The 52134-nt window shown below is 66.6% G+C and carries 69 protein-coding genes and 1 pseudogene (1 of these 70 only partly in view); 33 read left to right on the forward strand and 37 right to left on the reverse strand.

Annotated features, from left to right (window positions below; genetic code table 11):
• The 5 genes from BSG17_RS21630 to BSG17_RS21650 form a co-directional block, all read left to right on the forward strand.
• Positions 1 to 374, forward strand: a 374-nt coding sequence (locus BSG17_RS21630; protein ID WP_139246754.1) for a zinc ribbon domain-containing protein, incomplete at its 5' end; no start/stop codon positions are given.
• A gap of 144 nt (positions 375 to 518) precedes the next feature.
• On the forward strand, positions 519 to 728 hold the full coding sequence (locus BSG17_RS21635; protein ID WP_089827471.1) for a hypothetical protein: 210 nt from the start codon (positions 519 to 521) through the stop codon (positions 726 to 728).
• A gap of 65 nt (positions 729 to 793) precedes the next feature.
• Positions 794 to 2605, forward strand: coding sequence for a site-2 protease family protein (locus BSG17_RS21640; protein ID WP_089827472.1), 1812 nt, complete (start codon positions 794 to 796; stop codon positions 2603 to 2605).
• Positions 2606 to 2645: 40 nt separating this feature from the next.
• Positions 2646 to 3116 (forward strand): pyruvoyl-dependent arginine decarboxylase, encoded by a 471-nt coding sequence (locus BSG17_RS21645; RefSeq protein ID WP_089827473.1) that lies wholly within the window; start codon positions 2646 to 2648, stop codon positions 3114 to 3116.
• Between the two features lie 77 nt (positions 3117 to 3193).
• Positions 3194 to 3577: a DUF5811 family protein gene (locus tag BSG17_RS21650; protein ID WP_089827474.1), complete on the forward strand. Its 384-nt coding sequence runs from the start codon at positions 3194 to 3196 to the stop codon at positions 3575 to 3577.
• A gap of 127 nt (positions 3578 to 3704) precedes the next feature.
• On the opposite strand, the gene BSG17_RS21655 is transcribed toward BSG17_RS21650, so the two are convergent.
• Together BSG17_RS21655 and infB are read right to left on the reverse strand one after the other, a co-directional pair.
• Positions 3705 to 3950, reverse strand: coding sequence for a DUF8015 family protein (locus BSG17_RS21655; protein WP_089827475.1), 246 nt, complete (start codon positions 3948 to 3950; stop codon positions 3705 to 3707).
• Between the two features lie 84 nt (positions 3951 to 4034).
• Complete coding sequence (gene infB / locus BSG17_RS21660; RefSeq protein WP_089827476.1) at positions 4035 to 5837, reverse strand: translation initiation factor IF-2; 1803 nt, start codon at positions 5835 to 5837, stop codon at positions 4035 to 4037.
• 167 nt (positions 5838 to 6004) lie between these two features.
• Between infB and BSG17_RS21665 the strand changes: the two genes are divergently transcribed.
• From BSG17_RS21665 to BSG17_RS21675, 3 genes are read left to right on the forward strand one after another with little or no spacing between them, the layout of a single operon-like run.
• Entirely contained in the window at positions 6005 to 6253 is a 249-nt protein-coding gene (locus tag BSG17_RS21665) for a PRC-barrel domain-containing protein (protein ID WP_089827477.1), read from the forward strand.
• A gap of 5 nt (positions 6254 to 6258) precedes the next feature.
• The gene (locus BSG17_RS21670; RefSeq protein ID WP_089827478.1) at positions 6259 to 6717 is read left to right on the forward strand and encodes an NOB1 family endonuclease; all 459 of its coding nucleotides are present in this window, start codon (positions 6259 to 6261) and stop codon (positions 6715 to 6717) included.
• Positions 6718 to 6726: 9 nt separating this feature from the next.
• Positions 6727 to 6945 carry a hypothetical protein gene (locus tag BSG17_RS21675; protein WP_089827479.1) on the forward strand — a complete coding sequence of 73 codons (219 nt, stop codon included), beginning with the start codon at positions 6727 to 6729 and terminating at the stop codon, positions 6943 to 6945.
• Here the strand turns inward: BSG17_RS21675 and BSG17_RS21680 are convergent.
• Entirely contained in the window at positions 6942 to 7676 is a 735-nt protein-coding gene (locus tag BSG17_RS21680; RefSeq protein WP_089827480.1) for a CPBP family intramembrane glutamic endopeptidase, read from the reverse strand. The genes BSG17_RS21675 and BSG17_RS21680 overlap by 4 nt on opposite strands.
• A gap of 165 nt (positions 7677 to 7841) precedes the next feature.
• Between BSG17_RS21680 and BSG17_RS21685 the strand changes: the two genes are divergently transcribed.
• Both BSG17_RS21685 and BSG17_RS21690 read left to right on the forward strand, forming a co-directional pair.
• Entirely contained in the window at positions 7842 to 9266 is a 1425-nt protein-coding gene (locus BSG17_RS21685; protein ID WP_394327980.1) for an FAD-binding oxidoreductase, read from the forward strand.
• An 88-nt stretch (positions 9267 to 9354) separates the two neighbouring features.
• Positions 9355 to 9609, forward strand: a complete 255-nt coding sequence (locus BSG17_RS21690) for a hypothetical protein (RefSeq protein WP_089827482.1) — start codon at positions 9355 to 9357, stop codon at positions 9607 to 9609.
• A gap of 44 nt (positions 9610 to 9653) precedes the next feature.
• Here the strand turns inward: BSG17_RS21690 and BSG17_RS21695 are convergent, their stop codons facing one another.
• Entirely contained in the window at positions 9654 to 10940 is a 1287-nt protein-coding gene (locus BSG17_RS21695) for a glucose-6-phosphate isomerase (protein ID WP_089827483.1), read from the reverse strand.
• 103 nt (positions 10941 to 11043) lie between these two features.
• Here BSG17_RS21695 and BSG17_RS21700 point away from each other — a divergent pair, with 103 nt between their 5' ends.
• Positions 11044 to 11562 (forward strand): DUF8056 family protein, encoded by a 519-nt coding sequence (locus tag BSG17_RS21700; protein ID WP_089827484.1) that lies wholly within the window; start codon positions 11044 to 11046, stop codon positions 11560 to 11562.
• Between the two features lie 4 nt (positions 11563 to 11566).
• Here the strand turns inward: BSG17_RS21700 and BSG17_RS21705 are convergent, their stop codons facing one another.
• Genes BSG17_RS21705 through BSG17_RS21715 form a run of 3 tightly spaced genes read right to left on the reverse strand, consistent with a single transcriptional unit; the run spans position 11567 to position 12997 of the window.
• Positions 11567 to 11785: a hypothetical protein gene (locus BSG17_RS21705; RefSeq protein ID WP_089827485.1), complete on the reverse strand. Its 219-nt coding sequence runs from the start codon at positions 11783 to 11785 to the stop codon at positions 11567 to 11569.
• A 5-nt stretch (positions 11786 to 11790) separates the two neighbouring features.
• On the reverse strand, positions 11791 to 12513 hold the full coding sequence (locus BSG17_RS21710) for a CehA/McbA family metallohydrolase (RefSeq protein WP_089827486.1): 723 nt from the start codon (positions 12511 to 12513) through the stop codon (positions 11791 to 11793).
• Positions 12514 to 12550: 37 nt separating this feature from the next.
• Positions 12551 to 12997 carry a hypothetical protein gene (locus BSG17_RS21715; RefSeq protein ID WP_089827487.1) on the reverse strand — a complete coding sequence of 149 codons (447 nt, stop codon included), beginning with the start codon at positions 12995 to 12997 and terminating at the stop codon, positions 12551 to 12553.
• Positions 12998 to 13101: 104 nt separating this feature from the next.
• Here BSG17_RS21715 and BSG17_RS21720 point away from each other — a divergent pair, with 104 nt between their 5' ends.
• Positions 13102 to 13590: a DUF5812 family protein gene (locus BSG17_RS21720; RefSeq protein WP_089827488.1), complete on the forward strand. Its 489-nt coding sequence runs from the start codon at positions 13102 to 13104 to the stop codon at positions 13588 to 13590.
• 24 nt (positions 13591 to 13614) lie between these two features.
• Here the strand turns inward: BSG17_RS21720 and BSG17_RS21725 are convergent, their stop codons facing one another.
• Entirely contained in the window at positions 13615 to 13938 is a 324-nt protein-coding gene (locus tag BSG17_RS21725; RefSeq protein ID WP_089827539.1) for a DUF7968 family protein, read from the reverse strand.
• Between the two features lie 187 nt (positions 13939 to 14125).
• Between BSG17_RS21725 and secF the strand changes: the two genes are divergently transcribed.
• From secF to BSG17_RS21745, 4 genes are all read left to right on the forward strand, one after another.
• Positions 14126 to 15031, forward strand: a complete 906-nt coding sequence (secF, locus tag BSG17_RS21730) for a protein translocase subunit SecF (protein ID WP_170864905.1) — start codon at positions 14126 to 14128, stop codon at positions 15029 to 15031.
• Positions 15031 to 16617: a preprotein translocase subunit SecD gene (locus BSG17_RS21735; protein WP_089827489.1), complete on the forward strand. Its 1587-nt coding sequence runs from the start codon at positions 15031 to 15033 to the stop codon at positions 16615 to 16617. The genes secF and BSG17_RS21735 overlap by 1 nt, the downstream gene beginning before the upstream one ends.
• 134 nt (positions 16618 to 16751) lie before the next feature.
• Positions 16752 to 17069: a DUF7511 domain-containing protein gene (locus BSG17_RS21740; protein WP_139246755.1), complete on the forward strand. Its 318-nt coding sequence runs from the start codon at positions 16752 to 16754 to the stop codon at positions 17067 to 17069.
• A gap of 79 nt (positions 17070 to 17148) precedes the next feature.
• On the forward strand, positions 17149 to 17400 hold the full coding sequence (locus BSG17_RS21745; RefSeq protein WP_089827491.1) for a hypothetical protein: 252 nt from the start codon (positions 17149 to 17151) through the stop codon (positions 17398 to 17400).
• A gap of 1 nt (position 17401) precedes the next feature.
• Here the strand turns inward: BSG17_RS21745 and rnhB are convergent, their stop codons facing one another.
• The 3 genes from rnhB to BSG17_RS21755 form a co-directional block, all read right to left on the reverse strand.
• Complete coding sequence (gene rnhB / locus BSG17_RS21750; RefSeq protein WP_089827492.1) at positions 17402 to 18061, reverse strand: ribonuclease HII; 660 nt, start codon at positions 18059 to 18061, stop codon at positions 17402 to 17404.
• Between the two features lie 109 nt (positions 18062 to 18170).
• The gene (locus BSG17_RS28395) at positions 18171 to 18293 is read right to left on the reverse strand and encodes a hypothetical protein (protein WP_280141210.1); all 123 of its coding nucleotides are present in this window, start codon (positions 18291 to 18293) and stop codon (positions 18171 to 18173) included.
• Positions 18294 to 18366: 73 nt separating this feature from the next.
• A complete protein-coding gene (locus BSG17_RS21755; protein ID WP_089827493.1) occupies positions 18367 to 19653 on the reverse strand; it encodes a tRNA pseudouridine(54/55) synthase Pus10 in 1287 nt (428 codons plus the stop codon).
• Between the two features lie 288 nt (positions 19654 to 19941).
• Between BSG17_RS21755 and BSG17_RS21760 the strand changes: the two genes are divergently transcribed.
• On the forward strand, positions 19942 to 20985 hold the full coding sequence (locus tag BSG17_RS21760; RefSeq protein ID WP_170864906.1) for a DMT family transporter: 1044 nt from the start codon (positions 19942 to 19944) through the stop codon (positions 20983 to 20985).
• A 1-nt stretch (position 20986) separates the two neighbouring features.
• On the opposite strand, the gene BSG17_RS26425 is transcribed toward BSG17_RS21760, so the two are convergent.
• The gene (locus BSG17_RS26425; protein ID WP_244531662.1) at positions 20987 to 21511 is read right to left on the reverse strand and encodes a DUF4112 domain-containing protein; all 525 of its coding nucleotides are present in this window, start codon (positions 21509 to 21511) and stop codon (positions 20987 to 20989) included.
• Positions 21512 to 21652: 141 nt separating this feature from the next.
• Here BSG17_RS26425 and BSG17_RS26430 point away from each other — a divergent pair, with 141 nt between their 5' ends.
• Positions 21653 to 22702 carry a M48 family metalloprotease gene (locus BSG17_RS26430; RefSeq protein WP_170864907.1) on the forward strand — a complete coding sequence of 350 codons (1050 nt, stop codon included), beginning with the start codon at positions 21653 to 21655 and terminating at the stop codon, positions 22700 to 22702.
• 44 nt (positions 22703 to 22746) lie between these two features.
• Here the strand turns inward: BSG17_RS26430 and BSG17_RS21770 are convergent, their stop codons facing one another.
• From BSG17_RS21770 to BSG17_RS27280, 3 genes are all read right to left on the reverse strand, one after another.
• Positions 22747 to 22974 carry a hypothetical protein gene (locus tag BSG17_RS21770; RefSeq protein WP_089827495.1) on the reverse strand — a complete coding sequence of 76 codons (228 nt, stop codon included), beginning with the start codon at positions 22972 to 22974 and terminating at the stop codon, positions 22747 to 22749.
• A 115-nt stretch (positions 22975 to 23089) separates the two neighbouring features.
• Positions 23090 to 23401 carry a hypothetical protein gene (locus tag BSG17_RS21775; protein ID WP_089827496.1) on the reverse strand — a complete coding sequence of 104 codons (312 nt, stop codon included), beginning with the start codon at positions 23399 to 23401 and terminating at the stop codon, positions 23090 to 23092.
• Positions 23402 to 23712: 311 nt separating this feature from the next.
• On the reverse strand, positions 23713 to 23850 hold the full coding sequence (locus BSG17_RS27280) for a hypothetical protein (protein ID WP_170864908.1): 138 nt from the start codon (positions 23848 to 23850) through the stop codon (positions 23713 to 23715).
• A 257-nt stretch (positions 23851 to 24107) separates the two neighbouring features.
• Between BSG17_RS27280 and BSG17_RS21780 the strand changes: the two genes are divergently transcribed.
• Genes BSG17_RS21780 through BSG17_RS21800 form a run of 5 tightly spaced genes read left to right on the forward strand, consistent with a single transcriptional unit; the run spans position 24108 to position 29888 of the window.
• Positions 24108 to 25265: a PstS family phosphate ABC transporter substrate-binding protein gene (locus tag BSG17_RS21780; protein ID WP_089827497.1), complete on the forward strand. Its 1158-nt coding sequence runs from the start codon at positions 24108 to 24110 to the stop codon at positions 25263 to 25265.
• Between the two features lie 60 nt (positions 25266 to 25325).
• Complete coding sequence (gene pstC / locus BSG17_RS21785) at positions 25326 to 26390, forward strand: phosphate ABC transporter permease subunit PstC (protein WP_089827498.1); 1065 nt, start codon at positions 25326 to 25328, stop codon at positions 26388 to 26390.
• Positions 26387 to 27970 carry a phosphate ABC transporter permease PstA gene (gene pstA, locus BSG17_RS27645; protein WP_089827499.1) on the forward strand — a complete coding sequence of 528 codons (1584 nt, stop codon included), beginning with the start codon at positions 26387 to 26389 and terminating at the stop codon, positions 27968 to 27970. The genes pstC and pstA overlap by 4 nt, the downstream gene beginning before the upstream one ends.
• A complete protein-coding gene (gene pstB, locus BSG17_RS21795) occupies positions 27963 to 28874 on the forward strand; it encodes a phosphate ABC transporter ATP-binding protein PstB (protein ID WP_089827500.1) in 912 nt (303 codons plus the stop codon). The genes pstA and pstB overlap by 8 nt, the downstream gene beginning before the upstream one ends.
• A 6-nt stretch (positions 28875 to 28880) precedes the next feature.
• On the forward strand, positions 28881 to 29888 hold the full coding sequence (locus BSG17_RS21800; protein ID WP_089827501.1) for an AbrB/MazE/SpoVT family DNA-binding domain-containing protein: 1008 nt from the start codon (positions 28881 to 28883) through the stop codon (positions 29886 to 29888).
• Positions 29889 to 29915: 27 nt separating this feature from the next.
• Here the strand turns inward: BSG17_RS21800 and BSG17_RS21805 are convergent, their stop codons facing one another.
• Positions 29916 to 30479 (reverse strand): hypothetical protein, encoded by a 564-nt coding sequence (locus BSG17_RS21805; RefSeq protein WP_089827502.1) that lies wholly within the window; start codon positions 30477 to 30479, stop codon positions 29916 to 29918.
• A 191-nt stretch (positions 30480 to 30670) separates the two neighbouring features.
• Between BSG17_RS21805 and BSG17_RS21810 the strand changes: the two genes are divergently transcribed.
• Both BSG17_RS21810 and BSG17_RS21815 read left to right on the forward strand, forming a co-directional pair.
• Positions 30671 to 31621 (forward strand): ABC transporter ATP-binding protein, encoded by a 951-nt coding sequence (locus tag BSG17_RS21810; protein WP_089827503.1) that lies wholly within the window; start codon positions 30671 to 30673, stop codon positions 31619 to 31621.
• Positions 31618 to 32403 (forward strand): ABC transporter permease, encoded by a 786-nt coding sequence (locus BSG17_RS21815; protein WP_089827504.1) that lies wholly within the window; start codon positions 31618 to 31620, stop codon positions 32401 to 32403. The genes BSG17_RS21810 and BSG17_RS21815 overlap by 4 nt, the downstream gene beginning before the upstream one ends.
• 63 nt (positions 32404 to 32466) lie before the next feature.
• On the opposite strand, the gene BSG17_RS21820 is transcribed toward BSG17_RS21815, so the two are convergent.
• Both BSG17_RS21820 and BSG17_RS21825 read right to left on the reverse strand, forming a co-directional pair.
• Positions 32467 to 32655, reverse strand: a complete 189-nt coding sequence (locus tag BSG17_RS21820) for a DUF7501 family protein (protein WP_089827505.1) — start codon at positions 32653 to 32655, stop codon at positions 32467 to 32469.
• 28 nt (positions 32656 to 32683) lie between these two features.
• Positions 32684 to 32935 (reverse strand): hypothetical protein, encoded by a 252-nt coding sequence (locus BSG17_RS21825; protein WP_089827506.1) that lies wholly within the window; start codon positions 32933 to 32935, stop codon positions 32684 to 32686.
• Between BSG17_RS21825 and BSG17_RS21830 the strand changes: the two genes are divergently transcribed.
• The gene (locus BSG17_RS21830; RefSeq protein ID WP_089827507.1) at positions 32928 to 33500 is read left to right on the forward strand and encodes a histidine phosphatase family protein; all 573 of its coding nucleotides are present in this window, start codon (positions 32928 to 32930) and stop codon (positions 33498 to 33500) included. The two genes, BSG17_RS21825 and BSG17_RS21830, sit on opposite strands and share 8 nt — an antisense overlap.
• 156 nt (positions 33501 to 33656) lie before the next feature.
• Here BSG17_RS21830 and BSG17_RS21835 read toward each other — a convergent pair whose 3' ends face one another.
• Positions 33657 to 34442, reverse strand: a complete 786-nt coding sequence (locus BSG17_RS21835) for a DUF2270 domain-containing protein (RefSeq protein WP_211609275.1) — start codon at positions 34440 to 34442, stop codon at positions 33657 to 33659.
• Between the two features lie 145 nt (positions 34443 to 34587).
• On the opposite strand from BSG17_RS21835, the gene BSG17_RS21840 reads away from it, so the two are divergent.
• Positions 34588 to 35547: a transcription initiation factor IIB gene (locus BSG17_RS21840; protein WP_089827508.1), complete on the forward strand. Its 960-nt coding sequence runs from the start codon at positions 34588 to 34590 to the stop codon at positions 35545 to 35547.
• A gap of 250 nt (positions 35548 to 35797) precedes the next feature.
• On the opposite strand, the gene BSG17_RS21845 is transcribed toward BSG17_RS21840, so the two are convergent.
• Positions 35798 to 36562 carry a DICT sensory domain-containing protein gene (locus BSG17_RS21845; RefSeq protein ID WP_089827509.1) on the reverse strand — a complete coding sequence of 255 codons (765 nt, stop codon included), beginning with the start codon at positions 36560 to 36562 and terminating at the stop codon, positions 35798 to 35800.
• 600 nt (positions 36563 to 37162) lie between these two features.
• Positions 37163 to 37939, reverse strand: a complete 777-nt coding sequence (locus BSG17_RS27285) for a hypothetical protein (RefSeq protein WP_170864909.1) — start codon at positions 37937 to 37939, stop codon at positions 37163 to 37165.
• Between the two features lie 20 nt (positions 37940 to 37959).
• On the opposite strand from BSG17_RS27285, the gene BSG17_RS21855 reads away from it, so the two are divergent.
• Positions 37960 to 38781 carry an undecaprenyl-diphosphate phosphatase gene (locus BSG17_RS21855; protein WP_089827510.1) on the forward strand — a complete coding sequence of 274 codons (822 nt, stop codon included), beginning with the start codon at positions 37960 to 37962 and terminating at the stop codon, positions 38779 to 38781.
• Between the two features lies 1 nt (position 38782).
• Here the strand turns inward: BSG17_RS21855 and BSG17_RS21860 are convergent, their stop codons facing one another.
• Positions 38783 to 39016, reverse strand: a complete 234-nt coding sequence (locus tag BSG17_RS21860; RefSeq protein WP_089827511.1) for a DUF7120 family protein — start codon at positions 39014 to 39016, stop codon at positions 38783 to 38785.
• 205 nt (positions 39017 to 39221) lie between these two features.
• On the opposite strand from BSG17_RS21860, the gene BSG17_RS21865 reads away from it, so the two are divergent.
• On the forward strand, positions 39222 to 39431 hold the full coding sequence (locus tag BSG17_RS21865) for a hypothetical protein (RefSeq protein WP_089827512.1): 210 nt from the start codon (positions 39222 to 39224) through the stop codon (positions 39429 to 39431).
• A 1-nt stretch (position 39432) separates the two neighbouring features.
• Positions 39433 to 39756: a DUF8028 family protein gene (locus BSG17_RS21870; RefSeq protein WP_089827513.1), complete on the forward strand. Its 324-nt coding sequence runs from the start codon at positions 39433 to 39435 to the stop codon at positions 39754 to 39756.
• Between the two features lie 66 nt (positions 39757 to 39822).
• Here BSG17_RS21870 and BSG17_RS27290 read toward each other — a convergent pair whose 3' ends face one another.
• From BSG17_RS27290 to BSG17_RS21900, 7 genes and pseudogenes are all read right to left on the reverse strand, one after another.
• A complete protein-coding gene (locus BSG17_RS27290) occupies positions 39823 to 39984 on the reverse strand; it encodes an HVO_A0556 family zinc finger protein (protein WP_170864910.1) in 162 nt (53 codons plus the stop codon).
• Positions 39985 to 40108: 124 nt separating this feature from the next.
• The gene (locus tag BSG17_RS21875; protein WP_170864911.1) at positions 40109 to 40813 is read right to left on the reverse strand and encodes a helix-turn-helix domain-containing protein; all 705 of its coding nucleotides are present in this window, start codon (positions 40811 to 40813) and stop codon (positions 40109 to 40111) included.
• Between the two features lie 300 nt (positions 40814 to 41113).
• Positions 41114 to 41395: pseudogene (locus BSG17_RS21880) on the reverse strand (urease accessory protein UreF); the annotation flags it as partial.
• A 34-nt stretch (positions 41396 to 41429) separates the two neighbouring features.
• Positions 41430 to 42251, reverse strand: coding sequence for an energy-coupling factor ABC transporter ATP-binding protein (locus tag BSG17_RS21885; RefSeq protein WP_089827516.1), 822 nt, complete (start codon positions 42249 to 42251; stop codon positions 41430 to 41432).
• A complete protein-coding gene (cbiQ, locus tag BSG17_RS21890) occupies positions 42248 to 43069 on the reverse strand; it encodes a cobalt ECF transporter T component CbiQ (RefSeq protein ID WP_089827517.1) in 822 nt (273 codons plus the stop codon). Before cbiQ ends, BSG17_RS21885 begins: the two co-directional genes overlap by 4 nt.
• Positions 43066 to 43377, reverse strand: coding sequence for a PDGLE domain-containing protein (locus BSG17_RS21895; RefSeq protein WP_089827518.1), 312 nt, complete (start codon positions 43375 to 43377; stop codon positions 43066 to 43068). Before BSG17_RS21895 ends, cbiQ begins: the two co-directional genes overlap by 4 nt.
• Positions 43374 to 44015, reverse strand: coding sequence for an energy-coupling factor ABC transporter permease (locus BSG17_RS21900; protein ID WP_089827519.1), 642 nt, complete (start codon positions 44013 to 44015; stop codon positions 43374 to 43376). Before BSG17_RS21900 ends, BSG17_RS21895 begins: the two co-directional genes overlap by 4 nt.
• Before the next feature lie 92 nt (positions 44016 to 44107).
• Between BSG17_RS21900 and nikR the strand changes: the two genes are divergently transcribed.
• Positions 44108 to 44518: a nickel-responsive transcriptional regulator NikR gene (gene nikR, locus BSG17_RS21905; RefSeq protein WP_089827520.1), complete on the forward strand. Its 411-nt coding sequence runs from the start codon at positions 44108 to 44110 to the stop codon at positions 44516 to 44518.
• Between the two features lie 30 nt (positions 44519 to 44548).
• Here the strand turns inward: nikR and BSG17_RS21910 are convergent, their stop codons facing one another.
• The 4 genes from BSG17_RS21910 to BSG17_RS21915 form a co-directional block, all read right to left on the reverse strand.
• On the reverse strand, positions 44549 to 45001 hold the full coding sequence (locus BSG17_RS21910) for a universal stress protein (RefSeq protein WP_089827521.1): 453 nt from the start codon (positions 44999 to 45001) through the stop codon (positions 44549 to 44551).
• Positions 45002 to 45077: 76 nt separating this feature from the next.
• Complete coding sequence (locus BSG17_RS27295) at positions 45078 to 45221, reverse strand: hypothetical protein (RefSeq protein WP_170864912.1); 144 nt, start codon at positions 45219 to 45221, stop codon at positions 45078 to 45080.
• 422 nt (positions 45222 to 45643) lie between these two features.
• Positions 45644 to 45790, reverse strand: a complete 147-nt coding sequence (locus BSG17_RS27300; protein ID WP_170864913.1) for a hypothetical protein — start codon at positions 45788 to 45790, stop codon at positions 45644 to 45646.
• Positions 45791 to 46081: 291 nt separating this feature from the next.
• On the reverse strand, positions 46082 to 48178 hold the full coding sequence (locus tag BSG17_RS21915; RefSeq protein ID WP_089827522.1) for a bacterio-opsin activator domain-containing protein: 2097 nt from the start codon (positions 48176 to 48178) through the stop codon (positions 46082 to 46084).
• Between the two features lie 247 nt (positions 48179 to 48425).
• Between BSG17_RS21915 and BSG17_RS21925 the strand changes: the two genes are divergently transcribed.
• Positions 48426 to 48830, forward strand: coding sequence for a hypothetical protein (locus tag BSG17_RS21925; protein WP_089827524.1), 405 nt, complete (start codon positions 48426 to 48428; stop codon positions 48828 to 48830).
• Positions 48831 to 49117: 287 nt separating this feature from the next.
• Here the strand turns inward: BSG17_RS21925 and BSG17_RS21930 are convergent, their stop codons facing one another.
• Positions 49118 to 49411: a hypothetical protein gene (locus BSG17_RS21930; RefSeq protein WP_089827525.1), complete on the reverse strand. Its 294-nt coding sequence runs from the start codon at positions 49409 to 49411 to the stop codon at positions 49118 to 49120.
• A 25-nt stretch (positions 49412 to 49436) separates the two neighbouring features.
• Between BSG17_RS21930 and BSG17_RS21935 the strand changes: the two genes are divergently transcribed.
• Positions 49437 to 50120 carry a SprT-like domain-containing protein gene (locus BSG17_RS21935; protein WP_139246758.1) on the forward strand — a complete coding sequence of 228 codons (684 nt, stop codon included), beginning with the start codon at positions 49437 to 49439 and terminating at the stop codon, positions 50118 to 50120.
• Here the strand turns inward: BSG17_RS21935 and BSG17_RS21940 are convergent.
• The 3 genes from BSG17_RS21940 to BSG17_RS21950 form a co-directional block, all read right to left on the reverse strand.
• A complete protein-coding gene (locus tag BSG17_RS21940) occupies positions 50063 to 50404 on the reverse strand; it encodes a DUF8147 domain-containing protein (protein ID WP_244531664.1) in 342 nt (113 codons plus the stop codon). The two genes, BSG17_RS21935 and BSG17_RS21940, sit on opposite strands and share 58 nt — an antisense overlap.
• Complete coding sequence (locus tag BSG17_RS21945) at positions 50401 to 51318, reverse strand: DMT family transporter (protein ID WP_089827526.1); 918 nt, start codon at positions 51316 to 51318, stop codon at positions 50401 to 50403. Before BSG17_RS21945 ends, BSG17_RS21940 begins: the two co-directional genes overlap by 4 nt.
• A 105-nt stretch (positions 51319 to 51423) precedes the next feature.
• On the reverse strand, positions 51424 to 52134 hold the 3' portion of the coding sequence (locus tag BSG17_RS21950; RefSeq protein ID WP_089827527.1) for a M14 family zinc carboxypeptidase. Its footprint extends 627 nt past the window's final position; the window shows 711 of its 1338 coding nt (coding positions 628-1338); its start codon lies beyond the right edge, outside the window; it ends in the stop codon at positions 51424 to 51426.

Genomic DNA, 52134 nt, shown 5'->3' on the forward strand with positions numbered 1-52134 from the left:
TGCTTGAATATAAGGGCGACTTGTACGGGACGCACGTCCTGCAGGTTGAAGCGCGAGGAACGACCAAAGAGTGTGCATCATGTGGTGTGGAGACGGCAAAGCCCATCTGGGTTCGTGAGCATTCGTGCCCTGCGTGTGGGTTTAAGACGGATCGAGACGCGAACGCGGCGATGAATGTTCTGCAACGCGGCTGTTCTGAATTAGGGCTGGGATGGCCCGAAGATACGCCTGTGGAGAGTGTGACCGTCCCCAGAAACGCATCGCGTTTCTGGCGTGCGAACGAGAGCTTCGCTCTCGTCAACGCTACGGACGCCGCTGATTTCCAGCGCGTGTCTGCAAGTCACGTCATCGAAACAGGAAACCTGTCCTCGTAAGAACAGGATCCCCCGCGCCACCGTGCGCGGGGTAACATTCAAATCGCACTCTCCCTTACTATGCCTGTTCAGGTCAGCGAGGCCTGACAGGGCGGGTCGAACCACGCGCCACCACGATGCGCGGCAGCCGACCACGAGACCGTCATGCAACTCACTCACTACATCCGACAGTCGTCCGACGAGGAGCGCGAGGCCGAGACGACCCCTGGTCGTCGACGCGGCCAGTATCTCCTCGTCAGCGGTGCCGTGCTCGCAGTCGCCGCGCTCGCACGTCGTCGGCGACGACGTCGCCGCGACGAACGGGAGATGGTCACCATCGAGATCAGAGACGAACCGGCGACGCCGGGACGTTGACGTCCGGCGTCGCCGAACTCTCGTAACCCGAACGCCTTTTGCGCACCGAGCCCTCAATTCGCCCAATGAATCCGCTGCTCTGGGTACTTGCAGGTGTCCTTCTGTACTCAGTCGTCGCAGTCTCGCTGCAGTCTCGTGGACTAATCCCGAACTCCGTCCGCATTCAGGGACCGCTCACGACGATCCACACGAAGCGTGGCCGGGCGTTCCTCAACTGGCTCGCACGGCCGAGACGCTTCTGGCGGGCGTGGAGCAACGTCGGCGTCGGCGTCGCGCTCGTCGTCATGGTCGGGTCGTTCTTCCTCTTCCTGCAGGCGGCCATCCAGACCGTCCGGAGCCCCCAGCCGACGGCGATCAACCAGCCGCGGAACTTCCTCGTCATCCCCGGCGTCAACGACTTCCTCCCGCTGTCGATGGCTCCCGAGATCGTCTTCGGACTGCTCGTCGGACTCGTCGTTCACGAAGGCGGCCACGGGTTGCTCTGTCGCGTCGAGGACATCGACATCGAGTCGATGGGCGTCGTTCTCCTGACGATCCTGCCGATCGGCGCGTTCGTCGAACCGGACGAGGAGAGCCAACGAAAGGCCAACCGCGGTGCCCGCACGCGGATGTTCGCGGCGGGCGTGACCAACAACTTCGTCGTCACCATCCTCGCGTTCGCGCTCCTGTTCGGCCCGATCGTCGGCGCCATCGGCGTCGCCCCGGGCGTCGCCGTGGCCGGGTCCTACGGCGGGTCGCCCGCTTCGGAGGCCGGCATCGGCGGCGGCGACCGCATCGTCGGTATCGATGGACAGGAAGTCGAGAACGAGTCGGCGTTCGACGCCGCCTGGGCGGAGGCCGAGGGGCAGTCGGTGACGCTCTCGGTCGCCGGCTCCGAGGGAGAGACCCGCGAAGTGACCGTCGAACGCTCGCTCGTGATCGTCGGTACCATCGGCGGCAACCCGGCGAACCTCACCATCGACCAGAACGACGACCCGGTGACGGTCCGGTCGGTCAACGGCACGCAGGTCTCGACGCGGGCGGAGTTCCGCGAGGCGGTCGGCAACGACACGTTCGCCCGTCTCGAGACGTCGCGCGGGACGCAGGTCGTCCCCGTCGGCGCGTACGTGACGGGCACGCAGGAGAACCAGCCGATGTCCGAGGCGATGCAGGGGGCAGGCGACGACCCCAACGGGAGCTTCGTCGTCACCCGAATCGGCGGTGAACGCGTCACGTCCTCGGAGGAGTTGAGTCGCGTCCTCGACGGCTACTCGGGCGGTGACACGGTCGACGTCGAGGCGTACGTCGACGGCGAACTCCGGACGTACACGGTGACGTTCGACTCGGAGCGCGAGGACGCGTTCCTGGGAGTGAACCTCTTCTCGGGGACGAGCGGCCTCTCGATGACGGACCTCGGAATCCAGAGCTACCCCGCCTCGACGTATCTCACGCTGTTGGGCGGTGACACCGAGGCAGACGCGCTCTCCGGACCGCTCACGTCGACGGTCGACACGTTCCGCGGGCTCGCGTTCGTCGCGCTCATCCTCCCGCTGGCGAGCGTCTTCGGCCTCCCGTACAACTTCCCCGGCTTCACCCCCGAGGTGATGAACTTCTTCGTGGTCGAGGGGCCGCTGGCCGCGCTCGGCGGTGGGGTGTTCATCGCAGCGAACCTGCTGTTCTGGACCGCGTGGATCAACCTCCAGCTCGGGCTGTTCAACTGCATCCCCGGCTACCCGCTCGACGGCGGCCGCATCATGCGGACCAGCGTCGAGGCGATCGTCTCGCGGCTCCCCGTCAGCGACCCCTACCCCATCGTCCGCACCATCACCACCTCCATCGGCGTGACGATGCTGGCGGCGCTCATCCTGATGGTGTTCGGGCCGCAGCTGTTGGCCTGAATCCGTAACCGCTTCTTGTCCCCGTCTCCGTTCTCCAGTAATGAGCACCATCTACGTCGTCAGCGGATCGGCGACGGCTCCCACGGCGATGGCCTCCTACGACGCCGCGCTCGCGGCGGCGAACATCCACAACTACAACCTGGTCGCCGTCTCGTCGGTGATCCCGGCCGACGCGACGGTCGAGACGGTCGGCTCCGCTCCCGACCTCGGCCCCGCGGGCAACCGGCTGACCGTCGTCGAGGCGCGAGCGACGACAGGCGAGACGGGGACCGTCAGCGCGGGGCTCGGCTGGACGACCGGCGACGGACCGGGGCTGTTCTACGAGGCCAGCGGTACCGACCCCGAGACCGTCGAGTCGGCCGTCCGCGAGGGGCTCGACGCCGGCCGCGGGCTCAGAGAGTGGTCGTTCGACGACGAGGCGGTCGCCGTGACGACCGCAGACGCCGACGGCGAGGGGTACACCACGGCGCTCACGGTCGCCGCCTACGGACAGAGCGAGCCGATCCTCTGACGGTCGAGCAGCGGCGATTTCAACGTCCTCCGACGGCTTTATACACGGCGTTCGCATAGTGCTGGTAGCATCTCCTTATGAATGGAAACAATCCGTACGCGGGTGCCCCAGGTGTCGTCGATGCCGGTCAACCCTCGCAGGACGTCGAACTCACGCTCGACCAGAAACGGATGCTTCGCCGCGCCGTCGCCGGCATCGTCGCCCAGACCCGGACCTATCTCCCCGATAGCTACGCTATCGGCTCTGAGCTCTCCTACGGGTCGAACGGGCCGGAGGCGACCGTCGCGGTCCACCCGCCGGCGGGTCACCCCGTCAGCGCCGGCTTCACGCCGGATATCGACGATCTCGAGTCGGGTCTCGACGACGACGACCGGCGCGAGGTCGCCCGCGGACTCGCCGCCAGCGCGGCGCTGCAGGTGATGAACGCCGTCGGCGACGGCGTCGCACAGACCGCCCGCTAGACGGACTGTTCTCCCTGGACCGTTCGTCTCACGATCCCCTCACGAGCGCCCAGCGACCGCTGTCGGAAGCGTCGACGGCGCCGTCGCTGCCGACGTACGGAGTCGAGCGAACGAGTGTCCGTCGCGACTACGGCGCGTCGTCACGTTCTCGGCCGGACGCGTCGGGCGTCTCCGGCGTGTCGACGAACGGCCCGTAGCCGACGACGAGTGCGGACGGGAGTCCACCGGCACCGGCACCGATGGCCGTCGGCACCGACGTCAGCAGCCCTCCCACGGCGCCGACTGCGAGTGGCACCGGGAGCACCGCCAGCACGAGGTCGTACCGCGAGACGGTTTCGTGGTCTGTGCGACCGGTCGAGAACGCGTCCCGCACGCTCGTCTGTGCGTTCCTCCGTGCGCCCCTACTCGGCGAGCGGTAAAAACGGATTCTGCCGTGGTCGACTCCCGGGGACCGAGGTTACTTCCCCCAGAAGGGGTCGCGGCGGCGGTGTTTGTCGAGGTAGCTCTGGAGCGCCTCGAGTTCGTCGCCCGGGATCTCTCCCGAGAGCTCCTGTTCGAGGATCTTCGCGTGTTTCTCGGGGAGGTCGATCCAGAGTTCGTCGCCCTCGTCGATCTGTCGGCCGACGGTCGGACCGTCGATAGCGACGCTGACGCGCGATCCGGCGCGGGCCTGCTTGACGTCCTCGCCTTGCTCTTGGATCCCGTTGAGCTGGCCGACACGCGTCGGTTCGTTCCCCTCCCACTTGACGACGTACTGGTTGTTCTTCAGCGTCCCCGCCAGCACCTCGACGCCGACGACGGCGGGGTTGTTCTGCCGGAACACGTGGTCTTCGAGGATACGGAACCGACACGGCCGAACGATCTTGTCGAGGACGGTCTCCTGCTGGGCACGCTTGCGCTCCGTGACGAACTCGTCGTAGTCCTCGACGAGCTGGTAGATGACGTCGTGGCTGAACAGGCGGACGTCGGAGTCTTCGAGGTCCTCCTCGGCGTCCGGGAGCACGTCGACGTTGAACCCGAGGATCACCTTGTGTTCGTCTTCGCGGGCCGTCCCCGCGATGGAGACGTCTCGGGGGGCGACGTCGCCGACCTCCGCTCGGAGGATCGGCACCTCGGCCTCCTGCAACGCGTTGGCCATCGCCTCCAGCGAGCCGAGCGTGTCGGCTTTGACGACGACGCCCTGCTCTTCGGTCTCGACCTCGATGCCGGCGAGTTCGGCTTGGACCTCCTCGATCACCTCGTCGACGTCGCGGTCGCGGACGACGCGGACCGGCGCGCCGGCCATCGCGTCTTCGAGGTCGGGGGCGGCGATCTTGATCCCCGTCGCCGCCGACACCTGGTCGACGCGGTCGAACCGCTTCTCCGTCCGGATCTCGGCGTTCGGCCGCGGCTGGAGGAGCGCGCGAACCTCCGTGACAATGGGGCTGTTCGCCCCGCCGACCACGATGGTCTCGTCCTCTCGGACCGTCCCGTCGTAGAGGACGACGTCGAGGGTCGCCCCGAACCCGCGTTCTTCTTTCACTTCGAGCACCGTCCCCTTGCCGGGGCCGGCGACGTCGATCTCCATCTCCGCTTTCATGTAGCGCTGGGAGAGCCCCATCAGGACGGCCAGCAGGTCCGGGATCCCCTCGCCGGTCATCGCCGAGAGGGGGACGACGCCGATGTTCTTCGTGAAGTTCTGGACGCGCCAGTAGAGGTCCGCCGAGAACCCCTCGTCGGAGAGGTTGCCGATGATCTCGTAGAGGTTCTCGTCGAGGCGCTGGCGGGCCTGCTTGCTCTGTGCCTCGTAGGTCTGCTGGATCGGTTCGCCTTCCTGTGGGTTCCACCCCGGCGTCGTGTCGATCTTGTTCGCGGCGACGATGAACGGCGTCCCCGTCCGCTTGAGGATGTCGATGGCCTCCAGCGTCTGTGGCTGGAAGCCGTCGTTGACGTCGACGACGAGCACGGCGATGTCCGCGAGCGCCCCGCCCCGTGAGCGGAGCGTCGTGAAGGAGTGGTGCCCCGGCGTGTCGATGAAGAGCAGTCCCGGCAGGTCGAAGTCGTCGGGGTCGACGAGGCTCCCCGCCATCTGCGAGACAGTGTCGAGCGGCACCGCCGTCGCACCGATGTGCTGCGTGATGGCGCCGGCCTCGCCCTCGCTGACGGCCGACCCGCGGATCTTGTCGAGCAGTGTGGTCTTCCCGTGGTCGACGTGGCCGAGGACGGCGACGATGGGGGTGCGTAGCGTTCCCGTCTGATCGTGTGTATCTGTGTCCGACATCGAAAATCACCCGGTAGAAGTGTTCTTGTGTGAGTTGAGCGGTGGATTGTAGTTAAGTCTTTCAACTCGGCGGGAGCGCGGCGGGGACGATCTCGGCGCCGCCGACCGGCGAGCGGCCGTCAGACGCGCCCCGTGGCGTTTATGTGAAGCCACACGAATACCGAAGCATGGCCGACATACTCGCCGAGAACCTCTCCGGTAAGGCCGTCATGGGCTCTGACGGCACCGAGCTGGGGATGCTGTACAACATCACGATGAACCTGAAGTCGGGCGAACTCCGCGATCTCGTGGTCGAACCCCACGAGGGAGAGCTCGCGCCGAGTCAGTCCTCGTTCGACACCGACGAAGACGGGCACTTCCGCGTCCCCGTCGGTCGCGTGCAGGCAATCAAGGATTACATCGTCGTCCAGCGCTAAGGTAGATGCACGTTCTCGATTCTTCCGCGTTCATCCACGAGTATCACACCGACAACGAGACGGCGTCGATCCCGATGGTCCAGTCGGAGCTCGAAGGCGAACACGCCTTCCGCTTCGACGCGATGGAGGGTGCCGGGATGCACATCCACATCCCCGCCGAGGGAACGGTCGAGAAGGTCGTCCGCGCCGCGGGCGAGACCGGCGACGCCGACGTGCTCTCCGACACCGACGTCCGTCTCGTCGCCGCCGCCTTCGAACTCTCGGGGACGCTCGTCACCGACGACTACGCGATGCAGAACGTCGCGAACCACCTCGGCGTCACCGTCGAGGCCATCGCACAGGACGGCATCAGCGAACAGCGCGACTGGAAGTTCCAGTGTTCCGGCTGTGGTCGCGAGTTCGACGACCAGAAGGAGCGGTGTCCCATCTGCGGGAGCGACCTTACGCGGAAGAACCCCGCCTGAGCGCCCGCGATGGACCCCGACGAGTCGATCGAGGGGGACGGCCGTCACTCGAAGAGTGACACACTCACCGGCTGGCGCATCGCGGGCCTCGGGATGGTGCTCGTCGGCATCCCTTACCTCGTCTCGCTACCCGGACTCGTCGACGGGCTGTTCTCTCTCGTCGGACTGGGCTGTCTCGTCTGGGGTTGGTACCGACTCTTCCAGACGCGGCGACGCGACCGGGACTAGAGCACGCCGGTCAGCGTCGCGTACTGCGAGACGAACTGCACCGCGTTGAACAGACCGTGGACGACGATGGGGACGACGATGTTGTCGGTCAGCTCGTAGAGCGCGCCGAGCAGCGCCCCGAGTGCGAAGATGATGGCGATCGTCGTGAACTGTCCCTCGCCGAGCAGCGACGGCAGGTGGATCGACGCGAAGATGAGACTCGCACCGACGATGGCGACGACGGGACCGTAGGCACGGCGGATCGTCCCCTGGACGATACCCCGGAAGATGAGCTCCTCGGTCGGCCCGACGAGCAGGATGGTGACGGGAACGAGATACAGCAGATAGGCGGGGTTCTGCCGTCCGTTCGCGACGATCTGGCTCTCTGCCGTGTTAGCGCCGAGTAGACTGCTGACGATGCTGAGCACGTAGAGCGCTCCGAAGAGCGTCACGAGGCCGCCGACGATCCACCCGACGTCCCGTAGCGTCGGGACGCGCCAGCGGATGAGTTCCCAGTCGTCGCGGAGCGCGAGGTAGGCTGCGACGGCGATGCCGAAGCCGACGAACTGGAAGGCGCTGCGCATCGCACGCGGTCCCGGTTCGGTCAACACGAACCCGAGCGATCGGAGCAGTTCGACACCCAGTGAGACGGAGAGCACCGCGACCAGATACGCGCCGGCGACGGCGCTGATGACTGCACCGACGGTTTGGAGGTGAAGTCGCCAACCAGTCGAGGAGACGTCAGTTCCCATTGACTCGCCGGAGATAGACGTCCCCGGCGAATAGATGCACCGATTACGGAGACGACTGCTCGATTCCCCGGAGCGTTCGGGGTGGCGGACGGAACGTTCTGCCGCCGAAGAACGCGCGATTATCTCTTCGGCTGACGTAGCTTCTCCCGGTGATTTGGCGTGTCTATCGACGAATCGGGAGACAGGGGAGCAACGCCCGGTGAACGAGGAGCGCCCCTCGTCGACAGTCTCGAGGGGCGAGTCGCAGGACGACTCATTCGTCCCGGCGACGCGGGGTACGACGAGGCACGAGCGGTGTGGAACGGTCTCGTCGACCGGTATCCGGCCGCGATCGTCCGCTGTACGGGGACGGCCGACGTCGTCGCTTGTGTCGACGTCGCTCGCGAACACGGAGCGCCCATCTCGGTCCGCGGCGGCGGACACAACGTCGCGGGGACGGCGGTCTGCGACGACGGGATCGTCGTCGACTGCTCGGAGCTGCGGGGCGTGTGGATCGACCCCGACGCTCGACGCGTCAGGGTCCAGGCGGGCGCGACGCTGGCGGACGTCGACCGCGAGACCCAACTGTTCGGTCTCGCCGTCCCGCTCGGAGTCGTCTCCGACACGGGCGTCGCGGGACTGACGCTCGGCGGCGGGTTCGGCCACCTCAGTCGGTCCTACGGGCTGTCGTGTGACGCGCTCCGGTCGGCGGACGTCGTCACCGCAGACGGCGACGTACTGACGGCGAGCGCCGAGGAGCATCCCGACCTGTTCTGGGCGCTCCGCGGCGGCGGCGGTAACTTCGGCGTCGTGACGAGTTTCGAGTTCGAGGCGTACCCGGTGGGTCCCGAGGTGATGGCGTGCTTCGTCGTCCACCCCGCCGAGAACGCGCCGGAGCTGTTCCGCAAGTACCGGGCGTTCTGTGCGGACGCCCCCGACGAGGTCGGCCTGCTCGCGTTCACGATGTGGGTCCCCGACGACGAGGCGTTCCCCGAGGACGCTCGCGGTAAACCCGGTGTCGGCTTCCTCGGATCGTCCATCGGTCCCACTGACGAGGGAGCGGAGGCGTTCGAACCCGTCCGCGCGTTCGACACGCCGCTCGTCGACTTCAGCGGCGTGATGCCGTTCACCGAGTTACAGCAGATGCTCGACGAGGACTACCCGGACGGTCGACGCTACTATTGGAAGTCGCTGTACCTCTCGGGGCTCACCGACGAGGCGATCGAGACCATCGTCGCCGCCGCCGAGACGGCCCCCTCGAAGCTCTCGACGGTCGACGTCTGGCAACTCGGGGGAGCCATTTCCCGCGTCGACGACGACGCGACGGCGATCGGCTGGCGCGACGTGCCACACATGCTCGGAATCGAAGCGAACTGGGACGACCCGGCCGACGACGAGGCGAACGTCGAGTGGGCGCGGACGCTCTGGGCGGAGATGCAGCCGTACTCGCCCGGCGGCCTGTACATCAACTTCCCCGGCTTCGGCGAGGAGGGCGACGACCTCGTGCGGGCGGCCTACGGCGACAACTACGAGCGACTCGCCGACGTGAAAGCTCGGTACGACCCGGAGAACCTGTTCCGGTCGAACCAGAACGTCGAACCGTCGACGTAGTCGAGGGCCGAAGCCCCGCGGTCGCTGTGAGACGATCGCCCGAACCTGCCACAGCGGCTATGTGTTGGCCCGCCGAACGTGTCACACGATGACACATCCCGAGACCGAGACGCTCGATCGACGACGACTGCTCACGCTGGTCGGCGGGACGGCGCTGACGCTCCCGCTGGCCGGGTGTGCCTCGCCCGGTGAGGGTGGAGAGGAGGGAGAAGGCGGCGAGGGCGGCGAAGAAGGTGAGGGCGGCGAAGAAGAGGACGGTGGCGGAGGTGGCGAAGAAGAGGACGACAGTCTGGACGGCGAGCACGTTGGCAGCGAACTCGACACCGACGTCGACGCCGCGTAGCGATCGTCTCGTCGCTGTGACGCCGTCTCGTCGCCGTGACGTGACTACTCGATCTTCAACCGGCGCTTGTCGCTGACGGCGTCGGCCTCCTCGAAGTCGCCACCGCCGAGCAGGCCGCGGGCGGCCTTCTTCCCCCACTCGACGGCGGGTTGGGTGAACGTCGAGACGGTGTCGAGTTCGCCGTAGAGCACGCAGGCGGCCTCCATCCCGTAGAGCAGTTCGCCGAGGCCGCGCTCGTCGACGCGGTCGATCTCGACGCGAACGTTCGGACAGTCGGCCGCGGCAAGCGAGGCCTCCGTCGCCTCGAACTCGGCGTCGAGCAGTTCGCCGAGCGACGACCCGCCGAGGTAGGAGAGTCCCTCGAGGTCCGTCTCCGGAATCGCCGCGTCCTCTTTCTCGCGCGGTCGGACGAGCGTCACGAGTTTGTCGCGCGGGCCGGCGCGGTAGAGTTGGAGCTGTGAGTGCTGGTCGGTCGCGCCGAGCGCGCGGGCGGGCGTCTGGCCGACGCCGTCCTTCCCGAGGCTCTCGGCCCACAGTTGGGCGAACCACTCGGCGAAGTACTCCAGGGACTCGGCGTAGGGCATCATCGCGTTGATGGACGCGCCGCGACGGTCGAGCGCGTAGGTCGTCGCGCCGTAGGCGTAGGCGGGCGACTCGAACAGCGACCCGGAGAGCCGGTCGGCCTCGTCGGCGGCGCCAGCCAAGAGGGCATCGAGGTCGTGACCCTGGATGGCGGCGACGGCCATCCCAACCGTCGAGAGCGCCGAGAAGCGGCCGGGGACGCCGTCCGGAACCGGGAGCGCGGGCAGGTCGTGTTTGTCTGCGAGGTCACGGAGGTTCCCCTCCTCGCCCGTCGTGACGAACGTCCGTTCGGTCCAGTCGACGCCCGCCGAGTCCATGGCGTCGCGGACGACGAGGAAGTTCGCGAGCGTCTCGGCGGTCGTGCCGGAGCGCGAGACGACGTTGACGACGGTGTCGTCGAGCGGCAAGTCGGTGAGAAGCCCGGAGACCCACTCGGGGTCGACGTTGTCGAGGTAGTAGGCGTCGACGTCGGAGTCGAGCGCCTCCGAGATCGTCGCCGCGCCGAGCGCGCTCCCGCCGATACCGACGGTCAGGACGGCCTCGGGGTCGTCGAACCGCGAGACCGCGTTCCGAATCTCGTCGGGATCGGTCGTCTCCGGCAGGTTGAGCGCGGCGTACCCGTGCTCGTCGTCCGCGCGACCCTGCTCGATGCGTTCGTGAGCGTCGGCGACACGGCCATCCAGTCGCTCCAGCGCCTCGCGAGAGACGCCGGGTGTCGTACCGAGTGCGTTGCCGAGGTCGACGTACATGGATGAACGCGCGCAGGGTGGGAGTAAAGGCGTTGTCCTCGCAAGAAGTGTTCCCCCAGTCAGGACCGGGCAGTTTAATCGCACCAAACCCCAACTCCGGCCAATGGCAGATGGGTATCGCGGACTGTTCGGGGCGTTCCCCTACGCGTTCGGGCGGACCGACTCTCGACTGTTCAAGTCGTACGTACTCGTCGGTGGTCTCGCCGCGGCAGTGCTCTCCCTCTTCATCGTGCTTGCCCTCGTCGTGCTCATCGGGCAGACTGCCAGCGTTCAAGGCGGGTCGCTGACGCTCTCACGGGCGTTCTACATCGTCGTCGGACTGTTCCTCGTCACACCTGTTCTCGCACCAGTGTTACTCGTCGCACGCCGGCATCGGCGTGGGCTTGCAGTCGACACTGCCCGGCGTTACGACCAGTGGCTCGCAGTTGCAGGATACCTCTTTCTCTTCTCGCTCTTCATCGGATTAGTCATCTCGGTGCCTACAGAGTTTCAGGAGCAGCCGACCGGCCTCCTCGCACCCATCGTTTCGACGCTCTACGCGCTCCCGCAACTCGCCGCACTTCTTCCACCGGCGCTCGCGGGCGGCCTCATCTGGCTCGTCCACCGCGTGGTCAGCAAGTGAGCGCTCAGGTCCCCAACCGGTCGACTGCGGTGACGACCCGTTCTCGTTCCCGGTAGACGACGACCGACACCACCGACAGTGCGCCGAGCAGCGCGAGCACCGTCCACAGCCGCGAGGCCGCGAGTTGGTTGCCGGCAAGCGCGACAGCCAGAAACGAGGGTGCGCGACCGACGAGAACGAGCGCACTCCGGCGGGCGGCGTCCGATTCGAAGATCCGTCTCATCGGCGTCAGAGCATCGACGTCGTCTTGATGCGGGCGCTGTCGAGATACTTCCCGAGGTAGCGCTTGACCGACGCCCGTTCACCGCGTGCACGGGTTCGCCCGGTACGCATCGCCTCGAGTACTGACTCCCGCGTCACGTCGCCGTCGACACCGACTTCGGTGTAGGCTCGGCCGACGAGTCGTGCGGTGTGGGCGTCGCTGCCGCCGAACCGCGGGTAGTCGTGGGCGGCCGCGAACGCCGCCGCTTGGTTGTTCCGGATGCCGGTCAGCGCGTAGGCGTTCTGCACCTCGATGCCGTCGACGGTCGTCTCCCGACAGTCCTGGCAGGCTTCGATTGCTGCCGCACGGACGCCGTGTCGACTCCGCTGGAACGGATGTGGAACGACCGCGACGCCGCCGCGGGCGTGGACCGTCTCGACGGTGCTGGCCAGCGAACGACCGTGACCCGGCGGTTCGTCGACGCCGATGGCCAGCAGATGGCCGTCTCGGGTCGACACCTCGACGCCGGGAATCCCGACGAGTCCGTACAGCGGTGCCAACTCGACCGCGCGTCGCGACTCCTCGCCGGTGTCGTGGTCGGTGACGATGACGCCGTCGAGACCCACCGCCGCAGCGCGTTCGAGCACGCGCTCGACGGGAACGTTCGCGTCGTACGAGTCGGCCGTGTGGACGTGTGTGTCGATTCGGGCGAGACCGTCGTTCGGCGGTGTGGCGCTGCTCCGACCCATCAGTAGCCGTACTCCAGAAGGAGACAGAGTCCGATCGTCAGCGTCGCGCCGAACCCGACCAGTGCGTGGGCGGCGTCGGTCTTGTACGCCTTGTAGTTCGACACCATGAGCGGCGCGGCGACGAGAACCGACACGGCCGGACGTACGCCCCGTCGAACGACAGATCCTCCTCGAGTGGATGGGTGTACAGCGTCGCGTCGGTGCTCACGAAGAGATACCCCACGGGGTCACCGTCGACGGTCGCGCCGACGACCCACTCGTCGTCTCGCAGTTCGTCGAACGCGTCGTACGTCTCGACGAACCCGTCTATTTTGGAATCGTCCGGCCGGTACACGTCGAGCGTCGCGTCGGCGGTCCGGTCCGTCTCCGTCTCGGTCGGTGCGACGTACTCGTACATCCGCGTCGCCGTGAGGCCGACGCGTTCGAGCGTCTCGTAGACTGCGCGACCGTAGGGAGTTCGCGTCACCCGCCAGACCGGGAGCATGTGGCTGATGATTGTCGTAGGGGGAGAAAACCCGAGTGTGAGAGCGTCTCCCGCACTGCCCGCGCGACGAAACCGGGAAAAGGACAGACGGAGTAGAGCGTCCAATGACGGACGAGCCGACGGAAGACGGACGGAAGGAGAGTACGTTTCTCGTCACGGCGGCCGACGACGAGTCGGCCGTACTGAGAGACGTCCACGACGGGCAGGTCCACACGCTATCGACGAACCCCGGCGTCGAGGTTCACGACGCCGTCACAGGGACGGTCGCACCGGACCCGCCGATGAACGTCTCGTGGCAACTGATCGAGATCGAGCGTCGCTGGACCATCGCCATCGAGCGGAATGACGAGTCGCCGACCGCCCACGTCGAAGATCTCGCCGCTGCTCAGGAGACCGGCAGTCTCCACCGCGAGGAACGGGCGGGGACGGGAGAGATCCACGTGCTGACGGTCCCCGAGAAGCTGACCGAACAGGCCGTCGACGACGTCGCAGACGACGTCGAGTCGACGCTCAGTCGAGCCGCCCGCCTCGGCGTGAACCGCGTCGAGATTCGGTGGGCACCCGGCGTGGTGAGCGTCCGCTACATGCCCTGAGTCGCTCGGTGACGGACGTTCCGTTCAGTTCTCGTCGGGACCGGCGGCGCTCTGGACCCGCCACCCGCCCTTCAGTTCGCCGTCGCGTTCGACGAACTCGATCTCGGTGTCCGGTCCCATCTCGTCGCCGCCGTCGACGGCCTCGACGCGGAACGGGACGTCGAGCGTGTTGCCACAGCAGCCGACGTCGGCGAACTCCTCGAACTCCGCGCCGACGGAGACGTCGCCGACTGTCTTGCGCAGATAGTTGACGTAGCGACCGCTCGTCACCTGGTCGCGACCCCACCGGCTCAGTTCGGCGGGGTAGGAGAGGACGACGCGCGTGGCCGTGCTGGTGTCCGTGCTCATGTCGATACGTTGGCCTCCCACGCCCAAATGTCTCTCGTCGCGGACCGCGTACGACGTGGTCGTCGTTCGGTCCACGTCGGCCGCATTCGTCTGGCGCCGAGCGACCTGTAAAGAAGAAGGCTTATTCGGTGTCCAGAACGACCCGAACCCATGACTCTGTTCGCAGTACCGGAGGTGGCCTGACCTCGTGTCGGGACAGATCACCCTCCCGTTCGGCCTCTTCGAGGTCGACTACACGCGGTACTCGAATCGCCAACTCGCGGCCGTCCCGCTGGCGGTGCTCGCGGTCTCACTCGTCGTCATCGCGGGGACGTTCGCGCTGACAGGGACGCCGGCCGACCCCGGCGTCGAGTTCACCGGCGGGACGGAGCTCCGTGTCGCGGTCGACGCGCCGAACGACGGTGCGGCCCGCGAGCAGATCCAGTCGGCGTTCTCGACGACCCCGGAGTCGGTCCGCTCCGTGGCCGCGGCAGACAACACTTACATCGTCACGTTCCAGGCGAACCAAGGTGACGCACCGAGCACCACCCAACTGGAGAACCAGGCCCGGCAGGCCGGGTTCGAGATCCGCTCTATCGACGCGGTCGGACCGAGCTTCGGTGCCGACACGCAGCTGCTCGCGCTCGGCGGCGTCGCCATCGCCTTCCTCGGGATGAGCCTCCTCGTGTTCGCGATGTTCCGGACGTTCGTCCCCTCCATCGCCGTCGTCATCTCGGCGTTCTCCGACATCGTCATCCCCGTCGCGCTGATGAACCTGTTGGGGATCGAACTCTCGCTCGGAACCGTCGCCGCCCTCCTGATGATCATCGGGTACTCCGTCGACTCGGACATCCTCCTGAACAACCACGTCCTGCGGCGCAGCGGTGACTTCTACACCTCGGTCGGCAGCGCGATGCGGACCGGTGTGACGATGACGCTCACGTCGCTGGCGGCGATGATCGTCATGACCATTACGGCGACGCTGTTCGGCATCCAGCTACTGTCCTCCATCGGCACCATCCTGGTGTTCGGACTGACGGCCGACCTGATGAACACCTACCTGCTCAACCTGAGCCTGCTTCGCTGGTGGAAGTTCGAGGGGGTGGCCCGCTGATGGGCGTTCTCCGCGACAACTGGCGCGTCGTCGTCTTAGTCGTCGTGCTGCTCGCCAGCACGTTCGCGCTGTTCGCACCGCCGTCGGTGACCGCTGGAGGCGACTCACCGGCGGCCGGTGACGACGCCGCACGTCAGGGACCGACGAACCTCCAGTTCGGTCTCGAACTCTCCGGCGGGACGCGCATCCGCGCGCCGCTGGTCGGCGTCACCGCCGAGGAGGTCGACTTCCGCAACGAGAGTCTCTCGACCGTCGAGGACAACGTCGCCGCCGAACTCGACGGCGTGCCGGTCACCGACGTCACCGCCAGACCCGCCGGCGAGGAGCAGGGGTCGAACGCCGTCGAGGTGACCTCCGAGAACGTGAGTGCACAGCAACTCGCGAGCGCGCTCGACGCGGCGGGCTACAAGTACGACAACGTCCGCGAGGGCGTCACCGAGGTCACCCGCCAACAGACCGTCGCCGTCCTCGAGAGCAAGATCAACGAGGCCGGCCTCAGCGGCGGGACGGTCCAACAGGTGACCACCTCGACGGGCGAGCACTTCATCCTCATCGAGGTGCCCGGCGAGGACCGCTCGGACGTCATCAACCTCGTCGACGACCGCGGGAGCGTCCGAATCGACATCTACTACCAGACGGAGAACGGGTCGTACACGACCCGCGAGGCCGTCCTCGAACAGGGCGACTTCCGCCGCATCGGCGCGGCCGAGCAAGGTGAGGGCCGCCAGGGACCGCACGTCCCGGTCGTCATCAGCGACGATCAGGCCGAACCGTTCCGGCAGGACGTCGTCGAGACGGGCGTCGCCCAACCCGGCGGGACGACCTGTCGGTACCAGGAGGCACCGAACAGCACCGACCCGTGTCTGGTGACGAAGGTCGACGGCGAGGTCGTCTACGCGGCCGGGATGTCGCCGTCGCTCGCCTCGAGCATGCTGAGCGGCGAGTGGACGCAGGACCCGCAGTTCATCCTCGGCACGCAGAACTTCTCTGAGGCGCAGAATCTCGCCATCAACCTCCGCGCCGGTGCGCTCCCGGCCGAACTCGACATCGGCGACGGCGGCGAGGGGACCTCCTCGTTCATCTCGCCCTCGCAGGGTGAGAGCTTCAAGGTCGACTCGCTCATCACGGGCATCATCTCCGTCTTCGCCGTCAGCGGCGTCGTCTTCCTCCGCTACCGCGAGGCGAAGGTGGCGCTGCCGATGATCGTCACCGCGCTCTCGGAGGTGGTCATCCTGCTTGGGTTCGCGGCGGCGATCGGCTACCCCATCGACCTCTCGGTGATCGCAGGATTCATCGCCGTCATCGGGACGGGGGTGGACGACCTCATCATCATCGCCGACGAGGTGATGCAGGAGGGCGACGTCCGCTCGCGGAAGATCTTCCAGTCGAGATTCCGCAAGGCGTTCTGGGTCATCGGCGCGGCCGCCGCGACGACCATCATCGCGATGAGTCCGCTGGCCGTGCTCTCGCTGGGTGATCTGCAGGGGTTCGCCATCTTCACCATCCTCGGCGTCGTCGCCGGCGTGCTGCTGACGCGACCCGCCTACGGTGACATCCTGCGCGCGCTGCTGACCGAGAACCGCTAACCGACGCGGAACGCTTTTCTTCCGACCAACTGACTCGCGAGCTATCGAGCGGCGAGCACAGTGCGTCGAGACGCGCACGTCCAGCGACTGACCCGACACCTGTTCCCAGCGACTGGGAACGACTCGCCCCTTACATGACGTCCCCCAGAGAAGCAGGAACCGTAGCGAACTGCGACCACCCGATCCCGCCGGGTATCGACGGGACCAGATCACTCGTGACATCCTCTCCCCTTCCGAACGACCCGAACGGCACGCCGGCAAACGGCCGCAGACGACCCGCTCCCGACAGTTTCCCCCATCCGGCGGCGGAGTACCGGGCCGAGATCACCGAGTACGACGATTCGCCGGACGAGTGTACCGTCTATCCGGCCGACGCAGAGGAGTGGGAGCTGATGACTCGCTGGATCACGGCCCGAGAGGGCTCCTACGTCGATCTCGAGGAGATGCGCTAACACGCTGCCGGATACGGCTGTGAGACGATCGACGTCTCGACACGGAGCACTTTTTGTTCGACTACCTGACTCGACGGCCATGCCCGCCGACAGTTCAGAACCCTCCGAAGAACTGGTGCGACGAGTCGTTCGCGACGAACTCTCCGACGCGGTCCATCACCTGCAGGTAACGATTTTCGGCGGGTTCGCGCTGTTCACCGGCATCCACGCGCTGCTCGGTGGGTTCTCGGCCGGTGGGGTCGGGGTCGCCGTCGGCGTCGTCGGTGCGGCCGTACTCGTCAGGCAGTTTCGGCTGCCCGCTCCCGGCGAACCCGGAGACGATCTGAACTAGCTCAGAACTCCGCCAGCGACGACTGCTCGTTCGCCGCCAGCAGGTCCGCGCAGGTCGACCACGACCGGCGGGCGCACTCGGGCAGGTCGCCGGTGTCGGCGACGTACCGTTTCAGAAACTCGCGCGTCGTCGGATCGCTCGGGTAGCCGCTGCCGACGTCGCCGTACGCGGCGTACTCCTCGGCGATGGCCTCCACACGGCGGTCGCGCTCGACCTTCGCGACGATGCTGGCCGCGCCGACGACGTCGTGGCTCTCGTCCGCGCCGTGTTCGGAGACGACGTCGACGTCGACGCCCGCCGCCGCGACGCCCTCGCGGACCCGTCGCCCGAACCGCGCCTCGCTCACGTCGCCGGCGTCGACGACGACGGTGTCGCCGCCGCGGGCGACGGCGGCGACCGCCTCGACCTGCGCGGCGACCGTCAGCGAGTTCATGTCCGTCTCGGGGTCGTCGATGCGGTCCGTGGGTACGACACCGACGCCGACGGCGACGTCGTCGCGTGCCCGGAGGTCGACGACGACGGTTTCGCGTCGACCCGGCGAGACGCGCTTGGAGTCGTCGATGCCGTCGGGGAGTGTCGTCGGGTCCGCGCGCACCGCCGCCGCGACCATCGGCCCGAGGACGGGTCCCTTGCCCGCCTCGTCAGCGCCCACGCATGTCATGCCCGGTGAGTCTCCGGGCGACGACAAAGCGGTTTTCCTCTCGGAACGTGGTCGGCACTCGGCGCTTGAGGACGAAAGAACAGTTGCATCCCCGTCGCCGACGGCGGTCTCAGGGCTTCGGCGTCACCGCCAGCCGCGGTTCGTCCATGGTAGTCTCGTCGGGGTCGGTCTCGGCGTCGTCCCAGTCGAGTTCCTCGCGCAGCGCCTCCCAATCGGCGTGGTTCTCACGCATTGACGTTCGACCTGGACGTGTCACGCACGTCATAAAAGCGTACTGATGGCGTACGCGTACTGGTGTCGGCTCGCTACTCGCCGTGGAAGAACGCCTCGTCCTCGAACGACTCCTCCTCGCCCTCGACGGCGACGACGTCGAGCGCCGTCACGACGGCGTCGACGCCGAGGATACCCGCGAGACTGGGGTTCGTCCGCCCCTCGTCGCCGGAGACGAGTTCCTTGATGTAGAGCCCGCCCGCACCGTGGATGTCGACGGTGGCGTGCCGGGAGTCGTGGAGTTCGCCGGTCGCGCTGTAGACGTCACGCGTGCGCGTGAGGTTGGCGCGGCGATGGTCGACGCGGTTCGGCGTGTACTGTTCGACGGTCGCGCCGTCGAGTTCGGCGAGCGCCTCCGCCAGCCCCTCCTCGGTGACGTCGTCGCCGAACTCCACCTCCGCGCGATACGTCTTGTTCGCGTCGAGTTCCTTCACGCGCTCGACCATGTCGTAGGTGGCGAGGCGGAGCCCCTCGACCTCGACTTTCCCCTCGGCGAAGGCGTTGATGTCGCCCTCCAACTGCTCGACGTCGACGGTTCGGCGGCGGGGCTCTTTCACCTCGATGACGAAGGGACGACCCGTCCCGAGCATCAGCGCGTCGACGTCCTCGCGACCGGCACCGTGGAACAGCGCCTCGACGCCGTCCATCACGTCGCGGACGACGGGCGCGGTGAGCTGTTCGACGCTCTCGTCGTAGAGATAGCCCGAGCCACCACAGTAGTCACAGGGCTGTTTGCCCTGATAGCCGCTGCCGTTACACTCGCGGCAGGGCCACTCGGTCTGCGGGATGTCGCGTTCGAGCTTCCGGTAGCGACCGTAGACGAACGCCGAGTGGACACGCGTCTCGACGTCGTCGCCCTCGAGGTCGAGCGTGAACTGGACGTCCGGCCGGTCGAAGTCGACCTCCGTCCCGGTGAGTCGGCCGACTCGCTTGCCCACCTCGCGGTTGAACTCCGATTTGAACAGCTCGCCGGCGTCTTCGGGCAGTCCGGCCCCCTCCCGCAGGAGGAGTTCGTTCTCCTCGACGAGCGGCGGCGTCCGGGTCCCCACCTGGTACGTCGCGAACTCCACGTCCTCGACGTTCTCTGCACAGCGTTCCGCCCACTCGTCGAACTCTGCGCAACGGCCTTCACAGACCCAGCAGTCGTCCGTGTCGACCGGTTCGAACGGTTCGTCGGCGTCGAGAGCGACCGCGACTCGAAGGCTGTGTCCGCGGTCGGCGTTCGTCAGTCCGAAACTCCGGTCGGCGAAGACGCGCCCCAGACAGGCGTCGCAGAGAGGACCGCTCTCGGCGAGTGCGCGGGTGTCGTCGAGGATACTCATACGTGCTACCAACCGGAGCAGCGGTAACTGTCTTACCGTTCGCGTTCGGGTTCAGTGTGCCACGGTGCCGCTCTCGCCGACCGGGTTCGCGCTGTTCGACCGTCGTCGTCGACGGGCCCGCTCGACTTTATTCGAGGTCCGTCTCGTCTCGTATCAACGGGGCTAACAATCGTGTAAGATTCCAGAGTTGAGAGGGCGTCTCACCCGTGACGCGTGTTATCGAGGGTTCGAGAATATTCATGTACACGGGGCAATTACGTTGGTTCCCTGACTGGGATACACGATACGATGAAATCTATACGGAATCTGACTAAACACCGTGATGCACTGCTGTTCGTCGCGCTTGCGTTCGTCTGGGGTACCTCCTTCATGGCCATCAAATCCGGTCTCGCGGAACTCCCTCCGATCCTCTTTGCGGCGCTTCGCTACGACGTCGCCGGCCTGCTGCTCTTCGCCGTCGCGCTGTCGCGAACCGACCGCTGGTTCCCGCGCGGACGTGACGAGTGGACACTCGTCGGCGTCGGCGGCGTCCTCGTCATCGGCCTGCACTTCGGCCTGCTTTTCACCGGCCAACAGTACGTGACGAGCGCAACCGGCGCGATCATCATGAGTACCACGCCGATGTTGACACCGCTGTTCGCGTGGTTCCTGCTGCCGGACGAGCGGATCGGTCTCCCCGGGATGCTGGGCGTGCTGTTCGGCCTCGCGGGCGTGGTCGTCGTCGCTAACCCCGACCCCACAGCCCTGGGCGGACAGTTCGCCGGCGTCGCGCTCATGTTCCTCTCGGCTGCGAGCTTCGCGTTCGGAGCGGTTCTGACCGATCGACTCCCGGCGCGACTCCCGCTGTCGACGGCACAGGCGTGGATGATGCTGACCGGTGCCGGGCTCCTGCACGTCCTGCACGTCGCGCTCAGTGAGCCGTCGATCGCCACCGTCCAGTGGTCGGGAGACGTCCTCCTCTCGCTCGCGTATCTCGGAGTCGCCGCCGGTGCGGGTGGGTTCCTCGTCTACTTCCACCTGCTCGACCGTCTCGGCCCGACCGAGATCAGCCTCGTCAACTACGCGGTACCGGTGTTCGCCGCGCTGGCGGGGTGGGCGCTGCTCGGCGAGTCGATCACCACCGCCACCGTCGGCGGGTTCGCGCTCATCTGCTCCGGGTTCGCCCTGATGAAGTGGGACGCCGTCTTCCCCCGCGTGGTCCGACTACAGGCTCGATTCGGCCGTGGGTTCCTCCCGGAGAACGTCTATCTCCCCGACTCCCCGGCACAGACGCGGACCGAGAGCCACACGCAGAGCCAGTCGACCGGCCACGCCTACCCCGGCGACGACTGAGCTACATCAGTCCGATTTCTCCGAGCACCCACACGGCGAAGAGCGTCGACGCCGCGCCGAGTGCGAGCAGGAAGCCGAACAGACAGCCCGTCGCGACGAGCAGGAACCGACGGTCCGCGGCCCCGCCCTCGGGGTCGACGCGGCGCGCCTCCGCCAGTCGGACGTTGCGTGCGTTGGCCTTCCAGACCGCGTCGAACACGTCACCGACGACGGGCAGCGACCCGACGGTGGCGTCGACGACGAGATTGAACAACATCCGCAGCAGCGTCTCTCGCGGCACACCGAGATACGCTGCCTCGACGACGATGTACGCTGCGAGCACCGCTCCCGGCGCGTCGCCGACGACGGGGAGGAGGCCGAGAAGCGGGTCGAGCCCGATCCGGTAGTTCGTCCCCGGCACTCGGACGGCGTTGTCGAGGAGATGGCTCAGCCCGTGCAGTCGGTCGAGTGTCTCTCGAACCTCCGCCTCGTCGAGGTTCTCGGCTGGCGGGAGCCACGACGACTCTCCGGACGACTGTTCGCTCACACGACTCAGAGGATGGGGATCGTCTTCAGTCTCGCGGCGACCAGTGTCGCTCGACAGGGAGCACTCTTGCAGCGAGCACTGCCGTTCGACTCGAAACGATCCCTCCATGATTTATATGACCTAGCCACTGACTCCAGCGCGATGTCGCTCCGCCCGGACTACCGACTCCGCGTGCGACTCGCCGGAGCGGTCCTCGTCGTCCTTGGGTTCGACGCAGCTCTCGTCTTGCTCCCCTCGTGGCTCGCCTCGCTCGCTTTCGAGAGCGTGACCGTCTCGGATGCGCTCCTCGCGACGGCTGTCGGAACACCGTTTATCGTCCTCCTGCAGGCCGCGTACGCCTACCATCGAACGCTCGGGTCAGTCTCGCCACGCGTCGTCACGGCGACCGAACACCCCGATCTCCACACCCTTCTCGACCGACTTTGCCAGCAGGCGAACGCCCCCAAACCCCGACTCGCGGTGGCCGACTCGCCGGTTCCGAACAGCGTCGTCGCCGGACGACCGGGCGAACCCGCTATCGTCTTCACGACTGCGCTCGTCGACGCGCTCGACGACGAGGAACTCGCCGCCGTCCTCGCACACGAACTGGCCCACGTGGTAAACCGCGACCGGTTGGCGGTGGTGTTCGCGGCGGCACCCGCAATCGTCGCACACCGGTACCTCGTCTGGCAGTCCGAGCGACTGAGTCGGGACGTCGACCGAACGGACGAACGAGGGTTCGTCGGTCTCGGCGAGAACAACTTCCTGAGTGCTCTCGTCGGCATCGCCGTCGGACTCGTCTTCGGCGTCGTCAGCGAGGCGGTCTTCCGCCTCTTCGCCGTCCAGCGGGAGTACGGCGCCGACCGTGCGGCGGCACGACTCACCGGGAACCCGGCGGCGTTGGCGAGCGCACTCGCGACGCTCGACGACCGAGCACGGGCGATTCCGTCGCGTGACCTCCGTGCACACGACAGTAGCGTGAAGGCGGTGTCGTTCCTGCCGTACCCGTTCGAACACCGCGAGCGCGAGACGGTCGACTCGAACGCCGACATCGACTGGACCGACCCGGCGGCCGTCGAGGCGATGTACGAAGAGCAGCCGCTGAGGCGACGAAACGAGTCGACAGAAGCGGGTGAAGAACCGATTCCGTTTCCGGTGCGGTCGCATCCGCGAACCCGCCGTCGCATCGAGCGACTGCGGGCGACGACCTGAACCGGTCGAACGGCGGTGGTCGCCGTGCGGTTGCGTTGGTCTGTTCAACCGCGCGCCGGCCAGTGTCGTTCGACCAGTTCGGTCTCACGGCGGAGGCCGACGAGTGCGACGGCTGCGACCACGGCGAGGAGGGCCGAGAGCAGCGGGTAGGCGACCGCGAACACGGCGGCAGGCGCGACGAGGACGAGCGCCAGCGAGACGAGCGCCGGGGGTGCGGGTCGGTGGTCGTAGGGTCGTGCGTTGTCGTGTCGGGCGACGCGATGTCGTTTCATTGGGGACTGTGAGTTCGGATGTAGTCGTCGAGCGGTTCGGAGGGCCGACGAGTGTCGCGGGATGGGAGAGCCGAAACTCGCGTCACCGACGATGGCGGACGGACACGGCGATCCGTCAGCCGACGCCGGTGTGCGAGTCGACGGTCGCGACGGCGCGCTTGATACCGAAGCCGTCTGCGAGCTGTGCCGCGACGCTCTCGTCGTCGGGAGCGTCCGGACGGAGGCGGAGCGTCGTCTCCACCTCCACGGTGAGGTCGTTCAACCCCGGCTGGAGGCCGCGGATGTCGACCGTCTCGATCGCCTGGACGCCGTCGATCTTGCGGAGACGGTCGCGGACGCCGTCGTGGAGGTCGCCGCGGGCGTGCCGCGACACCAGGACGGTCAGTTCGGCGCGAACCGTCACGTCGGGTCTCTTCTGGACTGACATGAGGCCCCTGTCGCGGTTCGAACGCGACGCGCCGCGAGGACGCGCTCCACGGGCAGTACCCGCAGGGGTAGCGATGCCTCTCACTGGTCGGGTGGCGGTCGCGTCGACGGACCGACGCTGCCGTCGGTCGGGGTCGCCAGCGGACGAGGCTAGACGTCCCGGTCGAGTCGACCACCGGTGACAGTCCAGCGACTGTCGTCGATGTGAGGATGCGGCGGAGAAGGGTGGACCCGCTTCGGGTCGACCGATAGCGTCGGCCCTGCTCTCCGAGAGGGTTCAGAGAAGCGGACCGACGACCGCCGCGTCCTGCGTTACGCGACGACGAGGTCGAACCGAGTGCGCGGGTGAGAGTCCACGCCGACCCCTCCGTCGCAGTTCGTGCGACGAATCTTCCCGACGGTCTCGCCATAGCGGGCAAGCGTCGGGATGGTGTGGGTCGGAGTGGTCATGGGAGTCACCTCACGCGGCGTGACTGCCACGCGATTGGCGTGTTTGACACGATTGTTCCCAACACTATAAACGTTGTTCTGGTGTGACACGTCGTATCAATGTATGTTAACACGACCCACAGAACTGATTGCCAGCTACTGAGAGCTATATACCGACCAGACGCACGACTGACGAGTATGGATTCTATATTTGCATCAGGACTGCCGTATACTGGTATTAGAAGTCCTCTTACGTGCGAACTCTACATCTACTGGTGATGACGCGTGACTCAGAGCGGCAGACCACCTCGGCATCGCGGCGCAAGTTCCTCGTTGCATCCGGCGCAGCCGGCGTCGCTGCGCTCGCCGGTTGTTCCGGCAACAGCGGAACGAGCGGTAACGGCAGTTCCACTGACGCCGGCTCCGGCGAACAGGCCGCGAGCGGTGAGACGGAGACCCAAAGCGAGAGCGCCGGGTCGACCCAGCCGCTGACGGCCGACGGCTCCTCGACGGTGTTCCCCATCACCAACACCGGTGCGAGCTACTGGAACTCGAACCCCGAGCCGGGCGACGAGGACTACTGGCCGAAGAAGTGGGCCTCCGAGACGTACGACACGGACAAGCGACTCGCCGACTACTTCGCCGGTCTGTACGGTTACGAGGCGACGGGTGAGCGGAGTAACCCGCCGTACCTCGTAAACGTCGCGCTCAGCCACTCCGGAACCGGCATCGAAGGCGTGATGGACGGTCGCGTCGACATCGGCGACGCCAGCGCCTCGGCCGAGGCCGAACTCAGCGGCAAGGACGTCTCCCAGTCGGAACTCGACAAGTTCGTCGACCACGTCGTCGGCGTCGACGGACAGCCCATCGTCGCCTCGAAAGAGATCGTCGACGCTGGCGTCGAACAGATCACCCTCGACCAGCTGAAGCAGATCTACAAGGGCGAACTCACGAACTGGAGTGCCGTCGGCGGTCCGGACAAAGAGATCCTCGCACTCGGTCGCGCCGAAGGCTCCGGGACGGACACCGCGTTCCGGAGCAACGTCTACGGCGACCCCGAGGCTTCCATCAGCCCGGACCAGCGCTACGGGAAGAACCAGCAGCTCCAGCAGGCCGTCTCGCAGGCCGACAACGCCATCGCCTACATCGCACTGGCGTTCGTCCAGCCCGACGGCCAGGTGCCCCCGATCGGTCTCGAAATCGACGGCACGCTATACACGTACGGCAAGAACCTCGGCTCGAAGGAGTACCCGCTCTCGCGTGACCTCCACGCCTACACGTGGGAAGACACGTCGAAGCAGGAGGCCGCGTTCCTCAACTTCGTTCTCAGTGACTTCGGACAGAAGAACTTCGTCGAAGCGAACAACTACTTCAAGCTCCCCGAGGAGCGCCTGAAGAAGCAGCGCGAGAAGGTCAAGCCCGGCAACTACAACTGATCGCGGCGACCGTCGTTCGCGTTTCGACCACCACGATTACTTTCCATCACGTTCCTAACAATGTTAGACGCACTGTCGACCACCACCGCCGACTACCGCTCACGGTACGACGACGGCGCAGTGATGCTGTGGGGGATCGGCGCGGCGATCCTGCTCGTGACGTTCGTCCTGTTCATGACTGGATCACGCTGGACTGCCGTCCCGTTCTTCGCTTTCGCCGTGCTAGCAGCAGTCGGCTGGTACGCGTATCAACCGGAAACTGCACGCGGACTCACGTTCCTGGCCACCATCCTGACAGTCGCCATCCTCGGACTCATCATCGCGTTCATCTTCCTCGAGGCGATTCCGGCGTTCCGAGCGATGGGGCTGGACCTGCTCTTGAAGACGGACAAGCCGCTCTGGGGGAGCGGGACGTACTCGCTGACGCCGATGATCTTCGGGACGCTCGTGACGACGACCATCGCGACGTTCGTCTCCGCTCCGCTCGGCATCGCGGGCGCGTTGTTTTTGAGTGAAATTGCACCCGGAACCGTCCGTGAGTTCGTCAAACCGGGGATCGAGATGATGGCCGGTATCCCCTCTATCACGTACGGCTTCATCGGATTCGTCATCATCAACGACTACTTCTACTCGGAGCTGTCGACGCCGACCATCGGGAATCTGTTCACCGTCGGCATGATGATCGGCATCATGGCGTTGCCCACCATCGTCACCGTCGCCGAGGATGCCCTCTCGACGGTTCCCGAGTCGATGAAAAGCGGCTCGCTGGCGATGGGGTCGACCGACTGGCAGACGATGAAGAGCGTCACCATCCCGGCGGCGTTCTCGGGCGTCTCCGCTGCGGTCATCCTCGGCGTCGGCCGCGCGATGGGTGAGACGATGGCTGCGACGGTGATGATCACCCACAACAAATCCGGCTTCCCGAGTCCGCTGTACGACGTCTTCGGTTCGCACGGGGAGACGCTCACCACGGTCATCGCCTTCGAGGCAGGGAACGCCGCGGGCGTCCACCTGAGCGCCCTCTTCGCCGGCGGCGTCATCCTGTTCGTCACCGTCTTCGCGATGAGCGTCGGCGCACAGTACATCGAATCGCGCATGAGAGAGAAGCTGGGGGGTGCACAGTGAGCAACGTCCGACAGACGTCGCTCGTCACCGACGGGTCGAGCCTCGGTAACCGCGTCGCCTCCGGCACCATCGGGCTCGGTGTGCTCGCCTTCGCGGCGAGTTGGCTGACGCTGTTCCGATGGATCAGTCCCGGAACTGACGTTCTCGGCGTCTCGCTGTTCCAGGCACTCGGGCTGTGTCTCGTCTTGATGGCCGTCGGTATCCTCGGCCTCGGTGTCGCATCGACGACCGGCGCGATTGAGACGGATCCGACCCACACCGCCGGTCTGGTGACCGGGGTCCTGTTCGGGTCGCTCGGACTCTTGACGGGCGGGGTGCTCACGTCGCAACTGCTCGGTCTCGGCGGTGTCGGCTGGGCGCTCGGTGGATTCGTCGTCGGTGCCATCGCTGCGGCGGTGTCGGTGCTTCCGGACGAGGATATCGGATCGACGGTCCCGTCGAGTGCGTTCCTGCTCCTCGTCGGAACTGTGTTCGCGACCGGTCTCGTCGGAACCGGTTGGTCGTGGTCGCCGGAGACGCTCTCTCTCACACTCATCGCCCCAGTCATCGTTCCGGTGCTGGCCATCGTCGGATCGCTCGTCGGCGTCTGGAGCGCAGCGAAAGCCCGAGCGGGGTTCGGCGCTCGCGGCCGACAGAGCGGGGCGTTCCTGCTCGTCGGCGTGAGCGTCTTCGGGATGCTCGCCGTCCTCGCGCTGTTGGTCGGGTTCATCGTCATCAACGGGCTCGACACGCTGCTGACCGACGCAACCGTCGGTGGGAGCGGACTCGTCTCGATTCCGTTCCTGATGAACGTCAGCCAGAGCCTGTACGTCGACGTTCCCGGTGTCCTCCCGGCTATCGTGGGGACGCTCTGGCTCGTCGTCGGGGCGATGGTGTTCGCGGTCCCGCTCGGTATCGGTGCTGCGGTGTTCCTCACCGAGTACGCCGAGGACGGTCGGTTCACCCAGCTCGTCGAAATCGCGACGAACGGGCTCTGGAGCACGCCGAGCATCGTCTTCGGGCTGTTCGGGCTCGCGTTCCTGCTCCCCCGCGTCAGCAACGGGAGCAAGTCGCTGCTCGGCGGCCAGCTCGTGCTCGGATTCATGCTCCTTCCGCTCGTGGTCATCACGAGCAGGGAGTCGATCAAGGCGGTTCCCGACGAGTACCGCGACGCGAGCGCCGCACTCGGCGTCACGAAGTGGCAGACCATCAAGAGCGTCGTCCTCCCGGCAGCGATGCCCGGCGTCATCACGGGCGTCATCCTCGGTGTCGGTCGTATCGCTGGCGAGACTGCGCCGCTGCTCTTAACGTTCGGCGGTCCCCCGTTCGCCAACTCGACGCCGAACGTGCTCGGCTCGTTCGAGTTCTCGCTTGCGCCGCCGTTTGTGACGAACGAGGCACTGATGACCGCGGGCAGCGCGCTCCCGTATCAACTGTACACGTCGATTACGAGCGGACGGCTCCCCGGACAGGGCGCTCCCTTCTCCGTCCAGGAGTTCGGATGGGGGACGGCGCTCGTCCTGCTGCTCGTCGTCCTGGGGCTGTACGCGATCGGTATCGGTAGTCGACTCTACTTCCGGAGGAAACTGTACCATGAGTAACGCGAAACCACGCACGGACGAACAGCACACGAGCACGAACACCGGCACCACCACGGCCGGCGAGACGGACGAGGCGGTCCGCGAGGAGTGGACCGACTACCGGTTCGAGGGCGAGGCGAAGCTCTCGGTCGAGGACCTCGACGTCTACTACGGTGACGACCACGCGCTCGAGAGCGTCTCGATGGACATCCCCGAAGAGAGCGTGACCGCACTCATCGGGCCGTCGGGCTGTGGAAAGTCGACGTACCTCCGGTGTCTCAATCGGATGAACGACCGGATCGCCGCCGCCGAGGTCGACGGCTCCGTCACGTTCGACGGTGACGAGATCTACCAGGACGGCGTCAACCTCGTCGAACTGCGGAAGCGCGTCGGGATGGTGTTCCAGTCGCCGAACCCGTTCCCGAAGTCGATCCGCGACAACATCACGTACGGACCGCGGAAACACGGCGATCTCGACTCTGGTGTGCTCGCGAAACTGCTCGGCACCGCTACCACGGAGAAAGCGGACGCGCTCGTCGAACAGTCGCTACGGAACGCGGCGCTCTGGGACGAGGTGCAGGATCGCCTCGACGACAACGCGCTGGAGTTGTCGGGTGGCCAGCAACAACGGCTTTGCATCGCTCGCTGTCTCGCGACGGACCCCGAGGTCATCCTGATGGACGAACCGGCGTCGGCGCTGGACCCCATCGCCACCTCTCGTATCGAGGACCTCATCGCCGACCTCGCCGAGGATTACACCGTCGTCGTCGTCACACACAACATGCAGCAGGCCCAACGTATCTCGGATCAGACGGCCGTCTTTCTCACCGGCGGCCAACTCGTCGAGTACGACGACACGGAGAAGATATTCACCGACCCCGAGAGCCAGCGGGTCGAAGACTACATCACCGGCAAGTTCGGGTGACCGGAGATGGAGCGTCGGAAGGTCCAGCAGACCGGAAGCTCGACCTACACTATCTCACTGCCGAAACAGTGGGCCAGCGACCACGGTATCGAACCGGGGATGCAGCTCGCGCTCTGTCCCGGCGACGACGGCTCGCTCGTCATCGGCGCGGACCAGACGGCCGACGGCGGCACGCCGGTCGTCGACGTCGCAGACGAGTCACCCGCGGCGGTCCGCCGAGCCGTCGAGCGCTGCTACGGGCTCGGCTACGACCGGGTCCGCTTCGTCGGTGACGGTCTCTCATCCGGCCAACGGCGGGCGATCACCACGGCGGCCAACAGCCGAACCGGTCTCCAGATCGTCGGCGAAACCGACGACGGGGTCACTGTCGGCTGTCTCCTCGACACGACGGAGGTGTCTATCGACCGTGCGGTGATGCAACTGCAGTACGTCGCGCTCTCGATGCAGACTGACGCGGCCACAGCGTTGACGACGGCCGACGAGGACCTCGCCGCCTACGTCACCGAACGTCGGCGCGACGCCGAACGCCGGGCGGCCGTCATCGAGCGCTACTTCGAACGGACGTTGACCGACCAGAAGGCGCTGAACACGCTCGGACTCGGTCGACCGGCGCTGTTCGATTACCGGGTGGCGGCCGACCGACTCGGCCGCATCGCGGTGCAGGCTGCGGAACTCGCGCCGGCTGCCGGTCGACTCGACGAGTCGCCGCCGGACGAGTGGCTCGACTCGACGGCCTCCTACGCACGCTGCGCACGAACGCACACCGAAGACGCCGTCGCCGCGCTGCTCGACGGAGACGACAGCACGACGCTTTCCGACCTTCGCGAGTCGGGTGGTCGACTTCTAGACGACCTCGACGAGTTCGACCGTGCGCTCTACGAGAGCGGTCGAGCGGACGCGTTCCTCTTCGGGCAGGCCGTGGACACTCTTCGTCGCGTCGTCCAACACGGCGACGCCATCGCCGCTCGCGCGACGGCGGCGAGGCTCAGAGCGTCGCGCCCCGACGAAAAATGACGATCGACGGTGGTGACGAGTGTGGCGCTACGCCGACTCGTTGCCGGTGGTCGTCTCGTTACCGGTCGTCGTCTCGTTCCCAGCCGTGGTCTCGTTACCGGTCACGGTTTCGTTGCTCGTCGTCTCGTTGCCGGTCGACTCGTTACCCGACGGTGTCGACGTCGGCGTCGCCGTGCTCTCGGCTTCGACGGTGTGGGTCGCGAGCGTCTCCTCGGTGCCGTCCTGGTTCACCCAGACGACGGCCACCTCGTCGCTGTCCGTCGTCTCGACCTCGACGTAGTTCCCGACGGAGATCGGGTAGGAGCCGGCCGTCTCCTCTTCGGAGTCGGAGACCCAGGTGACGGCGCGTTCGCCGCCGACGGTGACGTAGAGCTCTTCGGTCGTGTCGTCCGTGATCCGGTCGCCGCCCATGTGGGCGACGCGCGTCGTCCCCGGCCCCATCGAACGGAACGTGAACTCCGGGGCGGGGGCGTCGCCGGACGCCGACCCGTTGCCGGTCGAGGAGTTGTTCGACGAGTCGTTGGAGGGTGCGCCGGAACAACCGGCCACGAGCAGGGTACCGAGGCTTGCGATGACAGTTCGTCGCTGCATATCTCGGCCGTTTGAACGGATGATATAAATGTCTTCCAGTACACATCTATGCCGGGTGATGTCTCGACCCACGGTGGCACCCGCCACGACACCGTCTGGCGGTTCCGGCCCCCGTTGCCGGTGTGTGGTTCTCAGGCAAGACTGCCGTCGGTCACGCCGCTTAATGCGCTGTACCGTCGACTGTGAAACGAATGACTGCTGCGATCGAGGTCTCAGATCTCCACAAGCGATACGGCGACGTGCAGGCGCTCGACGGAGCGTCGCTCACCGTCCCCGAGGGTTCTTTCTTCGGACTCCTCGGTCCCAACGGGGCGGGCAAGACGACGTTCATCAACGTTCTCGTCGGACTCGTCCGCAGATCCGGCGGCGAGGCACGGGTGTTCGGTCACGACGTCGAGTCCGACTACCAGGAGGCGCGCGACGCCATCGGACTCGCCCCTCAGGAGTTCAACGTCGACCGGTTCTTCCCCATCAAGGAGGTGCTCGAACACAAGGCGGGCTACCACGGCATCCCTGCCGAGGAGGCACGCGACCGCGCCGACGACGTCCTGCGACGCGTGGGCATCTACGAGAAACGCGACACGCGCTTCGACTGGCTCTCCGGCGGGATGAAACGCCGGTTCATGCTCGCGCGCGCGCTCATCACCGACCCCGACCTGCTCATCCTCGACGAACCGACCGCCGGGGTCGACGTTCAACTCCGTCGGGACCTCTGGAACCTCATCACCGAACTGAACGACAACGGGACCACCGTCCTGCTGACGACGCACTACATCGAGGAGGCAGAACGGCTCTGCGACGAGGTGGCCATCCTCGACTCGGGCAGCGTCGTCGAGGTCGCCAGCCCCGAGGACTTGATGGACCGCGGCGCCGACAAGATCACTATCCAGTTCCGCGAGTCGCCGACGTCGGTGCCCCAACTCACCGCCGGCAACGGCCACATCGACGACGTCGACCTCGTCGACGGCCGTCTCGTCGTCACCGCGCGACAGGGTGGCGTCGTCGCTCCCGACATCGTCCGCGAACTCGACCGCGCGGGGCACGAGATCGTCGACCTCGACATCTCGCGGACCTCGCTGGAGGAGGTGTTCGTCGAGATGACCCAGGGGCAGTCGGCGACCATCGGAGGTGAGACACAGTGAGTCTGCTTCCGACGGGGTTCAAGACGCTCGTCCGCCGGGAGATCCTCCGGTTCGTCCGCCGCCCGCGCAACACGTTCGCGCCGCCGTTCATCACGAACGTGCTGTACTTCTCGGTGTTCGGGCTCATCCTCGGCGAACGCATCCGCGACATCGCCGGGGTACCCTACATCGTGTTCATCCTGCCGGGGCTCATCGTGCTCGGGGCCGTCTCCAACGCCTTCGAGAACGCCTCGTTCAGCATCTTCCACGGGCGGTGGAACGAGTACATCCACGAGACGCTTACCTCGCCACTCTCCTACGGACAGATGGTCTGGGCCTACATCGTCTCCAGTGCGACCCGCGGCGTCATCGTCGGCGTGCTCGTCGCCCTGCTCGGACTCGCCATCATCAACCCGCTGTACGCCGCCAGCGTCGGCGTCGCCCAGCCGCTCTACCTGATCGCCTTCATGCTCGTCATCACACTACTGTTCGCGAGTTTCGGCGTCGCCGGCGGCCTCTGGGCGGAGGACTTCGACGACCTGACGATGATGAACCAGTTCATTCTTCGTCCGTTGGTGTTCTTCGGCGGCGTCTTCTACTCGCTGTCGGACATCCCGCCGATGCTCCGTGACGTCTCGCTGTTGAACCCGATGATCTACATGGTAAACGGCGTCCGCTACGGCTTCATCGGCCGTGCCGAGGTCGACCCGAACGCGTCGCTTGCGGTGTTGCTCCTCCTGACGGTGCTCGTCGCCACGCTGGACGTCTATCTGTTCAAGAAGGGGTACGGACTCACAGACTGAGAGACGCCGTTTTAGCCGGCGCGGGCCGTGACATCGAGGTTCGGGAGAAGGTGATCGTGACCGTCAGCCACCCCACTCGCCGCTCATGTCGGAGGCGACCATCGAGCGCCAGTCGTCGAACTCGTTTTGACAGCTAGGGTGGTCGTCGATGTGGTCGATGAACCCCGCGCCGCCGTCCGTCAGTTCGCCACCACAGAACGGGCACGTCTCGGGACTCTCCCAGTTTCGTGTGGTTGTCGTTCCTGCGCTCATACAACTGGTCGAACGTGGTCGAAGATAATCAATCTATTGGTGATTGTGCCTCTATTCTCGGATAGGGTTCGTAGAACCAAACAACTTCGCTGGTCGTTTGGACGGAACCGAACGTGATCCCGCCGGAGAACTGACCGTTCGTCCGAAACGTCTCGCCGTCCGACACGCCGAGTTGTCGCTCGTCCGTCGCGCGCGCCGTCCGACTGCCGTCGGACTCGGTGGCGTCTGCGGCGAACGGAACCGCTTTGCCGCCGTCGAGTGTCGTCTCCGGAATGACCACCGTCTACTTCGTCCGACATGCCCAGTCGCCGTGGGTTCCCGACCGCGAGGCAGAGCGACCGCTCTCGGCGAAGGGACGGGACGCGGCCGACCACGTCGCGACGCTCCTCGCCGACGAGTCGGTCGACGCTGTCGTGTCGAGTCCGTACCGGCGCGCCTACGAGACAGTCGAACCCGTCGCCGACCGCCACGGGCTCGGCGTCGACGTCGACGCCGGGTTCCGCGAGCGACGGCTGACGGACGGCCCCGTCGAGACTATCGGCGAGACGTTCGAGAGCGCCGTCGCCGCGGTGTGGGAAAACTGGTCGTTCGCGTGGCCCGACGGCGAGTCGAGTCTCGACGCACAGCGACGCGGACTCGACGCACTCGACCGGGTGTTGTCACGGTACGAGGGCGGCACCGTCGTCGTCGGCACGCACGGCCAACTCCTCACGGTGGTTCTGAACCACTACGACGACCGATTCGACGCGACCTTCTGGCGCGACGAACTGACGACGCCGGACGTGTACGAAGCCGAGTTCCGTTCGGACGAGTTACTGACGATCGAACGACGGCTCTCACCATGAGTGAACGGACAGGTGCCGTCGACGAGACTGCTCTCGGTTGGTCGAGACCGAATCCCCAGAGTTTGCTGTTTTGACGCCCGCTGTCGGTTACGACTCCCGATCTGATGTCGTACACTCCGGTTTGCCACCGGTTCGACCGAGACGAACCCGAGTCGATTACTCCATCTCGTCCCACGCGCCGATGTCGTGGTCCCGGAGTTCACCCTGTGCCTGCCACCGGCGCGGCCGGAAGGTGATCCACGCGAGACCGAGGTAGGTGAGAGCGACGATGGCCGTGACGACGGTTCCGGAAATCCCTCCGACAGCGGCGCTCTCCTGCCACGGCGTCGACGACATCACCGAGATGCGGAACAGCCACGCGGCACCGAGCACCGTGAAGAGGGGGAGATAGACCCGACGGAGTCGGTGGGCGACGGCCTCCTCGTAGGAGATCTTCATCGTCGGCTTGTGGTAGTCACGACTCAGCTTCGGCCGCCAGTCCTCGTCGTCGATCCCCTGTGAGGGGTCGAGCGAGTACGCGAAGACGTTCTTCTGGAGGAGTCGGACACGCGAGCGCCAGATGTCGTAGCCGCGGTAGCGGCGGGCCTCGATGACGAGGAAGATGCCGACCATCACCGCGCCGACGAGGATGACGTAGTGTGGGTTCCTCGCGTCGGCGAACGCCCACGTCAGGATGGCAGCCATCACCGTCACTGCCCAGTTGCTGGTGTGGTCCAGTCGCTCGCGCCACATCTTCATCCGATGGATCTCCCCCCGGTAGAGATGTGCCATCGCCGACCCCGGCGAACTCGTCTCCTCGAAGAACCCTCGCCCCATCGTCCGCGCACGTTCGTCGGTCGGGTCGAACGTCGCATCCGACGTGGCGTGGTCCGTGTCGTCGGAGGGTGACTCCGACGCCGACCGGTCGGCGGGGTCGTCTCCGGTCGACTGCTGTTCGTCCATACAGGACGGTAGCCGACTGAAGGCAAAAAGTATTGTGCGTTAACTCCACAACCACACAAACTACCTAACGAGATCGTCCGAGCAGCCAATGTCCCATGTCATCGTCCGACAGACAGTTAAACACGGGACAAGTGAGTTGTTCTCGATGACAGACTCGTTTCGTGGCCGACAGCGCGAACGTGAGCGCGAGCGCGAGACCGACACCGAGTCCGAACGGGGGGAACAGACGTGTCCGGAGTGTAACTCCGACCGCCTCGTCCACAGTGAGGGCGAGCTGGTCTGTGACGACTGTGGACTCGTCGTCGACGAGAGCAACATCGACCGTGGGCCGGAGTGGCGCGCGTTCAACCACTCGGAACGACAGTCGAAGTCCCGGGTCGGCGCACCGACGACGAAGACGATGCACGACAAGGGGTTGACGACGACTATCGACTGGCAGAACAAAGACGCCTACGGGCGGTCGCTCTCCTCGGAGAAGCGCTCCCAGATGCACCGGCTGCGGAAGTGGCAGGAGCGCATCCGGACGAAGGACGCCGGCGAGCGGAACCTCCAGTTCGCGCTGAGCGAGATGGACCGGATGGCCTCTGCGCTCGGTGTCCCCGACTCCGTCCGGGAGGTGGCGTCGGTCATCTACCGGCGGGCGCTCAACGAAGATCTCATCCGCGGACGCTCCATCGAGGGCGTCGCCACGAGCGCGCTCTACGCCGCCTGCCGCCAGGAGGGGATCCCGCGGAGCCTCGACGAGGTCGCCGAAGTCTCGCGCGTCTCCCAGAAGGAGATCGGCCGGACGTATCGCTACGTCTCCCAAGAGCTCGGACTCGAACTCAAACCCGTCGACCCCAAACAGTTCGTCCCCCGGTTCGCGAGCGAACTCGAACTCAGCAAGGAGGTGCAGTCGAAGGCCAACGAGATCATCGACGTCTCCGCGGAGAAAGGGTTGCTGTCGGGGAAGTCGCCGACGGGGTTCGCCGCCGCCGCCATCTACGCCGCCTCGCTGCTCTGCAACGAGAAGAAGACGCAACGCGAGGTCGCCGACGTCGCACAGGTCACCGAGGTCACCATCCGCAACCGCTATCAGGAACAGATCGAAGCGATGGGACTCTGATCCGACGGCCGTCCCTCTCGGCGGACGGTCGGCCCGTGGATATATAAATACCTGATAATGCAGGGGTAAAAGCAAGGGGGCCAGCGGAACTACCGTTATCCGTCACCGCGCGGGATGTGCCCGTCTCCGTGTCGGTGCGTGCCTCTGACAGCGATCCGAGGGCGAGTTTGCCCGACTCGCTCGTTGGACCCCCACGACGTCGGCCCTCCGTTCGACGGCCGACAGACGGGGTCAGTTTCTCGCGACACGCTCACCGAGAGCGGAGACGACGTCCGGATCGATCGCTCTCGTCGTCGCCGCCGTCGGTCTCGGCGAGCGCGTAGGTCGTCGTCAGGTGGTCGAGAATGTAGTCGACGGTGTCGGCTCCGTACGTCCAGAAGCCGAAGAACGAGCGTGGCTCGCGCTCCTCGGCGACGAGCGCGCACTTGTTCGCGTCGACGCCACCCCCGTCGTAGACGACGAACCAGGACCGTGCGATCTCGGTGGTGTCCTCGAGGTGGAGACGGACGCTGCTGTCGTGGGGGACGTCCGTGTCGGGGGTCGCGTAGACGTGGACGTCGAGTTCGCCCCGCGCCCCAAGTCGTTCGTACACGTCGCGTTGTGCGGTAAACGTCGACAGCGTCTGGAAGCCGGCGTGGAGTTGCCCTCGGCCGGCCCGCCAGGCGCGGTCTTCGATCTCTCGGGAGGCGGCGACCATCCGGCCGGTGTCGAACGAGGTGAACATCGTCTCGTCCATCGCGTCGAGGATCGGTCGGTACGACGCGTCGGTGAACCCCGGTTCGGTCCGCGCTTCCTCCTCTAGCAGTTCGGCGACGCTCGAAGCGGTGAGAAACCTGTCCTGCTCGCCCAACACGACGTACTCGGCGGGTGTGGATTCGGAGCGATCCTCGACGACTCGGACGTTCCGGTCGACGAAGTACTCGCGGAGGCTGTCTGCGACTTCGGTGTCGGCGTTGACGACGGTGAGTGTCTTCTCGTGGTCTTCGACGCCCGCAATCAGTTCCGAGAGCGACATTCGCTTGCAGTTTGAAGGGGCGACACGCACTTGTGTGTTTGCATACCCCGGGGACGATGGTCAGCGACGGTCGTCCTCCCCACAGGGGTTATACATATAACCCTACTTGCCGACCGATGTTCAGTATCTAACCAGTAGCTTATTCATTCATACGTCCGTACGTCTAGTTGCAATTCGAACTCCTTGCCCGGAGGACAGCTCGAATTGTGGCATTCCGGATTCGCACCGGGTGTGAGCCATAGCCCCGGCGCGACTCTTAGATCGATTCTCCGAACCACCTCGCCGCAGAGTGACTCCGCTCGGATGTGGAGCGAGTCGTACCACTCTCCTGACTTCTCATATCGCATAACAGCGTCTGACGGCCGGATGACGGGTTTTCTTACCCTCGGAGCAGAAACGACTCTCCATGCCTGGTTTGGGTGGCACCCCACGACGGTCACCGTCGAACAACTCACTCCGTGAGCGCTGTGTAACTGCACTCTCCTCTCTCGGGGGGGACGACGGCCGTCGATCGAATCAGGGGCCGCTCATCACTCACGAGTTCGTCAACGGACTACTGCTCATGCTGGGGGTCAGACTGCTCCTCACCGGCGTCTTCGTCTACCTGGTCGCGCCGGACCCGCTTCTGGTCGGGCTGTTCCACCTCGTGTTGTCGATCCCACGGCTCGCACGTCGCTTCTCGGGCGATACGGGCGGACTGCTCGACGGCGTGCGTGGCGGCGTGGCCGAGCGGGTCGGCGGACTGCGGTCGAACGCCGGCCGGTCCTCGCGCTCCTCGCGGTCGAGTCGACGGAGCGGTTCCGCTCGGTCCCGTTCCCGCTCTCGCTCGTCGCGGTCCGGTTCGAGCAAAGAACGGCTCTGAGACCACGCCGTCGGTTTGATAGCGGTGGCCGCTCTGGAGTCGGACGGTGAACGCTCATCTACTCGAACCAACACTTCCTCATCTCGGTTGTCGTCGGCGCCGCCGTCGCCCTCGCGGACGTCACTGCCAGCTACCCCTGGTGGTTCCTCGTCGGCTACGCCGCCGTCGTCGGCGTCGGTATCGACTTCGATCACTTCCTCGTCGCCCGCCTGAACACCGGCGAGTGGACGGCGGTCCGGCGCTGTCTCCGTGACCCACGGATCGTCTTCACCGAGCAGAACGCCATCTTCGAAGAGGGCGACGTCGGGACGCTCCGCCGACTCCTGAGCCACGTCGTCATCGGCGGTGTCGTCGTCACCGGACTGCTCGTCGTCGACGTCTTCCTCGCGGTCTTCACCGCGGTCGTCCTCTACGCCCACCTGCTCTCGGATCTCGTCTGGGACGTGCTCGCCGAGGCCGGCCGGGTCTGACGCCGTGGGTTCGCCCCGCTCTGCGTCCCGAACCGCTTTTATCACTCCCTCACGCTGGCGAAGATATGGATCGTCCGTTGCTTGTCGCGCTGGTCGTCGGGGTGCTGCAGGGCGTCTTCGAGTGGCTCCCCATCTCCAGCGAGGGCAACATCGCCATCGCGCTGACCGCGCTCGGGTCGTCGCCGGAGACGGCCGTCTCGTTCGCGCTCTTCCTGCACGCCGGGACGGCGCTCTCGGCGACCGTCTACTACCGCGACGAACTTCGTACGGAACTCGCTCGACTGCCGGCGTGGCGACCCGGCGACGCCTTCGACGGCGAGACGGCGACGCTCTCGTTTCTCGCGGTCGCCACCGTCGTCTCGGGCGTCGTCGCGATGGCCGCCTACACGGCGCTGAAAGACCTCGTCTCGGCGCTCACTGGCGGCGCGTTCGTCGCGCTCGTCGGCGGTCTCCTCGTGTTCACCGGGCTGCTCCAGCGGTTCGCGGGGACGCTGGCGCTCGGCGACCGCACCCGGCCGGACGCCGTCGACGCCGTCCTCGTCGGTGCACTACAGGGGATCGCGGTGTTGCCGGGCGTCTCCCGCTCGGGAACGACCGCGAGCGCACTGCTCCTGCGTGGGCACGACGGTCCGGCCTCGTTCCGACTCTCGTTTCTGCTCTCGATCCCCGCCGCACTCGGCGGCGGCGTCCTCGCGCTCGCCGACAGCGGCGGGCTGCCCGGCATCACGCTGGAGGCCGCGGTCGTCTCGCTCGTCGTCGCCGCGCTCGTCGGCTACGTGACTATCGGCGCGCTGATGCGACTGGTAAGAAGAGTCCCGTTCTGGGGGATCTGCGTCGGTCTCGGCGGGCTCGCCGTCGTCGGCGGACTCGGCGTGACCGCGCTGTGATCTACAGCGTGTCCCGCTCGCTCGGGTCGCCCTCGTCGGTGTCGAAGAGGTTCCCCTCGATGCCCTCCTCGAACCCGCTTCGGTCGTCGGCCGGACCGGTTCCTGCGTTGTACGCTTCGAGCCCGGCAGTCAGCAGTTCTTCGACCGCCTGTTCTTCGGTGACGAACTCCTCGTCGACCATCCGCTCGAACCGGAAGTGAACGTCGTCGGACAGGTTAACTTCGACCTTTGGCATGCGCCTCCGTTCGTTGGCTGGCCGTAAGAACGCTTGGAATCCACGGCTTACTACCGGGTAAGCGTCGCGAGTTACATCCCTGTTATCTTGCTTTCATATAGGTGTACGGGCTACTGTTGGGTGATGATACACGGAACCTCGACCCGTCAGGCGAGTTCGTCTTCCACCGGGCGTCCAGCGGTGTCGGACACGGAGGTGACTCGGCGTGAGTAAAGCACGGTCCCGCCTCAGACCGACGACCGGTGAGTGGCCCGACTTCACCCTCGACTACACGTTCAACCCCGACCTCGACGGCGTCGTCGGCGAGTTCGCCCCCGACGAGGTCGTCCTGTTCGACCGCGAGCGAGGGATGACCGCGACGCAGTGGCTGTCCGCCGAACGCGGGTCGTACGTCTCGCTCGACGAGGTCCGGTGAGATGAACGACTCGTCCACGCCGGTCGGAACGTCCACCACGTCGGATGCGGCGGACGCAGCGAGCGTCTCACGGACGTCCGGCTACGTCGTCTCCCGGCGTGGACTCGGAAGGTCGTCGCTCGCCCGCTGCGTTCGCTCGCTTCGACTGGTCGCGTTCTGGGTCGCCGTGATGCTCCCGTGCTACGCGATCTGGCTCCTGTTCGGCGGCCTCTCGGCCGCCGAGGCTCCGCTGTTCGTGGCGACGGTGCTCTTCGACTGTTCGGCGTTCGTCGTCGGACACAACCACCGCTCGCCGTCTGTCGCCACCGGGCGGCTCACGCCGTAGTCCGGAAAAAGCAGGCGTCGGATCCGGTCGTCGTCGACTGCGTCGTGTTCGGTTCGGTCGTTCCCGTCACCAGAGCTGGAGTGCGGGCGTGTCGCACTCGTCGCAGACGACTGCCTCGTTGTCCTTGTACGTCCCCTCGACTAGCGTTCCGTCGGTGCAGTACTCGCAGTCGCGTTCGCGGAGCTTCTCGACGAGCGCGTTCCGACCGGTTGGGTTTGCCTGGCTCATGACTATAGCTGTTGGTCTGGACGTCGAACACAAGTATCTGTTGGCGACGACACAGTATTGCCGGCCCGGGTCCGCTCGACGAACGCGCTCGCGGTGATCCTCGCCCGGGAGGACCGGAACTTCCTCACTGTGGCCGGTGTGTCTCGCCGACGCCGTTCGACGGCTGTCGGTCAGTCGAGCCGTCGCCCGCCTCGTAGACGAGCGTCTCGGCGACGAGCGCCCGGGTCGCCCGCCGGAGCCGCTCGGAGACCGCCTGATCGGAGATACCGAACTGCGTGGCGAGCTCGGCGAGCGACACGCTTCGGGGGATGTCGTAGTAGCCGCGCTCGAACGCGGCGAGCAGCGTCTCGCGCTGCGCGTCGGTGAGGACGCAGCCGTCGGTGCCAACACCGGACTGCGGTGCGTAGATCGCCTGCAGGTCGAACGCGGCGCCGAGCGCCGTGCCACGCGTCCAGAAGGTCTCGAACGCCGCCCGGTTCGGAAAGCGCATCCGGAGTTCGTACACCCCGTCGCTGGCGGAGGCGTCCAACACGAGCGCGTCGACCTCGCCGGCGATCCGATACAGGTGGAGATCGAGGATGTGGGGTGCGTAGGTGATGCGGTACAGCCGTCCGATCTCCGTCGTCTCCAGTCGGAGCCAGTCAGTGATGCTCTCGTCGTCGGGAAGTGCTGCCTCGAACGCGTCGACGCCCGCCCCGGTCGCCCAGAAGACGTTCCGAAGCGGGTCGTCAGGCGTGCTGTACAGCTGTTCGAGTCTGACGGTGACGTCCGGGGCAGCCTGGAGGCTGTCCCGGAGCACCTCGGCTTCGAGGTGGAACTCGGCGATCACGATGAGAGTAGATCGTGTGCTGTCGCTATGAACGTACTGTGTGCTAATATGTCGTAGCTCGTCGGAGAGAACTCGTGGGTCGGCGCGTGTCGAAAGGTCGACGAACAGTGTCAGAGGCAGGTCGACCCCCCAGCCGGCTCGTCTGAGAGCCTGCGAAAGAAGAGAGTCCTTCGAGACGGATGTACAGTGGGCTTGGCTATTCAGGGTCCGGCCGTCTCTCGGCGGAGTGGAGGCGTCGCAGCGGCCGACGGCCACGCCGGCGGACCGGACGCAGCATCGCCGGACGAGTCGGGTTCCCTATCAGCTCACGAACAGTCGCCGCTCGGCCCGTTCGTGGTGCATCGACAGCACGTCGACCATCGGCGCGAACGACCGGACTTCGTCGAGCGGTCGCGTCTCGTAGTCGTCGACGAGGTCGGCGACGACGGGCTTCAGCGCGTGGAGCAGGCGCTGGGTGTCCGTGTGGCCGAGACGGAGCAGGCGCTGGGCGGCTCCGAGCAACCCGACGACGAACCCGTACCCCTGTGCGAGACAGGCCGTCTGCCGCGGGACGTCGAGTCGCGCCGCCAGCACGATATCGGCCGTCGCCTCGGCGTTCCTCGACCCAGTCGCGTCGTCACCCGTCGTCGAGCAACGCGCGGAGCGTCGTCTCCGCCTCCGGCATCGACACCGGGACGTCGTCGCCGTCGACGCCGTCGAGGTCGTCGAAGAGTCTGACGAGCGTCGGCGGGCGCAGTCCCGCGGTGCGCAACCGCTCGCGGTCGGTCAGCACCTCGCGAGGCGTCCCGTCGGCGACGACCCGGCCGTCCGGGCCGAGGAGACAGACGCGGTCTGCGACCGCCGGCACGAGATCCGGGTCGGGCGTGGCGACGACCGTCGTCACGCCGTCGGCCGCGAGGTCGTCGAGCGCGTCGAGGATGCGACGGCGGTTCTGCGCGTCGAGGTGGCTCACTGGCTCGTCGAGCAGGAGCACCTCCGGCTCCGTCGAGAGCGCCGCGGCGAACGCGGCGCGGCGCTTCTCGCCGCCGCTCAGACGGAACGGCGGCCGGTCGAGGAGGTGCTCGAGGTCGAACCGCGCCGCCAACTCCGTGACTCGATCGTCGATCTCGGCCGTCGACAGTCGGAGCTGTCGCGGACCGTACTCGAGATCCTCGCGCACCGTCGGGTTGAACAGGTAGTCGTCGGCGTCCTGCAGGAGCACGGCGAGCCGGTCCCGGACCGTGTCGACGTCGCGGTCGCCGAACCAGCGGACGGACCCCTCGTCCGGGTCGTGGAGACCGCCGAGCAGCTGCAGCAGCGTGCTCTTGCCGGCGCCGTTGGCGCCGAGCAGGGCGACGCGCGTCCCCGGGTCGACGCGGAGACTCGCGCCGTCGACGGCGACGGTGCCGTCGGGGTGACGGTAGGTCACGTCGCGGGCGTCGACGACGGGGTCGGTCACGCGACCACCACCCCGACGATGCCGACGAGGACGAGCGCCGCGAACGCGACGTTCGAGCGCCGACTCGACGTCGTCCGGTGACGGCCGCCGACGTCGATCGCCCGTCGTCCGCCGCCGCGAGCGGCCGCCGCCGCCTGGACTCGCTCGCTGCGTTCGAGCGTGCGGACGAAGAACGTCCCGAGGAGGCTCCCTGACTCCCGCCACGACTCGCGGAGCGAGGGCCGACGGCCGCGGATCGTCCGCGCGCGGCGGGCCACGACCAGTCGCTGCAGTTCGCGCAGGAACACGAGCAGGTAGCGGTAGGTGACGGCGACGATGCCGACGAACAGCGTCGGGACGCGGAGTCGCCGGAGCGCGGCCAGCAGGTCGGTGAAGTGGGTCGTCAGGAGGACGAGCGAGAGCAGCGCGACGCAGGCGGCGACGCGGACGACGAACGTCGCGACGTACGCGACGCCCGCGTCGGTCGGTGACAGCGGTCCGAGCGCGACCAGCGGTGTCCCCGGGGTGAGTACGACCCGCGGCGCGACGACGACGGCGGAGAGCGTCGGCGGGAGCCAGACGCGAGCGAAGAGCGTCCGGAGCGGTACCGCCGAGAGACGCCCCAGTCCGAACGCCGCGACCAGCAGCGCGAGCAGCGTCCCCACCTCGTGCGTCGCGACGGCGGCGACGACGACGGCGGTTACGCCGAGGAGCTTTAGCGTCGGATCGACGCGCTGGAGGAAGCCGTCGCGAGCGGGGTACGACTCGCCGAGCAACAGCAACCGGACGTGTGCGCCGAGTTCGGCGACCGTTCGGTCGAGGACGCCCCGGTACGTCATCCGTCGAGGACGCGGCCCAGTCCGAGCGTCACGCCGAGCGTGAGCGCCGTTCCGACCAGTCCGGCGACGAACGTACCGAGGAGAGGGTTCGCACCCGGCACCGTGTAGTCGGGGAGGACGCCCGCGTTGAGCGTCTCCGCGTGCTCCGCCGCACCGGTCGCCTCGGCGGCGTTCTCGAGCGGTTCGGCGTAGTCGACCGCGCCAGCGGCCCAGCCGAATGCGGGGGCGAGCACGACGAGCACGAACACGAAGGCCAACGCGCGACGCATCCACGGTCGGCCGAGGAGGCCGTCGTCGTACCCGCTCATGCGGTCACCTCCCGTTCGGTCGTGGTCGCGAGCACGTCGGGACGTGCCTGGACGATGTAGCGGTAGACGACGAGCGTGATGGCTCCCTCGACGAGTCCCAAGACGAGGTGGCCGACGCCCATGATGGCCACCGTCGTCCCGAGTTGGTAGGCGAACGTCGAGGAGAGGCCGAGTTGGACGGCGGCGGCGAGTGCGCCGAGCGTGATGCCCAGCCAACCGGCGGCGAAGACGGCCAGCGACTCGTCGACGCCACGGAGCGCGCGGTAGACGGCGTAGCCGGCGTACACTTCGACGACGGCCATGTTGAGCACGTTCGCGCCGATGGCGGTCAGCCCGCCGTCGCCGAAGACGAGACTCTGGATGACGACGACCGAGGCGACCGACAGCGCCCCGAGGTGGGGGCCGAGTGCGATCGCCGCGAACGCGCCGCCGACGAAGTGCGCGCTCGTCCCGCCGGGGATCGGCCAGTTGAGCATCTGTGCGGCGAAGATACCCGCCGAGACGACGCCGAGCAGCGGCACTCGGACGTCGTCGAGCGTCTCCTCCGCCCGGCGAGCGGCGAACGCGAGCACCGCCCCTGCGAGGACGAAACAGCCTGCGGCGATGGAGAGGTCGAGAAACCCGTCCGGGATATGCATATCGTCGCCTCTGTCGCAGCCCAAGTAATACTTTCCCCATATCCAATATTACCGAGCGAAGGTTGATGGACGGACCTCCCGAAGGCGGAGTCATGACCGACGAGTTTGACCGGATCAGTCTCACCCTCCCGCGAGAGATGGTCTCCCGCCTCGACGCTATCGTCGACGAGTGGGAGTACGACAGTCGTTCGAAGGCCATCCGCGACGCGCTTCGGGACTTCTTCGTCACCTACGAGTGGGACCGCGAGAGCGACGGCCGACACTACGGCACCATCGTCGTCACGCACGATCACCACGCCGAGGGCATCGCCGACCGGCTCCAGCGGGTCCAACACGAGTTCGCCGACGCGATCATCTCCGTCCAACACATCCACCTCTCGCACGACCGCTGTATGGAGACGCTGGCCGTCGACGGCGACACCGCCGACCTCACCGAACTGTCGAACCGACTGCGGTCGATGCGCGGCGTTCGACAGGTGAAGGTCGTCGTCGTCGACGAGTGAGGGTCGTCCCCACTCTCGACGCTCGAGCGCTCACGTCGCCCCGTCCGCTTCCTCGGGTTTTTGCTCGCGGACGACCATGACGGGGAGGTCGGCCGTCCTGAGGACGCGCTCGGCGACGCTGCCGAGGAGCAGTCGGTCCAGTCCGCGACGGCCGTGCGTGCCGACGACGATGAGGTCGACGTCGTGTTCGCGTGCGTCGTCCAGGATCGCCCGGTGTGCCGTGCCGCGAACGACCGCCGTCTCGACGTCGGTGACGCCCCGGTCTCGGGCGCGGGTCGCGATCGTTTCGACCGCCTTCTCGCTTCGCTGTTCGAGGTCTGCGAGCATCTGCTCGCTGATCGACTCGGAGAAGGCGACGTCCATCTCGATGACCGAGATCACACGGAGGCTGGCGTCGTACTCTCGTGCGAGGTCGATCGCGTGGTCTCCGGCCGCCTCGGAGCACCAACTTCCGTCGGTGGCTACCAACACTGTGTGGTACATGGTTCCCGTTCACGCCGCACCGACGTAAAACGTCAGTCTCGTCGGACGATGCGATCCGACGGTAGTCGTCGACGGATCACTCGCGGACGGGCAGAGTGTGGTCCGACCGAATCCACGCGTGTGCGTGGTTCGGATCGGAGACGAGGGCGATCGTCTCTCCCTCGACCGTGAACTCGGTGTACTCTACGGAACTGTGTGGCTTCGGGGGATGTTGGGTCATTGGACGGAGAGGGTGGGTTCGACGGAGTGGTGGTGTGGAACAGCCGTCGACGGTGCTCGCACCCGACGCTCGCCGGTACTTGACGAAACGGCCGTGGGTCGCACGAGGGAGTTGTTGGGAAGGGATGGATGGGGTGCGTGCGTCCACGGTCGGATACGATCCGCATGGCAGTTGGACTGTGAACAAACGCGTGCAATCGAAGGCAGGCGACTGCCTTCTGCCCGTTGCTCACAGTCATCAGTACACACCGATCCGTGATATGGGTTCTATCTACGTAGAACGACTCCGCTGGGACAGGACTCTATTCATCTAGAGCGCGACGGCGACGGAAGCCGACCGACCGACGGCGGCCGGTGACCGATCGGTCGACGGCGCGTCCGCTGAGCAGGCGTCGGTCCGGAGAATCGGGTGGCGGAGGGAAGCTACTGTTCGATCGTCGTCGTCACGTCGGATTTGAGCCACGCTCGTGGGTTGTCCGGATCGGAGATGAGACTGATCGTCTTCGTTCCCAGCGTGAACTCGGTGTACTCTACGGCGCTCGACGGAGATGTCTGTTGCTCGTCGTTCATGGTTCGTTGCGGTGGTCCGGCGCTACGGACACGGCCCGCGACCACGGCGTGGCCGACGACCGTGTCGATGACGGGTCGCGACTGTCAGCGTCGGCCGGACGACGCCGACCGGCGCGAGGGGTGCCTCTGTGCTGTGCCCGAAGTTCCGTGACAGTGCGACCAGGTGAACGGTTCCCGATCGAAAGGTGGGTTCGGTTCGCCGGTGCCCGTCTCTCGTTCACGTTGCTGTGTACCAGTGGATACCGCAAAGCGATAGTCCCTTCATAGAACGACTCCCACGCGGGGAGGGGGCTATCTATCTAGATGGATGGTCGCGTCTTCCCCGTACAGCAGTTCGAAGAGTTTCCGCTGTCCGGTCCGGAGATGGTGGTTGAACGTCGGTTGAGTGATGTTCAGCGAGGCGCCGATCTCCTCGCCCGTGCTCGCACGGGGTGACTCGAAGAACCCGCCGAGATACGCCGCCCGCATCACCTCCGCCTGTCTGTCGGTGAGCCGCTCGGACAACTTGGCCGCGAATGTCTGTTCGGAATCGCTCGTCTGCCTCCGGTCGCGGCGTGCGACGAGTTCGGCGTCGGGGTAGTTCGTCCGGAGCATCTCGATGAACGCCCGGACGTCGGTGTCGTAGGCGACCTGGACGATGGCCGTGAGTTCCTCCGGGGTCGCGACGATCGACTTCGGGACGGCGCCGTGTTTGGTGAACGTCCCCGCCAGCGTCTCGCCGGTCGCGACGATCTCGATGAGCGCCTCGTCATCCCGTTCGGTGACGAGTCGGACGGCACGGACGGCGACCAACTCCTCGAACGCCTTGAGAACAGACTGGACGTCGGCGTCGCTGACGGTGACGAACAGTACCGTCGAGTCGGGTTCGGGGACGACGCCCTCCAGTTCGAGTCGACAGGACGTCTGTTCGGCCACTCGCGCGAGCAGGTCGTCGGTCTCCGACAGCCGGAGGTCGAGTTCGAGCGTCCCGTCGGTCAACACGCCGCGTTTGGTCTCGACGGCGTTGATGGCGTAGCCGATCGTCTCGCCGAGTTCGGCGAAGACGGCTCTCGTGGTGTCGTCGAAGGCGTCCAGTCGCTGTGCGTAGACGGTCAACACGCCGTAGAGGAACTCTTCGTAGACGAGCGGAACCGCGAGGATCGACTGGTAGTCGCGCGAGAGCGCCTCCTTCCGCCACGAGGCGGTTCTGAGGTCGTCGGCGACGTTGTCGACGACGACCAACTCGCGTCGCTGTGCCGCCGTGCACGCCGGTTCGGCGGATTCGTCGCCGGACAGCGACAGCGAGACGCTGTCGAGATAGCTGTGGTCGCTGCCGCCCCACGTCCGCGGGACGAGCTCGTCGCGGGTGATGTCGGGGTCGCCCACCCACGCGAAGCCGTAGCGATCGACCGTCGTCAGCCGTTCACAGACGGCCCGTTCGATCTCCTCGCGCGTGGTCGCCCGGACCAGCCGCTGGACGAGTTCCCGGATGGTGCCGTTGAGCTCGTTGAGTTGCCCGAGCTGTTCGTTCTGCCGTTGGAGCTCCTGGTCGCGCTCCCGCAGTTCGCTCTCGCGGTCGACGCGGTCGAGCGCGGCCTCGGCGTTCGTCGCGAAGAGATCGACGAGTTCGACGGTCTGCTCGCTGAACGCGTCGGGTTCCGGCGAGATGGCGACCAAGACGCCCTGACTCCCGAGCGGAATGTACAGCCCGCTTCTGACCTGTGTGTCCGGGTTGTCGATGTACTCCGACTCGCGGACGTCTCCGAACACCTTGCTCTCCCCCTCGGCGAACACGTGCCACGTGATACTGCTTCCCGGCCGATACGACGGCGGGACGCCGACGAACGGGGGGACGTCGGGAGAGAACGCGACCGGTTGTAGTTGGTTCGACGACTCGTCGAAGAGAAACACTACGACGCCGGTGAGGTTGAGCACCTCCGTCGCGCCCTCGACGATGCGGTCGGCGACCGCCTGTTTGGTCTCGGCGTCCAGCAGGTCGCGCGTCGAGGAGTGGAGCGTCGTCAGCATCTCCTGATACTGCGTCCGCTCTGTCACGTCGACGGCGACCGCGAGCACCCGCTCGACGTTCTTCTCGTCGTCGAGCACCGGCCGATACCGACACTCGAACGTCGCCCCGTCGAACTCGATCGTCGAGGTGAACGACGCCCCCGCGAGCGCTCGCCGGACGTCGCGGACGATGTCGGGGTCGTCGTAGATCTCGAACACGGAGGTGCCGACGACCTCCCCCTGTTCCAGTCCGAGCGTCTCCAGTCCCTTCCCCTCCGAGAGCAGGAACGTCCCCTCGGCGTCGAGTGCGAACAGAACGACCGGCGTGTTGTTGATCAGCGACCACAACTGAGCGTCGCTGTCGAGGATGTCGCTGTGTGGTTGGTGGTGTGTCTTATCCATCTGAGTTCCTTAACCCATGCTCCCTGTCACCACTGTTGGCACGGCGTACTTATGAAAGAAACGTACGGGAATCTGACAGTTATCGCCGACGACCTACAGATGTTAACGGGGCGTAACCTCTGCATCAGCTACGTCGAATTTGTTATCCAATTTACATTTGTCGAGTCGATCGAGGGGCAATCAAAAGGGATACATCACTCTCCGGGAGAGGGGCAGACAACCGCTTCCGTGAGGTGAGTCTCGACCGATGTTCCAAGATACGAACGACTGGCGCTCGATGGTCGCCGGACTGCAGTCGCTGAACACGCGCCGACTGAAGCACGTCGGCATCGTGACCTACTTCGGCGTCTACGCGCTCATCGCGCTCGGCATCCGACGCGGCCTCAACTCGATGTTCCAGTCGCTGCCGCAGACCGTTCGCCCCGCTCCGCTGTTGCCGCTCGACGTCCTGTTCGGACTCCCGACCAGCGTCGCGTGGAGTCTGACCAGCCTCGGCGTCGCCCTGTTCACTGTCGGGGTCGTCGCCTGCCACTCGCTTTTCGTGTCGCTCTCCCGGGGAGACGAGGCGACGGACACCGATGCGTCCGTCGACCCGAACGACGAGACCGCCGACGCCACGTCCACCACAGACGCGAACGACGAGACCGACTGACGGCGCTCGCCGTTCTTTCTCAGTGACCGACGGCCGCTCGACGTCCGGTCACGATCGACTCGTCCTGTCTCGCCTGTTTGGGGGTCCCGACTGTCTCGACAGTCGTGTGCCAATCTTCAATAGTCGACCGTGGCTTGTGACTGATACACGTGCCCGACGGCGTGACGACCGGTCACCCACCGGCCACCTCGGCAGTCGGACGCGCCGCGCGTCCGCTGCAGGCGACCTGCGACTCGCCGCCCGGCGACGTCGACTCCCGTCGGTCGACAGTGCTCCTGTCGGCGACGCTACTCGTCGACCTCCGCACAGAGGACGCCGGTGCCACAGAACGGACAGTAGTAGATGGGGATGGCGCTCTCGAACTCGCCGTCGTCGGTTCGCTCGTAGGCGACGACGCAGACCAGCGGCACCGACTCGTCGGTGTCGACGTCGACGCCGGCCTCGAAACTGAACGTGTCGTGCTCCCACGCCGTCAGAGACTCCTCGCAGCACGGAACCGTCTCGACGACTTCGTACGTCTGGTCCTGCTCGCCCGACGGGTCCACTCCCGACTCTCCGCGAGTTCGGTACTTCACCTTCATATCTGGACGGTCGCCCGCCGTCGGTATGAACGTTCGTCGTCCCGCCGGAGCCACGGGAACCGAACCACTGAAGCGTCGACTCCCGCCACGGGAAGACACCGTGACGGCCGAAGAGAACGCGCCGCCCACGCCGGCGGCGTTCGGGTCCGTGTCGACTCACGAGGATCTCGTCGCGTGGTCCCGGGGCTACGCCCGGAGCGTCGCCGACGGTGACGAGCTCAGCGTCGATCTGTCGCTCGTCGACTGGGCGGTGTCGACCCGTGCGAAGCGACGTGCGGCGGCGGTCAAGCGACCGAGAATCCCCGGGACGGAAGTCGGGAAACCGATCGACTGGGACAGTGTCGCGGCGGCCGCCGAGTCGCCCGAGACGGTCCGGCGCTGTACCGTCTCGCTGACGTGGGAGGCCGCAGCGGCGTTCTCCCGTGCGGAGTGGACGGCGACGCTCCGCCACGAGTTGATTCACGTCGAGCAGTTTCAGCGGTACGGGACGACCGACCACGGGCCGACGTTCGAACGGCGTGCCGCCACCCTCGACGCGCCGGTCCGGTGTCGGCGCTTCGCGACGCCGAAGTACCGCCTCCGGTGTGCCGACTGCGAGGAGGTCGTCGCCCGCCGCTACCGGGACTGCAAACTCGTCCGCGAGCACGACCGCTATCGGTCGTCCTGCTGTGCCGCGGCGCTCCGCTGTGAACGCGTCAGGAACCAGTAGGTCAGGGCGGTGACGAGGACGCCCGCGACGACCCCCGCCGGGATACCGACCAGGAGCGACGGCCAGACGTACGGGTCGAGCAGCGCGGTGACGCCGAACCCGACGGCGAACAGCGTCGCCAGTCCGAGCAGGGCGGCGACGGCGGGTGGACGGGTCCGCGAGGCCATGGCCGAGGAGACGTCGCCCGCAGTGATAACGGCGTTGCCGACGAGAGCGGCCTGTCGCGACGCTCTAGTCCGCCGGTAGCGACGCCGGTCACCGCGGACGACGCCGAACGCGCTCATCCCCGAGTCGGCCGGCGGACGTCGGCCACGAGGTCGGCGAGTTCCCGTCGTTTCAGCACGACGAACCCGGCGAACACGACGAGGAACCCCACGATGGTCAGCGGCGTGATCGACTCGTCGAGGAGGAAGACGCCGGCGACCGTCGCGACGACGGGGACGAGGTAGGCGACGAGCGACGTCTCCAGCGCGCCGCGGACCTCGAGCAGCGTGAAGTAGATGAAGAAGGCGACCGCCGTCGCGAACACGCCGAGATAGCCCACTGCGACCTGTGCGCGGACGGTTGCGGGGAACGCCAGCGACTCGCCAACCGCGAGACTCCCCGCGTGGAGGAGGAGACCGCCGACCAGCATCGACCACCCCGAGAGGGCGGCCCTGTCGAGCGTCGGTTCCGCTCGCTGGACGAGGACGCCGCCGAGCGAGACGCTCACCACCTGGCCGAGCACCAGCAGTCGGCCGACGCCGTCCGCCCCGAGCAGGTTCGACGGGTCCGGTCTGACGATGAGGCCGACGCCGAGAAAGCCGAGCAGGATGCCGACCGCGCCGACCGGCGAGACGCGTTCCTCCGGGAGGATGGCGAGCGCCCACAGACTCGTCACGATCGGGACGAGACTCTGCATGATCGCCGCGACGCCGCTCGGAACCGTCTGTTGACCGACGAACAGCAGCGCGTTGCCGGCGACGAGGAAGACGCCGCCAGCGAGCACGGCCGCGAGGTTCGCCCTGTCGGCCGGTCGCCACCGCCTCGTCCGGGTGACGGCGTACGCGAGGAGTAGTACCGCGGCGACGTCGTAGCGGAACGCGGCGAACAGGACCGGTTCGAGCGACTCCAGTCCGACGTCGATGGCGGGAAACGAGAAGCCCCAGAGCGTCGCCAGCAGTGCGAAGAGGCCGACCGTGACGAATCGGTTGTCCACGTACCGCGTAGCCGACACGGCCGAATAGTGCTCACGGTTGCGGCACGCTGCGACCGTTCCCACTCACCACCGCCGAGCGAGTCGCCGGAGTCGTCCGACGCCAGATTATCGTCCCGACTGGTGAGGGTTCGTCAGATACTCGCCGTGCAGCGGCAGATCGAAGTAGTCCTCGACGTTGACGTCGCCGAGGGTGTTCTCGGCGATCGCCGCCAGCGTCGTCGTGAACCCGACGACCGTCGACTGCATCATCCGGCCGAGCGCCTGCTGGCCGCGGACGTCAGTCTGGTAGGACGTCTCGTAGAGCATCCCCGCCGCACCTGTAGTCGGACACACGGTATCGAGGTACGACCCCCACAGCGGGTAGTAGCCGTAGCGGGTGACGCTGTCGAAGACGCTGTCGCCGCGTTCGGCGAGCGCGTTAGCGACGAGCGCGTTCATCTGGATCGACTCCGTACTGGTCGCCTCGTCGATGAACGGGTCGACCACCTGCTCGACGGGCGCGCTGGGGTCGTCGAACGGCGACCGGTCGCGGTAGGCGGGGCCGTAGGCCGGCATGACGCTCAACTCGGTCTGCTTCGGCGGCTTGTTGCCGTCGCCGGAGTCGGGGACGAGATACTGTCCCTGGTGGTGATGGGTGATGGCGTAGTCGGGGTCGGCGTCGAGGTACGACCGGGTGACCGCTCGAACCTCGGGGGCGAGTCGGAGCCCACTGCTCGCCAGCGTGTACCCCTCGTACTCCAGGTCGAGATACCCCTCGCCGTCGTCGGAGACGTACCACTGGTCTTCGGTGGTGTCGCCGGCGTCGAACTCCTCCGG

This window comes from Halogranum amylolyticum (assembly GCF_900110465.1).
GTDB lineage: Archaea > Halobacteriota > Halobacteria > Halobacteriales > Haloferacaceae > Halogranum > Halogranum amylolyticum.

Bases quoted from the DNA above. Each gene is read 5' to 3' on its own strand.
- BSG17_RS21635 (WP_089827471.1), top strand. From the start codon at position 519: ATGCAACTCACTCACTACATCCGACAGTCGTCCGACGAGGAGCGCGAG.
- BSG17_RS21640 (WP_089827472.1), top strand. From the start codon at position 794: ATGAATCCGCTGCTCTGGGTACTTGCAGGTGTCCTTCTGTACTCAGTC.
- BSG17_RS21645 (WP_089827473.1), top strand. From the start codon at position 2,646: ATGAGCACCATCTACGTCGTCAGCGGATCGGCGACGGCTCCCACGGCG.
- BSG17_RS21650 (WP_089827474.1), top strand. From the start codon at position 3,194: ATGAATGGAAACAATCCGTACGCGGGTGCCCCAGGTGTCGTCGATGCC.
- infB (WP_089827476.1), bottom strand. From the start codon at position 5,837: ATGTCGGACACAGATACACACGATCAGACGGGAACGCTACGCACCCCC.
- BSG17_RS21665 (WP_089827477.1), top strand. From the start codon at position 6,005: ATGGCCGACATACTCGCCGAGAACCTCTCCGGTAAGGCCGTCATGGGC.
- BSG17_RS21670 (WP_089827478.1), top strand. From the start codon at position 6,259: ATGCACGTTCTCGATTCTTCCGCGTTCATCCACGAGTATCACACCGAC.
- BSG17_RS21675 (WP_089827479.1), top strand. From the start codon at position 6,727: ATGGACCCCGACGAGTCGATCGAGGGGGACGGCCGTCACTCGAAGAGT.
- BSG17_RS21680 (WP_089827480.1), bottom strand. From the start codon at position 7,676: ATGGGAACTGACGTCTCCTCGACTGGTTGGCGACTTCACCTCCAAACC.
- BSG17_RS21690 (WP_089827482.1), top strand. From the start codon at position 9,355: ATGACACATCCCGAGACCGAGACGCTCGATCGACGACGACTGCTCACG.
- BSG17_RS21695 (WP_089827483.1), bottom strand. From the start codon at position 10,940: ATGTACGTCGACCTCGGCAACGCACTCGGTACGACACCCGGCGTCTCT.
- BSG17_RS21700 (WP_089827484.1), top strand. From the start codon at position 11,044: ATGGCAGATGGGTATCGCGGACTGTTCGGGGCGTTCCCCTACGCGTTC.
- BSG17_RS21705 (WP_089827485.1), bottom strand. From the start codon at position 11,785: ATGAGACGGATCTTCGAATCGGACGCCGCCCGCCGGAGTGCGCTCGTT.
- BSG17_RS21710 (WP_089827486.1), bottom strand. From the start codon at position 12,513: ATGGGTCGGAGCAGCGCCACACCGCCGAACGACGGTCTCGCCCGAATC.
- BSG17_RS21715 (WP_089827487.1), bottom strand. From the start codon at position 12,997: ATGCTCCCGGTCTGGCGGGTGACGCGAACTCCCTACGGTCGCGCAGTC.
- BSG17_RS21720 (WP_089827488.1), top strand. From the start codon at position 13,102: ATGACGGACGAGCCGACGGAAGACGGACGGAAGGAGAGTACGTTTCTC.
- BSG17_RS21725 (WP_089827539.1), bottom strand. From the start codon at position 13,938: ATGAGCACGGACACCAGCACGGCCACGCGCGTCGTCCTCTCCTACCCC.
- BSG17_RS21735 (WP_089827489.1), top strand. From the start codon at position 15,031: ATGGGCGTTCTCCGCGACAACTGGCGCGTCGTCGTCTTAGTCGTCGTG.
- BSG17_RS21740 (WP_139246755.1), top strand. From the start codon at position 16,752: ATGACGTCCCCCAGAGAAGCAGGAACCGTAGCGAACTGCGACCACCCG.
- BSG17_RS21745 (WP_089827491.1), top strand. From the start codon at position 17,149: ATGCCCGCCGACAGTTCAGAACCCTCCGAAGAACTGGTGCGACGAGTC.
- rnhB (WP_089827492.1), bottom strand. From the start codon at position 18,061: ATGACATGCGTGGGCGCTGACGAGGCGGGCAAGGGACCCGTCCTCGGG.
- BSG17_RS28395 (WP_280141210.1), bottom strand. From the start codon at position 18,293: ATGCGTGAGAACCACGCCGATTGGGAGGCGCTGCGCGAGGAACTCGAC.
- BSG17_RS21755 (WP_089827493.1), bottom strand. From the start codon at position 19,653: ATGAGTATCCTCGACGACACCCGCGCACTCGCCGAGAGCGGTCCTCTC.
- BSG17_RS21760 (WP_170864906.1), top strand. From the start codon at position 19,942: ATGAAATCTATACGGAATCTGACTAAACACCGTGATGCACTGCTGTTC.
- BSG17_RS26430 (WP_170864907.1), top strand. From the start codon at position 21,653: ATGTCGCTCCGCCCGGACTACCGACTCCGCGTGCGACTCGCCGGAGCG.
- BSG17_RS21770 (WP_089827495.1), bottom strand. From the start codon at position 22,974: ATGAAACGACATCGCGTCGCCCGACACGACAACGCACGACCCTACGAC.
- BSG17_RS21775 (WP_089827496.1), bottom strand. From the start codon at position 23,401: ATGTCAGTCCAGAAGAGACCCGACGTGACGGTTCGCGCCGAACTGACC.
- BSG17_RS27280 (WP_170864908.1), bottom strand. From the start codon at position 23,850: ATGACCACTCCGACCCACACCATCCCGACGCTTGCCCGCTATGGCGAG.
- BSG17_RS21780 (WP_089827497.1), top strand. From the start codon at position 24,108: ATGACGCGTGACTCAGAGCGGCAGACCACCTCGGCATCGCGGCGCAAG.
- pstC (WP_089827498.1), top strand. From the start codon at position 25,326: ATGTTAGACGCACTGTCGACCACCACCGCCGACTACCGCTCACGGTAC.
- pstB (WP_089827500.1), top strand. From the start codon at position 27,963: ATGAGTAACGCGAAACCACGCACGGACGAACAGCACACGAGCACGAAC.
- BSG17_RS21800 (WP_089827501.1), top strand. From the start codon at position 28,881: ATGGAGCGTCGGAAGGTCCAGCAGACCGGAAGCTCGACCTACACTATC.
- BSG17_RS21805 (WP_089827502.1), bottom strand. From the start codon at position 30,479: ATGCAGCGACGAACTGTCATCGCAAGCCTCGGTACCCTGCTCGTGGCC.
- BSG17_RS21810 (WP_089827503.1), top strand. From the start codon at position 30,671: ATGACTGCTGCGATCGAGGTCTCAGATCTCCACAAGCGATACGGCGAC.
- BSG17_RS21820 (WP_089827505.1), bottom strand. From the start codon at position 32,655: ATGAGCGCAGGAACGACAACCACACGAAACTGGGAGAGTCCCGAGACG.
- BSG17_RS21830 (WP_089827507.1), top strand. From the start codon at position 32,928: ATGACCACCGTCTACTTCGTCCGACATGCCCAGTCGCCGTGGGTTCCC.
- BSG17_RS21835 (WP_211609275.1), bottom strand. From the start codon at position 34,442: ATGGACGAACAGCAGTCGACCGGAGACGACCCCGCCGACCGGTCGGCG.
- BSG17_RS21840 (WP_089827508.1), top strand. From the start codon at position 34,588: ATGACAGACTCGTTTCGTGGCCGACAGCGCGAACGTGAGCGCGAGCGC.
- BSG17_RS21845 (WP_089827509.1), bottom strand. From the start codon at position 36,562: ATGTCGCTCTCGGAACTGATTGCGGGCGTCGAAGACCACGAGAAGACA.
- BSG17_RS21855 (WP_089827510.1), top strand. From the start codon at position 37,960: ATGGATCGTCCGTTGCTTGTCGCGCTGGTCGTCGGGGTGCTGCAGGGC.
- BSG17_RS21860 (WP_089827511.1), bottom strand. From the start codon at position 39,016: ATGCCAAAGGTCGAAGTTAACCTGTCCGACGACGTTCACTTCCGGTTC.
- BSG17_RS21870 (WP_089827513.1), top strand. From the start codon at position 39,433: ATGAACGACTCGTCCACGCCGGTCGGAACGTCCACCACGTCGGATGCG.
- BSG17_RS27290 (WP_170864910.1), bottom strand. From the start codon at position 39,984: ATGAGCCAGGCAAACCCAACCGGTCGGAACGCGCTCGTCGAGAAGCTC.
- cbiQ (WP_089827517.1), bottom strand. From the start codon at position 43,069: ATGACGTACCGGGGCGTCCTCGACCGAACGGTCGCCGAACTCGGCGCA.
- BSG17_RS21895 (WP_089827518.1), bottom strand. From the start codon at position 43,377: ATGAGCGGGTACGACGACGGCCTCCTCGGCCGACCGTGGATGCGTCGC.
- BSG17_RS21900 (WP_089827519.1), bottom strand. From the start codon at position 44,015: ATGCATATCCCGGACGGGTTTCTCGACCTCTCCATCGCCGCAGGCTGT.
- nikR (WP_089827520.1), top strand. From the start codon at position 44,108: ATGACCGACGAGTTTGACCGGATCAGTCTCACCCTCCCGCGAGAGATG.
- BSG17_RS21910 (WP_089827521.1), bottom strand. From the start codon at position 45,001: ATGTACCACACAGTGTTGGTAGCCACCGACGGAAGTTGGTGCTCCGAG.
- BSG17_RS27295 (WP_170864912.1), bottom strand. From the start codon at position 45,221: ATGACCCAACATCCCCCGAAGCCACACAGTTCCGTAGAGTACACCGAG.
- BSG17_RS27300 (WP_170864913.1), bottom strand. From the start codon at position 45,790: ATGAACGACGAGCAACAGACATCTCCGTCGAGCGCCGTAGAGTACACC.
- BSG17_RS21915 (WP_089827522.1), bottom strand. From the start codon at position 48,178: ATGGATAAGACACACCACCAACCACACAGCGACATCCTCGACAGCGAC.
- BSG17_RS21925 (WP_089827524.1), top strand. From the start codon at position 48,426: ATGTTCCAAGATACGAACGACTGGCGCTCGATGGTCGCCGGACTGCAG.
- BSG17_RS21930 (WP_089827525.1), bottom strand. From the start codon at position 49,411: ATGAAGGTGAAGTACCGAACTCGCGGAGAGTCGGGAGTGGACCCGTCG.
- BSG17_RS21935 (WP_139246758.1), top strand. From the start codon at position 49,437: ATGAACGTTCGTCGTCCCGCCGGAGCCACGGGAACCGAACCACTGAAG.
- BSG17_RS21940 (WP_244531664.1), bottom strand. From the start codon at position 50,404: ATGAGCGCGTTCGGCGTCGTCCGCGGTGACCGGCGTCGCTACCGGCGG.